This window comes from Paenibacillus arenosi, assembly GCF_014841135.1.
GTDB classification, from domain to species: domain Bacteria; phylum Bacillota; class Bacilli; order Paenibacillales; family Paenibacillaceae; genus Paenibacillus_B; species Paenibacillus_B arenosi.
In genome coordinates this window covers 1-57,671 of record NZ_JACYTN010000016.1, presented here as the reverse complement: position 1 = coordinate 57,671, position 57,671 = coordinate 1, and the positions used below count along the sequence as shown (strand labels likewise).

Sequence of the window (57,671 nt, the reverse complement as noted above, 5' to 3'; positions counted from 1 at the left end):
AATTGAGATGTACAGCTTGGGCAGCGTGTCGCTTTAACAGGAATGTCTGTTACACAGTAAGGGCAAGATTTCGTAGTTGGATCTGCCGCCACTTCTTCTTTGCGGTGTAGCATGTTGATCACTTTTACAAGACCGAATACTGCCAATGCAACGAGCAAGAAATCGATAACGACGTTAATGAATTGTCCGTAAGCAATAACGGCAGCGCCTGCGGATTTTGCTTGTGCTAGTGACGTAATTGGAGAGCCGTCTGGCATTGTGATGTTTGGATCCAAGTTAATGAATAGGTCAACAAAGTTTACTCCGCCGAGCAATTTACCGATTGGCGGCATAATGATGTCGTTAACAATGGATGTTACAATTTTACCGAATGCAGCACCAATAATAACACCGACAGCTAGATCGACGACATTACCGCGCATGGCGAATGTTTTGAATTCATTTGCTAAAGATTTAAGAGAACCCATTAGTTCAACCCCTATAATGTTTTAATATTTATATTGAAATAACCTGTACCGGTTATCGATAATCGCAAACGAACATATTTCCTTACCCTGTACTTTTAGAAGCTAAACAGGAAGTTCAACTATTGTCTATCAACAGCATACCCAACACTTTCTTTCTTCATAAATAAGTATTTTTATGGGGGGAGCAAAAGTGTCGCTTTGTCACTTTATCACTATATTCATGCTTGTTCAAGGCTTGGATATAATCGGAAATTCGTTGTTGACTAGGAAGGGAAATATCTTTTGAAACAACTGGAAGTGATGGTCCGTATATAGTAGTATTGGTTTGCATGGATTACAAACAAGGTAAGGCTCAATACATTTAATCTGGCGCCATTTTAAGTTTATTATAATAATCGGAGGATGGTAATCATGTCATTGTTTAACCGTATTTTAGCTAGTGTAGGTATCGGTTCTGCAAAGGTTGACACGCTGTTAGAACGCAATCGCTATGCGCCGGGTGAGCAAGTGTCTGGAGTCGTCAAAATACAAGGCGGTCAAGTTCAGCAGCAAGTAGAGGCCATTCATCTTAAGCTTATGACTCAATATACTAAAGAATCCAATGACTCGAAACATCAGGTCAACCATGAGCTGGTACGTTTCAAAGTAAGCAGTGCATTCACATTGCAGCCAAATGAGCTGCGCGAATTGCCATTTACGATTGTGCTACCTCCGCATACGCCGCTTACGATTGGCCGTGCTCCCGTATGGTTGAAGACAGAATTGGATATCGCGAACGCGGTTGATCCATCTGATAATGATCTGATCGAGATCGCGCCTAAAGTGGAGCAGAGCATCGTTATTGATGCCTTGAACCGTCTTGGCTTCCGCTTACGCAAAGCAGAATGTGAGTACGCGCCGCGTCTTGGTGGGGCCGTTCCATTCGTGCAAGAGTTCGAATTTGTTCCGACAACTTATTTTAGAGGCGACCTTGATGAGTTGGAAGTTATTTTCTATCCGAAAGAGCATGAGATGGAGATCCTCGTTCAAATTGATCGACGTGCTAAAGGTCTCGGCGGCTGGTTAGCAGAAGCGATGGATATGGATGAGACGTTCGTACGCTTTAGCTTGCCAAATGATGAATGGAAGCGTCTAGGCCCTGATGGTGCTTCGAACCACTTATCTAATATGATTCGTCGATATATTTAATAGATCGTCCTGAGAACAGCAAGAACCTCCAGCCAGTCGCTTCTACAGCAATTGGTCGAAGGTTCTTTTTTTGTTACATATAAGCTGAGCGGTACTACCTATTTGTCGCCACGGTCAATATGCTTGCGTGGATGGACTTGCTTCGGCGGTGGAATGTCTTTGTCCGCTTCTGGAACTAAGCGCTCATCCGTCAAACCTTGATGATGATTATCATACGAAAATTCCTTGAGTTCCCACTCGGTAGCACCTAGCTGCGGATCGGTAGGGAAGTGTTGACCCCGATGAAGAGTCTCCGCACGCCCCCATTCATTCGTGTAAATACCGTCTACCTCCACACGATCGCGGGACATCGGGTGCATCTCATGTTGTTCTTTGCTCATGGACACGTTGCTCCTTTCAGCCATCCGCTCTACAGATTGACTTCTCATACATTTGCAATGGAGAACACTGTATCGCTAAGCATAACGTGCCCTTTGCGGGGAGGACTTATTCCTTAAGAGTGATGTGCCTCTTAAAACTCTAAAGATAAGTATACGTTCCTATTCGCATTTGCACTTAGGTGGGCTACTAGCCATTATTTGTGCTGATAACGCCCTTCAAGTTTTTTGCCTCCGTACCATAACAGCCAAAGAGCAGCGGCAACAAGCAGCAAACGCCAAGGATGTTCTACGAATCCTTTCCAGTCATGACCGAGAAATGCCATTAAGAAGATCATAACGGACTTTCCGGCCATTACAGCGATCATAAAGGTGCGGAACGGGATCGTACTAATACCGGCTGCGACATTTATGAGTACGGAAGGAGTGAACGGGAAACATAACAATATGAAAATAGGCGTAAACCCTTTAGATTCGATCCAATTAAAAAACTTTTGTGTGCCCGGCAACCTTTTTTGGATGTACATACTAAAGCGTCCACCAAACTTCCGAGCCAGCCAAAAGACAGCGAATGAACCTAGACATACCCCGATCCATGAGTATAAAAATCCAAACCACAACCCATAGGATGCAGCGTTGGCGACTACGAATACAAATAGAGGCAGTGCCGGAACGAACGATTCCCCAAATGGAAGTAAAATTCCAGGTAGAGGGCCAAGTGCAGAATATTTTTGCAGCCATATCTCTACTTGCGCGATATCTATATCTTTTGCGTAAGCAATAAAATCTTGAAACCAATCCCACATAATAGTTCGTACACCTCTCCCATTCCATTACATGATCACACTGTATTTTTGTATATGTTTCTTATCTTTCTGCAAACCATCTTGATGGGAACAGCCAGTACACGATAGCGATAATGCTGAATAGCCCTGCACTGAACCAAATAACGGCAGAGACGGAGAATGCCTCGGCAATTAATCCGCCGACAACGGGGCCAATCAGCACGCCGATATTCTCAACTGTCGATAGCAAGCTCCATCCGAGTCCCTTTTGTGCTGGAGGCACATACAAGGCGAGCAAGGCATTCCATGCGGGTAGTACAGCTGCGTAGGAGATGCCGAGAATAACAGCTAGTGCATAGGCCATGAGGACACCTGGTTTCATCGAAAGCGATGCAAGGGTAAGCCCGAAAATAGCAAAGCCAACGATAAGGAAAGGCTTGCGGCCCACACGATCTGACCATTTGCCCATCGGCACGAGGCCGATTACGGTACACCCTCCTCCAATTAGTAAGAGCAGGGAATATTGTCCACTGGATAAGGACAGGAATTGCTCAGCGAACTTCGGCAAAATCGGAACGAGCATACTTGCACCCAACGTTTGCAGGATCATGCCTGGCAATAATGGTTTCATTGCAGATAATCGCTCACGCAGCACAGCAAACTGTTCTTTAAAAGGAACAGGGGTAGCTGATTCGCCATTATTTCTCCCTCTTGGCAAGAAAAAGCTGAGTGCAAGCGCAATGAAAGTTAGCCCTAATAGCAGTGCGTACGCAAGATGTGGTGTATAGTCGAGAACGACATTTAATACGACTGGGCCAGCACCCATACCAACGAGCCAGATCGTATACAGGAATCCCATTTGAGCGGCACGCTGCTCTGTATTTACTTTTGTAAGACAGACGAGCCATACAGGGGACATACCTACACCATATATGGCGGAGGCTAGTATGAATATCCAAGGATTACTGCCCCAGTGGAACAATCCGATACCGCCTAAGGAAATGAGCAGTCCGCATATGACGATTAACTTGGATGAAAAACGATCCAGCAAATAGCCGATAAATATTTTAAGTACCGTATCTGTTAAATAATGCGCCGTTATTGCAGTACCGATTATGCCTAGCGTAATACCAAGCTCTTTCTCCCCAAATATCGGGATAAAGCTAAGCACTGTTGCTCCCCGTACGAATTCCACAAGGAGTAAAATGACGGCCAACAGCGCGATGTCAGATGATAGTCCTAGCTTTCGGATTGATTTCAAACGAGACGCTCCCTTTTCACATGTTGTAAGATGCTTAAATTTGCTATGTAATCTGGATTGGTAACCTTAAATTGTAACCTTTCCATTATAGCGTGTGCCAATCTAGTTTTCCAATGACTGGGGAACGACTGGCGGTTACGGTTGAACAGCTGGAAGCAAATATTGCTCTAACCATTGGGCAGGGTGGCGCCAGCGCTTCACTTTGGAATCGGCAGCCCATACAGCTGTGATACGCAGTTTAGGAATAACAAAGATGAGCTGACCGCCATATCCCATTGCACAAGCAGCATCGATGCCATTCAATTGATGGCACCACCACTGATATCCGTATGCACCATATCCGGGAGCGCCTTCGCTGTGAGCAGTTATCGTTTCATGAACCCAAGAAGCGGGTATTAATGATGTTAGGACGTTATTTGTGGTCACGTATCCTTCATTTAGCAGGAGCTGTCCGATTGACAGCATATCCCGTCCTGTTAAGGATAAGCCGATATGGCCGGCTGCATCGCCGTCAGGCGAACGTTCCCATTTATAGTTGGATATGCCGAGCGGACCAAATAAATATTGTTCCGCAAACTGATCAGCAGCCATTCCGGTTTGCAGCGTTAACAGCACGGATAGAAGGTGTGAGTCAATGCTGCGGTACTGAAAGCGTCCGTACATATTCGATTGAATCGGGAGCTTCGTCGCAAAGCGTCTCCAGCTTGGACTACTATGGAAGCGGTGAACCCAGCGCTCGCTCATCCGGCTGTTCGTTTCCCATTGCAGCCCTGTTGTCATGGTGAGCAAATGATACAAAGTCAGGCGCTGCCACAAAGTGTTAGACCGCATCGATGCCAGCATATAGGGCTCTAGTAAAGGAGCGATTGGATCGTGTGTACCAATCATTTTTCCTTGCTGCTGCGCGATGCCAATTAGCAAGCTCATTATTGATTTTGTAGCAGAACGCAGATCGTGAAGCGTATGCTCATCCGTATCCTGGTAATAGCTCTCATGCACAAGCTTGCCGTCGCGCGCTAATAAGAAACAGCGAAGCTTTGGTAATTGTTCTGGGAGCTGCGCTAGAGCGGTTTGAAATAGATCATCGTCCATTCTTGCCTCTGTAGGACAAATGAACCTTGTCCAGTTTGAATTTTTTGCCGTAATATGGGGAGTGAAAGACATGAAGCAAATCCTCTCTATAGATGAAATGTTGGCTACGAGCAGCCTGTTCAATGATTGGTTTTGGAACAAGCATGTTTATTTGCAACATATGACCATGATTTAACGTTGTTCATATCATAACCATTATAGCTTGCAACGATTTTGGAATTATGGGAATAGGAGAGCGATAACTCTAAATATGATCCATTATAATTGTCCCTTATGCACGAAGGTGCAAGTTATGAGTGGGTGATTTTGCACTTCGTGTGAATATGTTATAATAGGGGCTATTAGGTTGTAAATTCCAGCGTTATAAGCGAAGTCCGTTACTTCTCCGTCGGGGAGATTGATCTACAACGCTTTAGGAGGGAATTTTCATGGCAGCAAAAGGTCACAACGAAGTGAGAGAAAGCTTGTTGGAGATGACACGAATTTTTCGTCCCAAGAATCCACGGAAGTTCGTGAAGGAATATATCCGGAAGTATCGGATAACGGGAGGCTATGAAGACGAACTAACCCAGCTTGTAGAAAATGAACTAGGTAAAATGGACACAAGCGCATCCTAAAGTGTGTAGATGGAATGTGATTTTTATTATGGAAGTGAACTAGGAATAGGTTAGTCGTATCAGACGTATCCATTGGATGCGTCTTTTTTTGCATTTTATTGAAGCAGTGGGACATTGGCATTTTCCAAAAAAATGATCGTTCTGTGAAAAGGAAGCGAAATGAGCGTATTTCGCCACGCATAAAGTGAATAACCGATGAACAGCTTCAAATAGGCTAGAAGGAGAACGTTGCATAAGAGACGATAGTAGGACAAAAATGGATTAGGGAATCATCAGAAACCTTGCCGACAATTTTCGTTAAAGTCATTCGACGTGAAATGAGACCGTTCGTCATGAATAATAATAGATAATTTTATTATTTGTAAACGCTTGCAAAGTCTTTTGCTGTGCGGTATTATTCGATATTTGAACACTTTGTGAACTAGCAGGTAATCGTTGACAAATAAAAATATGGAAATTATATTTAGGTGAGTGATTGCATTTATTGACAGGGTTGTGACATCAGCGCTGAAATTGATCGTGTCTTCATGCTAGCTTGGAACGTACATAGAGCGAGTGTGAGGGTCGTCAAATGGTTACGTGAATCAGCCGGTAGCTTCATCGTTTGTTGCCCCTATTACAGGTCTATTTTCTATTTGAAGCAATAGCACATGTATAGAGTAATGGAGGATAAGCTTATGCAGAGCGAAAATAACCTAATCAGCATCAACGAAAAAGGACAAAGTGGGGTTGATGAATGATGAAACGGTGGCAGTTTAGTAAGCGTCTTCTTCCGCTGTTAGCCGGGCTCGTCTTGCTTTTAAGCGCTTGTGGTCGTGAGGATTTATCGACTCTCAACCCGCAAGGTTCAATTGCACAGTCGCAGTTCGACTTGATGAAGCTGTCGATTGGTATTATGACAGGCGTAGTGGTGATTGTATTCGGACTTTCCGTATACGTCCTCGTGCGCTATCGTCGGAAGCCAGGCGATAAGTCGATTCCGAAGCAGGTAGAAGGCAGTCATAAGTTGGAGATCATTTGGACGGTTATTCCGATTATCCTTTTGATTATCCTGGCTGTTCCAACTTTGAAATATGTATTTGCCTTCGCCGAGGATTATAGCAAAGACGAGAATGCAGTTAAAGTTAAGGTAACAGCACATCAGTACTGGTGGGAATTTGAATATCCCGAGTACAAGATTAGAACCGCACAAGATTTAGTTATTCCCTTTGGTAAGAAAATTGCAGTAGAACTCAGCACGAAAGACGTGCTCCACTCCTTCTGGATCCCTTCCCTTGCTGGTAAGATGGACACCAACCGCATAGACAGCTTAGATAAAGGCAACAAGAACAAAATGTACTTTGATGCACCGGAAGAAAATGTTTACCGAGGCAAGTGTGCTGAGCTTTGTGGCCCTTCTCACGCATACATGGACTTTAAGGTGAAGTCAGTTAACCAAGAGACATTTAACGCTTGGGTAAAAGAAATGCAAGCTCCGGCTAAGCCATTTACTGGTGATGCAGCGGTAGCGGAAGTATTTAAGCAAAGCTGTTTGTCTTGCCATGCTGTAGAGAATGAGCCTAAGACAGCGCCGAACTTGAAAGGGATAGGAAGTAGGGAAGCGGTAGCGGGTATATTGCTTAACCGTGAGAGAGCTTCGGAGTCTCTTGATCAGGCGAAGATCGAGGATCATTTGCGCAAATGGATAAAAGAAACGGACGATATTAAGCCAGGTAATAAGATGGGTGTTATCAAGTTGGAAGACAACGAGATCGATCAGATCGTAGATTATTTGGCTAATTATAAGTTGGATTCACTAGAACAGATTAACAATGGTATTCCTAACGTCGAAGAATAGGCACAGGTAAGAAACAGAAAAAAGCATCTTCTAGGGGAGGGGTTACGGCCTTGGCTCATACAGCACATACAGTCAAGCGGTACACCGGTATTATGGACTGGCTTACGACGGTCGACCATAAGAAGATCGGAATTTTGTACCTCCTTGCCGGCGGTTTATTCTTCGGCATTGGCGGTATCGAAGCGATCTTGATCCGAATTCAGTTAATTAAGCCGCTTAATGATTTAGTAAGTGAACAAGCATTTAATGAATTGATAACGATGCACGGCACGACAATGATCTTCTTGGGTGTCATGCCGATTATATTCGCCTTAATGAATGCTATCGTACCGTTGCAAATAGGTGCGCGAGACGTAGCGTTCCCGTTCTTGAATTCCCTCGGTTTCTGGACGTTCTTGTTCGGTGGTCTTTTGCTCAACTTGAGCTGGATCGTGGGCGATGTTCCAGATGCAGGATGGACATCGTACGTGCCGTTAGCGGATACGACCTATAGTCCACATCATGGGGTAGACTTCTATACCATCGGACTACAAATATCAGGACTAGGTACGCTCTTAGGCGGTATTAACTTCTTGGTTACGATTATTAACATGCGTGCACCAGGAATGACGTACATGCGGATGCCGATGTTCACATGGGCTGCCTTCATTACTTCCGCGCTTATTTTATTCGCATTCCCTGCTATTACAGTAGGACTTATTTTGCTTATGTTCGATCGCTTATTCAGCGGAAACTTCTTTAACGTTGCCCTAGGTGGTAACCCTGTTCTATGGCAGCATATTTTCTGGATATTCGGACATCCTGAAGTTTACATTTTGATCTTACCGGCATTCGGTATCATTTCCGATGTCCTTAGTACATTTGCTCGTAAGCGTCTGTTCGGGTACAGCTCGATGGTATTCGCAACGATTCTTATCGGTTTCCTAGGCTTCATGGTGTGGGCGCACCACATGTTCACAGTAGGACTAGGTCCCGTGGCAAACGCGTTGTTCTCTATTGCAACAATGCTAATTGCCGTACCGACAGGTATTAAGATCTTTAACTGGATCTTTACGCTGTGGGGCGGTTCCATTAAGTTCACAGCAGCGAACTTGTATGCAATTGGTTTCATTCCAACGTTCGTTATGGGTGGCGTTACAGGTGTTATGTTGGCGTCAGCGCCGGCGAACTTCCAGTTCCACGATACGTACTTTGTTGTTGCGCATTTCCACTACGTAATCGTAGGTGGGTTGGTGCTGGGTCTATTTTCTGGATTACATTTCTGGTGGCCGAAAATGTTCGGTCGCACCTTGTATGAAGGGCTTGGTAAAGCAACGTTCTGGATGTTCTTTATCGGCTTCCAGCTAACATTCTTTGTACAGCATTTCCTAGGCCTAATCGGAATGCCGCGTCGTGTTGCAACGTATTTGCCAAACCAAGGCTTTGACACGATGAACATGATTAGTACAGTTGGTGCAATTATGATGGGTATCGGAACGCTTATGTTCTTGTGGAACATCTTTATTACGTCCCGTCAGCCGAAAAATGCTGCAAACGATCCGTGGGAAGACGGTCGTACGCTGGAGTGGACGATTCCTTCGCCTCCGCCAGAATACAACTTCAAGCAAACTCCGCTCGTACGCGGCTATGATGCTTGGTGGAAAGAGAAGATGGATGGTAATAAGGAGATGACTCCTGCTGAGCCACTCGGTTCGATCCATATGCCTTCTCCTACGATTCTCCCGTTCTTTATGTCCGTTGGCCTATTCATTGCAGGCTTCGGATTTATGTATGGAAGAGATCCGTTTGATAATGCAATACTAGGATTCTTATTCAATAACTATATTGTCTCGATTATCGGATTGGGCATCACATTTGGTTGTATGTTCCTTCGTTCCGTCTATGATGATCCTGGCTATCATATTGAAGTGGAAGAGCTCGAAGACAAGGGGGGAAGAGCATGAGTGCACACGGTCATCACGTAGAAGGCGAATGGCCTCATCAACCGGAAAATGCGACCTTGGAAGGTCGTAACAAAGTACTCGGCTTCTGGCTCTTCCTCGGCGGAGAGGCAGTGTTGTTCGGTACATTATTCGCAACATTCCTTGCTCTTCGTGATCAAGTCGGTGACGGGCCAACTGCTGCCGAACTGTTCAAGCTCCCTATCGTCGGAGCAGCTACGTTGATCTTGCTTGTCAGTTCACTGACTAGTGTATTCGCTGTTCAGGCGCTGCACCAGAATAAAGTGAAAGATCTGATTAAGTGGCTCATCGTTACGGTTCTATTAGGGTTCTCTTTCCTGGGGCTGGAGATTTATGAGTTTGTTGAGTATATCCACCATGGTCATAACTTTACGACGAGTGCGTTTAGTACCGCATTCTATACGTTAGTTGGTTTCCACGGTGCTCACGTTGCATTCGGTGTTCTTTGGATCACATTGTTGATTATTCAAGTGAAGAAGAAAGGCCTGAATCTCGTAACAGCTCCAAAGGTGTATGTGTCTGCTATTTACTGGCACTTCATCGACGTTGTATGGGTATTCATCTTTACCGTTGTTTACCTAATGGGAAGGGTGGTGTAGACGATGGCATCCCAACAATCGGCTTCCAACCATTCCAACCGTCGTCATAAGCATGAAGGACGACAAAAGCACATTGTTGCGTTTATTTTCTCCATCGTACTTTCACTGATTGCGTTTGCTGCCGTTGCTTCTGTAGCTGAAGTGAATGCAACCTTTATCATCATTATTTTGTTGGTCATGGCCGTGCTTCAAGTCATTATCCAGATGGCATATTGGATGCACATGAAAGACAAGGGTCATTTGCTGCCCCTCGTGTTTATGCTTGGCGGTGCCTTTGTTGCATTGACATGTATCGTCATGGCTCTATATTGGGTATGGTGGTAGGAAGTTACAAGCTTAGCGTTGAACGAGTACTAATCGCTTGTAGAGCATGATTAGAGCTTGTTTGAGAAACGATAGCATAATAGGAAGAGGTGGTGCGATGCACCGCCTCTTTTTCCGTAGAAGATCAAATGTGGCGAAACGATGACAGCTTGTTGATGAAAGGGGGAAGCAGCTATGTTTGGATTAGGGCAGTTTTTTTCATTTGCCGATTTATGGAGCCCTTTGTTTCTCGTTTCCGCGTTGTTGGTTATTGTATTGTATCTTGGTTTAACAGGCTATTTCAGAGATCGGTTCCCTGGCTCCAAGCCCGTGACAGGGGGGCAACGAGTTAGTTTCATTGTAGGTGTCGTGCTTATTTACTTGTCGCAGGGCGGACCCATAGATTTGATGGGTCACCTGATGTTCACATTCCACATGGTCATGATGTCACTGTGCTATATTATAGCGCCTCCTTTACTGCTGAAGGGGATTCCGGATTGGATGTGGAAGTTTATTTTGGATCGTCCGCTGCTGCGTAAGCTGAAGTGGATGATGCATCCGATACTTACGGCAGTGTTATTCAATGCGCTATTTTCGTTCTATCATATTCCAGTCGTACATGATTACATCATGCTGAATTATGGTGTACACACGTTGTACTACATCGCTCTGTACATTGCGGCATTTATGATGTGGTGGCCTGTCGTTAATCCTGTTCCAGAATGGAATTTGATTAGCGATGTGAAAAAAATGGGCTATATTTTCTTGAATGGATTGCTGATCACACCTGCATGTGCACTTCTTATCTTCGCGGATGAATCGTTATACGCGACCTATAATGATCCGGATATATGGGCAGCAGCGATGGGCTATTGTGTATCTGGCAGTCCGGAGGCCTTGCTAGCAGCCTTTGATGGTCCGCAGTTTTTTAGTTGGTTCGATGTAAGAGAGGATCAGCAGCTTGGTGGTATTTTGATGAAGCTCGTTCAAGAAACGATGTATGGTATCGTTCTAGCCTATGTATTCTCTCGATGGTTCCGTCGTGAAGGAAAAGATGATGATGTCGCAGATTCGACACCGAAAAGTGATTGGCAGAATGCATGATTTCGATATAATGGGAATGATAACTTGTAAGGAGGGATAATGCATCGTGGATATGTACTCACTATTCCCAACGATCAGTACGTTCTTTATTGTACTTAGTGCCATCTTGGTTGCGATCGGTTGGCGCCAAATTATTAAAGGCAAGCGCAAAGAGCATGAGCGGACGATGAAGCTTGCTGCAATCGCAGCTATTTTGTTCTTCATTATTTACGTATCTCGCACGATTTTCGTAGGAAACACATCATGGGGCGGGCCAGATTCGTTGAAGACGATCTACCTGGTGTTCCTACTCTTCCACATCGTGTTGGCGACTGTTGCAGCTGTGTTCGGCTTGACGACCTTGTACTTAGGATTCAAAGCGAAGTATGACAAGCACCGTAAGCTTGGACGTGTTACTGCGACGATCTGGTTTATAACAGCAGCTACAGGTGCGATGGTGTATGTGTTGTTGTATATTCTATATCCAGGCGGACATACGAAGCCAGTTATTGATGCTATTTTCGGCTAACAGGCCATTTTTTAATGGGGACAACCTTTATTCATACAGCTTGAGGGCTGCTTGGATAAGGGTTGTTTTTTTGTGAATAAAAGGGATTGGAAAAAAATCCTTGACGACTTTGTATTGAGGTCATTATACTGTGTATAACAATATACACAGTAATCACAGTGAACTGTGTCCTGTGCGATTGAAAGGAAAGTAGGTGTCTCCTCATGAAAAGAGGCTGGCGGGATGCTTTGTTCATCGTGAAGCAAGAGTTTCGAACATCACCGATAGGGTTGCTGTTAACGATGTTGTTTATGGTCTATCTTTCTGTGATGACCTATCCGATGATACAGATGCTTTTTGAGAAGGATGTCGGAATAATCTCGACTATCATAATGGATTTTTATATTTCCCTCATTTTTTTAAGCTTAGGGAATTTAATGAATCGTAGATCTACCCGCTATTTGTCCGAGGACTCTTATCGCCAATACGTAATAAAGCAGCGTATTTTGCCAATCGGAATTCAAACCATTGTACGCGCTAGATATTTGCAACTTATAATTCTATCGTTAGTGAACGGTACGATATTCTTTTTTGTCAGCTATTTCATAACAGGATTGGATGAAGTAACGAATCCTGGTTCCTATGCACTACTTATACTGATAGGCATCACGTTCAGCATTTTGATAAATGTCCTGTTCACTTATTGTGAGTGGAGAATGAGCGGCAAAATTTATATGTTGATTGTGCTTTTCACTATGGTGATTCTAACTATAACTGCAATCATTATTAGTTTATGCGGAGGCTCGGTCTTCAAATCATTACTTTATATAACGAATGAATGGCCGCTTCCAACTGCAATTGTAACGATCGTGGTGCTGAGTCAAGCAATTGTCTGGGGAATGAAATCGTCCTTACAAGTGCTGCGGCGAACGGATTTGTCTTGAGTTGGATATGCAGGAAGGAAAATTTTAGACTTGAGAAAGAAAATAGAATGGCGTCATAGACGCATTGGGTGGTTAGCGTGTCACGCTCCGTGTAGTTGCAAGATTGATAAAGGAGGTGAACCGGCCTATGTTCATTCCGATACAGCTTGATGAAAATAGCACCGAACCATTGTATGCACAGATTAAGAGCCAGCTTAAGACGTTAATTTTGAGCGGACACATCGAGACGGGAACGTTATTGCCATCGATTCGTGAACTAGCAGGTCAGTTAAGTTGCAGTGTCATTACAATACGGCGTGTGTATCAAGATTTAGAGCAGGAAGGGTTGCTCCGCACGAAGCAGGGCACAGGTACGTTTGTGGCGCCGGTTCATCAAGGTGAACGCGACCAATTTCGCAAGCGGGCGGTTGAAGAAGCTATCATGGCGGCGATAGATGCTGCTAAGCAAATGCAGATAGATGAACAGGAATTACGGGATATTTTTAATGAAATTGTACGAATTCGGATGAGAAATGACTGAGCTTGAGGGGAGGAGGTACTATCATGAATGCCTATACACTGGAAGCAGTTGAGAAGCACCGTGATCATTTACGGGTTGGTCCGTTGAATGTTGAATTTCCAAGTGGCTGTGTAACAGCTATCGTTGGTGTGAATGGTTCAGGTAAAAGTACGATGCTCAGCATGATGATAGGGCTTGCTTATCCAAACCAAGGGAATATATATTTCGGCCAGCAGCGTGTCGATGCTGATCATGATTATGTGTGGAAGCAGCGTATCGGATATTTACCTGAGCTACCTAACAGCGAAGATGACTATAAGACTCCCGATCAATTAGCTACCATGTATGCATATTGGTATGAGAACTGGGACTGGCAGCTCTACCAGACACTGATGGCTAAATACGAGATCCCACCAAAAACAAGGCTTAACAAAATGTCTAAAGGGATGCGGCGCAAATGCGAGCTCATTATAATTTTGTCGTATCGCCCAGATGTGCTGCTATTAGATGAGCCATCATCAGGGTTGGACCCTATTAGTTGGCGCTATGTAATGGAAGATTTGCAGAAATTTATGGACGACGGGGATCGGTCGATTATCATCGCGACGCACATCATTGATGAAGTGAGAAGGCTTGCTGATTATATTATGTTTCTGCATCGCGGCCAACTTGTCCAATTCGTAGAAAAAGATGAGTTGTTCGATGCTTGGAAGGAATATTGGTTCAACATTTCCGAAGCAGCTGTGCTCAAAGATGCACCAGGCGTCAAAGATACGCTTCAAGATGGTGTTAGCGTAAGACTAATCGTAAACGAGATTGCACCGTTTGAGGACTACTTGCAAAGGCATAACATTCAACCGATACGGGTTCAGACCGTACCATTAGATGAGATTATGCTGCAATCGATTAAAGGTGTTAAATAATTTATTTTTATAGAGCAAATGAGAGTAAATGGGTGAACGATGAGAGGAGAGATTAGGACGATGAAGACGTTACAGCTTGACCGAATCGTGAAGCAATATGGCGATAAGACGGCAGTCAATGAGATTAGCCTAAGTGCAGAAGCAGGAGAAATTTATGGCTTGTTAGGTGCCAATGGTGCCGGCAAGACGACGACAATGCGAATGGTGCTTGGTCTTATTTATCCAGACGCAGGCCAAATTTTATACAACGGTAAGCCGTATCATAAAGGCTTGGAGCAATTGTTTGGCTATTTGCCAGAGGAACGTGGCTTGTACCCGAAGGTAAAGGTTAGCGATCAAGTACTCTACTTAGCACAGTTGCGCGGCATGTCCCGCAGTGATGCGGATAAGAGCTTGAAGTATTGGCTTGAGCGTTTCCAAGTTCCTGAGAACTACAATAAGAAGATCGAGGAACTGTCCAAAGGAAATCAGCAAAAGATTGGCTTTATCGCATCTATTGTTCATAATCCGAAGTTCATTATCATGGATGAAGCGTTTAGTGGTCTTGACCCTGTTAACGTGGAATTGATGAAAGAGACGGTTAAGGAATTGCGTGACAATGGCGCGACGATTTTGTTCTCTACACACCGTATGGAGCATGTTGAGGAATTGTGCCGTCAAACGACGATCTTGAAGAAAGGTCAGGCGGTGCTGCAAGGAGCAGTGCGTGACTTGAAGGCGAAATATCCGCGTGAGAAAGTCATTCTTCGCACGGCTGGTGACGTTGCTGGCTTGGAGCAAATTGCTGGTGTTAAGCAGGTTGATCGTACGGAAACAGGCTACATTATCAACATCGCTGATGAGTCTGCCGCGCAGCATATTTTGCAGCAGGCGATGGGTCAATCAACTGTGGAGCATTTTGAAGTGAAGGAACCAACGTTGAACGATATCTTCATTAAAGCGGTAGGGGGCGAGTCGAATGCGTAATGTGTGGACAGTAATCGGATTCTCTCTGAGAACGAAGCTAATGACGAAGGCATTTTTAATGACAACAGCGATATTGGCTTTGATCGTTACGATTGTAATGAACTTGCCGTTTATTATTTCTTTGTTCGATGATGAAGACAAAGCGATTAAAGTAGGTCTTGTGAATTCTTCTTACCCTGCGATTGAGAAGTCGCTAGAAGAAGCATTCAAGCAGAAGCAAGATGATATCATTCTCGTTCCTTATGATAACGCAACAGAAGAAGGTCTATTGAAGGATGTAAAAGAAGGCATTATTACGGGATACTTGAAGTTTGAAGCTGCTGAACAAGGCGGTGAGCAGGCATTCCCGAAAGTGACGTACCATAGTGAGGAAGATCTGGATTTCGGTTTGCAAGGCGACATTACAGCTGTTCTTACGGTACTGAAGACACAGTGGATTGTAAAAGACTCATTAACTGCGGATCAGCAACAGCAATTGAACCAACCTGTTTCCTTTGATACGAAGAAATTGAAAGCTAGCGACAGTGGTCAATTAGCAGAAGAAGCTGGTGAAGAAGAGCCTGCGTTCAAGGCTGAGTCGTTCGTTGTTACATTTGCATTGCTCATACTATTCTTTACCTCTATTCAGATGACAGGTAATATGATTGCATCTGAAGTAACGCAGGAGAAAAGCTCGCGCGTCATGGAAATTTTGATTACGAGCGTATCGCCGCTGGCGCAAATGTTCGGTAAAATATTGGCGATGTTTATCCTTGGTATGATTCAGATTATGGCGTTTATCGCAGTAGCGGTTATTAACTTGCTCTTTCCGCATAACCAAGAAGCGCTTAAAGGACTTGATTTGGATATTTCCAAATTCGATCCGATGCTCGTTATTTATGGATTGATTCTATACGTGTTCGGTTACTTCTTGTACGCGACGCTGTACGCTTCGGTTGGTTCTATCGTTAGCCGTACAGAAGACTTGGCACAAGCGGTACTACCAATTACATTCCTAAGCTTGGGTGCATTCTACATTGGTATGTTCAGCGTATCTACACCGAACTCGATGCTTGTAAAAGTAACATCGTTTATCCCATTCTTCACACCGACTTCGATGCTGCTTCGCATCGGTTTGGGCGAATATCAGTGGTGGGAGTTCTGGTTGTCGATCGTGATCCTGCTTCTATCTGTACTTGTATTCGGCTGGTTGGCTGCGAAGATTTACCGCACAGGCGTATTGCTCTACGGTAAGCGCCCTACGTGGAAAGAAGTTCGCAAAGCGATGAAGGCTTATAAGATTTAAGGAAGTGAAAGTGAGCCTGTTGTGAGTAACAGTTATAATTGAGACACATTACAATAATAAATGAGACAAATGATGGTACATGTTTGAGACAATGTATATTTGCCTGATAAGCCAAAACCCTTGGTTTATCAGGCTTTTTTTCTGTGTAAGAAGTTTTGAAATATTCAAGGCTGATAGCACTATCTCTTGCCAAATAATTTCTAACAGTCTTGACTGATGTTATTTTTAGGGTGACGCAATTTTTAAATTTAACGGTTCTTATTTTATGGAACTTAGTTGAGAGTGCATCGAAAAGGTTATTATATAAGTGCGCTGATAACCGTTAGAAATCAACATCGACGAATAAAATAGGTTCTGTGAGGCCTGTTATCGTAGATAGCTTACGGAAAAAAGTCTCAGATTATGATGTAAGTAATCTCAGTATATAGCAGTAATAAGAATTGTATTGGCGTGTTTCGGTGAAATTAGAGGGAATTTATCCCTAATTGTCGAATGGAATTTTAGAAACTAATAGTAGAGGAATATGCAAGAAGGTACCCTGAATGCAATGTAGAAAGCATCTCAAATAATAAGGAGTAATATATCTACTTATCTTGCAAAAGGAGAATCATAATGAGCGTTTTTGATGTATTCAAATTGAAGAAAATTAAAGCTGAATTGGAAAGTTTAAAACGTGAAAATGAATCACTTCATTCAATTTTAACACCTGAACATCAGGAAATTTATGATCTTACTCTTAGGATATCTTCACTTAATATTGAGAAAGAAAAAATTATTAATGATATAGAGTATCAAAAGGATGAGTATGAGAACAAAAAATCAGATATATCTAATTCATTATTCAGATTAAATTCTCAGGCTGAACAAAAAAAGAAAGAGTTGCTAGTACTCGATGAGCAACTTATGCTGGAGTCTTTTTCCTTATATGAACGACAGTACGAGTTTATTGATAGTGTAGCTTTTAAGGAAGCATTAGAATCAATAAGAGATAGGCAGAAATCGATGATTAAGAATAGTACTGCTTGCACAGGGAACCAAAATTGGACCGTAAATAATAGTCAGTCCGAAGGACGAAAAATGGTTAATGATATGATCAAGCTTGTTTTGCGATCATTTAATAATGAATGCGATAGTTGTGTATCCAACGTGAAATTTAATAATATTCATACTTTTGAAAAGAGAATAAAGGCTGCATTTGAAGCGCTTAACAAGCTTGGGCGAATAATGCAGGTAAGTATTTCAAATGATTATTTACGCCTAAAATTTTCGGAGTTATATCTTGCACATGAATATCAATTAAAAAAACAAGAAGAAAAAGAGGAGCAGAAACAGATTCGAGAACAGATGCGTGAAGAAGCTCGCCTTCAACGTGAAGTTGAGGAGGCTCGAAAAGTAGTTGAAAAAGAGAGACGACATTATTCTAACGCGCTTGAAAAAGCGTTAAAGCAACTTGAATCCTGTAAGAATGATGATGACCGAACTTTGATTTTAAGTAAAATAGATGAACTTCAAAATAATTTAGAAGAAATTGAACAACAACTTAAAGATATTGATTATAGAGAAGCTAATCAAAAAGCAGGTTATGTATATGTTATTTCCAATATTGGTTCATTTGGTGAAGGGGTTTATAAAATAGGGATGACTCGAAGATTAGAGCCGCTTGATCGTGTATCTGAGCTCGGAGATGCTTCAGTACCTTTTAATTTTGATATACATGCTATGATTTTTTCTGAAAATGCTCCAGGCTTAGAAGCAGCTTTACATCGAGAATTCGAAAATAAACGTTTAAATAAAATAAATAAGCGTCGTGAGTATTTCAAAGTTACATTAGATGAAATTGAATCAGTTATAACAAAGAATCATGATAAGACCGTTGAATTTATTCGAATTGCTGAGGCTGAAGAATACCGTGAATCAAAATTATTAAATAAAGAGAAATCTTTAGTTATTACAGAGTTAACTCAGTCATGGGAGGAAGCTGCTGTAAGTAAGGAGTAAGTTAGTTTGATTTAAATAATATTTTCCGAAAATACAAGAGATTAATGTAGAGTTCAATAGCGCTTCGTCTATACCTACTGCAAAATAGACAGTTTCCTTTGTGGCGGTTTCGAATAGCATCAATGAAAACAAAAATATAACACTTGACCAACGAGCGTTTTGTAAATGCGTCAACATGTTCTAGCTTCACTTACGTCATATATCAAAACACTTAAACGGATCCGCAGTCTGATGACCTCCCCATTGCGATTTCTTGGGAGGATAAGCTGCAGATAGAGCGACACTCTGTGTGCATTGCATGTGTGTAGCTACGGTTACGAGATGTCCTGAGTTGAATTCAATACGGTCATAGATTTCGTAATCAAGGAGTACTGTTAATTTAATATCCGGTAAGTAATTCAGTTCCATCCGTATGTGTTTGCGAAAAATCTCTGTCATGTTTTCCTTGTGCTATTTATTAAAACAAGATACTTTACGCTCTCATTACAAATAATAGTACGTGAGACAATCTATATTTGCCTGATACGCCAAAAACTATGGTTTATCAGGCTTTTTTCTGTGCTGTTATTGCAATAGAAAAGTGTACATGGATTTTTCCCAAGACTGGTACTTCGTGCTTAATTCTCTCCATACTTTTATTTGCTTTAATTTATGAAAAATCTATTAAATACTTTCAAATAATTGGTTTTATATGATTAAATTGATTTGAGAGTTTTTTCTAAATTAAATTTAAAGAACTCTCTGTAAAAAGAGAAAATCTCTACTTGTAAACTACCATTTTGCAGAGGGACATTATTAGAAGGTCCTAAAGGAAACACCTAAATTTCACAAAAAAATTTCTGTATTTCTCCACAACAATATCTGGGTTATTACGTAATTTTTAAATGGACATAAAAAGATTAAGAGGGGATAGAGCATGAAAAGACATATCAGCATAAAAGGGATGGGCACTTATCTTCCAAAACGAAAAGTAGATTCTTTTGAAATAGATCGTATGCTACATGTGCCAGAAGGCTGGACATTCAAAAAATCCGGTGTAAAGACACGATATTTTGTTGATGGTGAAACCTCCTCTTATATGGGTGCTGAAGCTGCGAAAAAAGCGGTAGAAGATGCTCAGCTAACATGGGATGATATCGATTGTATTATCTGCGGAAGTGGGACGATTCAACAGGCAATTCCTTCTACTGCATCACTTATTCAAGAGCAGCTTGGACTACAGCACTCTGGTATTCCATGTTTTGATATCAACTCAACCTGCCTAAGTTTCGTAACAGCACTTGATACCATATCTTACGCAATGGAATGCGGGCGATACAACAATGTGGTCATCATTTCTTCTGAGATTTCTTCTGTGGGATTAAATTGGGGACAAAATGAAAGCAGCATTTTATTCGGTGACGGTGCGGCGGCTGTTGTGGTATCCAAAAGCGATCATACCTCTTCCATTATCGCTTCTCATATGGAAACCTATAGCTCTGGTGCGCATCTATCTGAAATTCGTGGCGGTGGAACGATGATTCATCCTAGAGAATATAGCGAAGAGCGCAAAGAAGACTTCTTGTTCGATATGAATGGTAGAGCGATTTTTAAATTATCTTCTACGTATATGTTGAAGTTTATCGATAAACTACTTATGAATACTGGTTATACGCTAGATGATATTGATTTAATTGTTCCTCACCAAGCAAGTGGACCAGCTATGCGACTGATTCGCAAAAAACTAGGCGTTGAGGAAGAGCGCTTCATGACCATTTTTGAAGACTACGGTAATATGATTTCCGCATCTATTCCAATTGCTCTGTTCGAAGCGATTAAGCAAAAGAAAGTGCAGCGCGGAAGTAAAGTATTATTGTTAGGTACTTCTGCTGGGCTTTCTATCGGGGGCATTCTTTTTGAATACTAACAAAACCATATTAATTACAGGGGCACGTGCACCAGCAGCTTTACATTTGTGTAGACTGTTTCATAGTACCGGACATACCGTTATTATTGCGGATAGTACTCCCTATCCATTAAGCAAAGCTTCAACAAGTACGGATTACTTTTATGAAATTCCTTCTCCAAAGTGGAACACAAAAGAAAGCATCGATGCGCTGTTATCGATAATTCAACGCCATCATGTGGATGTGCTTATTCCAACTTGTGAAGAAATATTTTATATAGCTAGATATAAAGAAATATTTAGTCCCTTTTGTCATGTATTCGTAGATGATTTTCATAAACTTTCCTTACTCCATAATAAATGGGGGTTTATTCAGTTAACAGCGAATTTAGGTTGGCGAGTTCCTGCGACATATAAAATAAATAATGAACATGCTATAAAAACAATGATTCACGAAGCACCAGCCACAACTCCTTTTGTGCTGAAGCCGATTTTCTCCCGTTTCTCTGATAAAGTGGAGTTTATTACAAAAGAGGCTGCTATAAAAGAAAACATAGTAGATAAGTCAAATTACATCATTCAAGAGTTTATACCAGGAACACAGCATTGTTCCTACAGTATCGCACAATCTGGGAACGTGTTAGCTCACTCTACCTATAAAACGGAATTCACGGCAGGCTTAGGCGCTACCATTGCGTTTAAACCTATTGATCATGCTAAAATTGAACAGTTTGTTGAGCATATGGTAAAAGAGCTAGATTTCTCTGGGCAAATTGCTTTTGATTTTATCGTTACAGAGAACGGAGATGCTATTCCCATTGAATGTAATCCACGTGCCACAAGTGGGTTACATTTATTTGATGAGGAAATCGTATCCGCTTTTTTAAATGCAAAAATAGACCAGCCACTAACTCCGAAAGTAAATGCTGAGTGTGCCATTCGGTTAGCCATGCTTGTATATGGGCTCCCTTATGTAAAAAGTAAACAAAAACGTAAGCGATGGCTACAAGTTCTACGCTCCTATCCAGATATTATGTATAGCCGCACCGATAGAAAACCATATTTTTACCAGTTTTTTAGCATGTATAAATTATGGCGTGAAAGTGTTAAACATAAGCGGACTATGTTAGAGCAAACAACGCATGACATAGCATGGGATGGTGAACCTTTATGAAAATGCTAGTGACGGGTGGAACGGGCTTTCTAGGACAAAAGCTCGCCTTGCGATTGAAGCAGATGGGCTATGAAGTAACCGCAATCGGGAGAAATAAAGCAATCGGTACCTATTTAGAACAACATGGAATTGAGTTTGTACAGTGTCGGCTTGAAGACAGGGATCGTGTGCTGCAAGTGTGTAAAAATAAAGATTACATCTTTCATAGCGGTGCTCTTTCTTCCCCTTGGGGCAAATATAAAGATTTTTACAATGCGAATGTGCTAGGAACAAAGCATATTATCGAGGGAAGTCAAAAGTCTGGTATAAAACGCCTGATCCATGTATCAACACCGAGTATTTATTTCTATTATGATGAGCGACAAGATGTAATGGAAAATGCGAAGCTTCCTGATACCTTTGTCAATCATTATGCCAAGACGAAGTACATGGCTGAACAAGGTGTAGATCAAGCTTTCTCGGATGGTCTACCTGTTATTACGATACGCCCACGCGCTTTGTTTGGTCCAGGAGATAACGCGATTCTTCCACGGCTTATTAAAGTATGTGAAAAAGGTGCCCTGCCGAGAATCGGTACAGACAATGTTCTTGTTGATATTACTTATGTCGAGAATGTTGTAGATGCTTTACTTCTTTGTATGGATTCCCCCGTACATACATTAGGACAAAAATATAATATAACCAATGACGAACGTGTAAATTTATATGAAGTCATTGAACATGTCATGAAGCGACTTGATAAGGACGTACAATATAAAAACATTTCCTACAAAACTGCTTTTACACTAGCTGCTATATTAGAAGGAATTTCAAAAACGATTTTGTTCGGAAAAGAACCTATTCTCACCAAATATACGGTTAGTGTCCTTTCAAAAAGCCAGACATTAAATATGGATAAAGCTAAAAAAGAACTAGGATATGCTCCTAGGATCAGTATAGAAGAAGGAATCACAAAGTTTGTAGACTGGTGGAAAATACAATGAAAATCAAATCTTTAAAGCTATATGATACAGGATATTGCACACATCCAGAGAAAATTGCCTACGCCAAGGGCAGTTGGAAGCAAATCCGGTTTCCAGCTACAGTAGGATTACTTCAGCATCCCAGCTTAGGGTATATATTATTTGATACCGGATATGCGGAACACTTTAAAGAAGCAACAAAAAAATTTCCGTACTCTGTATATGCAAAGCTTACCCCAGTTCATTTTACGGAAGAGCAATCTATGAAACAGCAGCTGCTTCTTGATGGTATTCATCCAGAGGAAATTAAATATATTATTATTTCTCATTTTCATGGCGATCACACAGCTGGTCTACTTGACTTCCCAACAGCCAAAATACTAACCTTCGCAAAAGCTTATGAGGATATAAAGAAGAGGAGTAAATTTGGAACTCTATTAAAAGGGTGTTTAAAAGACACTCTGCCGATTGATTTAGAGCAAAGGATGACATTTATTGATCACAATCCATCGATGAAGCTCGCCCCGGCATATGGGAAATTTGAAGAGGGTTACGATGTATTTGGTGATGGCTCCTTACTTGCTGTTGACTTAACAGGGCATGCAGCGGGACAATTTGGCCTATTCGTCCATTTACACAGTAGTAAAATTGTTTTTCTATGTGCAGACGCGGTGTGGCTAAGTAAAACGTATCAAAACCTTGTATTTCCTAGTAAAATTGCGAACCTGTTAACTAGCGATTCAACATCTTACCGACAAAATATTGAGAAACTGCACCATTTATCTCAAGCATCACCTGAGATTGAAATTGTACCAACTCATTGTGAGCACACATGGGATAAAATTAAAGCAGGAGTGTACTATGAATAAATTTCGGATTCTCCAGCAATATTTGAAAACAAAATATGGCTCGCGATTTTCCGATCGCGAACAATTGGAACGATTTCATAACCAACAAATTAAAAAACAATTGTTGTTCACGATAGAGAAGTCTCCTTTCTATCGCCAGTTATATGCTCCTTTTTTAGAAGATATTCAAAAGGGAAACTTGGCTGCGCTCCCTATCATTGATAAAGAAGTAATGATGGAGCATTTTGATACTTTAAACACCGTTCATATTACAAAAGAAGAAGCATTTCGTGTTGCATTTGAAGCAGAAAAGACACGGAATTTCTCTCCTACTATTCGTAATATAACGGTCGGTTTATCTTCAGGCACTAGTGGAAATCGTGGGGTTTTTCTCGTTTCCGAGGAAGAGCAAACGCTGTGGGCGGGTTCGATTATTGGAAAGGTGCTTCCTTCTAGCATTCTCCATAAACACACGATTGCTTTTTTCTTGCGTGCAAATAGTAATTTATACGAAGCAACAAAAAATAAGCGAATTTCCTTTCATTTTTTTGATTTACTAGATTCGTCTCAACAGCATATCGCTCAATTAAATGAAGTGAATCCATCTATTTTAATTGCACCTCCGTCTATGTTGCGAAAGATCGCTTCCTGGCAGCAAGAAGGACTTATTAACATTTGTCCTCAAAAAATGATCTCTGTAGCAGAGGTGCTTGAAGATATGGATAGCACGTTTATTCGTGCAACGTTCCAACAGACCGTACACCAAGTGTACCAATGTACAGAAGGGTTTCTTGCTACCACCTGCAGTCAGGGAACGTTACACATCAATGAAGATCTCGTTCATATTGAAAAAGAATACTTAGATCAAGAAAACGGGATATTCGTTCCCATTATTACGGATTTCATGCGGAAAACACAGCCTATTATACGCTACCGTCTCAATGACATCTTAATTGAGAAAAAAACGCCTTGCAGCTGTGGTTCTCCCTTTATAGCCTTAGAGCGAATTGATGGTCGATGCGATGATATATTTATTGGCAGAAGTGAATGGGATAATAGGGAGATATCTATTTTTCCTGACTTCATTCGAAGAGCAATTATGTTTGCCTCCAATGAAATTCAACAATTTAAAGTAATCCAGCACCGCATAGACAACATTGAAATTAAACTTGAAGCACCACCTGAACATCTCGCATCATGTCAATCCAATGTTATACAAGAGTTGCATGCACTGTGGTCTACTAAAAAGTGTGCTATACCGAATATTTTCTTTTCACATTACGATATTCAATTGCATGATAAAAAATTAAAAAGAATAGAAAGCCTTGTAAAGCATGGTGGGCAGATATGATTAAATTGCATGATGCTCATTCCCTGCACAGCATTGACTGGGCCTCCAAAAAAGATGGAGCCTATGTAAGAGACAGCTTCCTGCCTTTTTTCGAAAAGGGCGTTACCGCATATATTGAAAATGTTAACACGCATCTATTTCTATTAGAAATAGATGATCTCATTTTGCCCGTTACGATAAATAACGAGGAGTTCGATAATTCCTATGTATGTTCTCCTTATACCCATTACGTATCCTATGCATTAGAAGAGTTATGGGAATTAAAAAAACCATGGTTAGAGAAGCTGCTAACTTATCCGATTCATCTTATGGGAAGCTGGCTGCGACGAACGAATATGAATAAAGTTATTGTCGTGAATAATTGGATGCTGTCAACGAATCTTTATCATGCTATCAACGAACAGCAAATCGAACAGATTACGAATGTATTTGTTGAGAAATATCCTGAACATACGATTCTATTTCGCTCTTTAAATAACGAATTATATCCTACCATTACACAAGCATTATCTGCAGTAGGTTACAGTAAAATGATGTCTCGCTCTATCTATTTATTTGATCCAAAACACTATAAAGAAATGAATTCAAAAAAGCGAAAAGACTTATTAAACGATAAAAGTCTATTAAAGAAAAGCAAGTATGAAATCATTACGAATGATGGACTTACAAAAGAGGATATTTTACAAATTTTCGAGTTATACAACCAACTCTATATTAGAAAATACTCTAGGCATAATCCAATGTTTACACCCGATTATTTATGGAATGCTCTTAATCACCATTTATTTGAGATAAAGGCCATAAAAAAAGGAGATACCATAGATGGTGTCATTGCTTATTTTATTAGGGATGGAGTGATGACTACGCCTATCCTTGGCTATGATACCAACTCTGATCAGCAGCAAGGCTTATACCGTATTCTTTCCCTCCTTATTACAATGGATTCTATCGAAAAAGATTTAATTTGTCATTGTAGTGCTGGGGCCGGAGAGTTCAAACGAAATCGTGGCGCCAAACAGGAGATTGAATACAGCTACGTGTATTATGCTCATTTGCCACCTAATAAACAAAGGGTATGGAAAGCACTACGTTGGATATTGGATACATGGATAGAACCGATGGCAAGAAAACATCGCTTTTAGGTTCATCGGAGATAGAACGCAAATCTTAACTTTGACAGAGGAACAATACGTGTAATATGATTAATCATATAGTGAAACGTTTAAACACTTAAACGTATTGTGAAAGGAGGGAGTATGGTGGGTAAACAAGCATTAGAGCAGTTTCGTAAATGTACCCCTCTTTTTCAACTGTTAATGGATCCAAACCGCCAAGATATCATTTTACTACTAAGTGAAAACGATGCTTTGACTGTTAATGATATAACGGAGCATTCCGTCCTTTCACGACCAGCCATTTCGCATCATCTACAGTTGTTGAAGCAGCAAGGTTTAGTGGAAGTTGAGAAGCGTGGGACGGAGCGATACTATTCTTTAACATTAGGAGATGCTGTAGCATCATTAAAAGAACTATTATCATTTGTTGAACGTGATTGCCTTTAGAGGATGTCTAAAGGTTTCTTTTACACTTTATTTGTTTAAGTGTTTAAACGTTTAGAAATTATATATTTCATTAGCATGTTTAATTATAAGCATAATCTTAGGAGGGCATCATAATGAATCAAGTAGAAACCATTGATGTACAATCTATTGTTGCTGAGCATAAGCAATTTTTTCATAAAGGATCGACTACTAGTTTGGAATTTCGATTGCAGCAACTAGAGAAGTTAAGAACAGCGATCCAGCGCTATGAAACTCAAATTCATGAAGCCTTATATAAGGATTTAGGAAAAAGCGAATTTGAAGCTTATGCAACAGAGGTAGGACTCGCATTAAACGCGATTCAGTATATGATGAAAAATTTGAAAAAATGGATGAAGCCTGAAAAGATAAAAACGCCTTTTTATTTGTATCCATCTAGCAGTTACATTATGAAAGAGCCTTATGGAACGGTGTTAATTATCGGTCCGTTTAATTATCCATTTCAATTGTTAATCGATCCACTTGTTGGTGCGATTGCAACCGGGAACTGCGTGGTACTTAAGCCTTCTGAGAACACACCCAATGTAGCGGCTATCGTCCACAAAATGATAAAGGAAACATTCAATGAGGAATATATTCGAGTAGTAGAGGGAGAAAGAGAAATAACCTCTCAACTCATTCATGCGCCTTTTGACTATATCTTTTTCACAGGAAGTGTCGCTGTCGGAAAAATTGTCATGGAAGCTGCTGCGAAAAATCTCGTTCCAGTAACGTTAGAGCTTGGTGGGAAAAGTCCCGTAATCGTGGACCGCACGGCGAATTTAGAAATGGCGGCGAAAAGAATTGTGTGGGGCAAATTTTTGAATACAGGGCAGACCTGTGTTGCACCCGACTATTTATTAGTTCATTCTGAAGTAAAGCAACAATTCCTCTCAAAAATGAAAGAAGTCATTCGTCATTATTACGGGGAAAATGCGATACAAAGCAAAGATTACGGGCGAATCGTGAATGAGCGTCAGTTCGATAGACTTGTTTCTATTATAGAGAAGGATAAATCAAATCTACTATTTGGAGGGAAATCGGTTAGAGAAGAACGATACATTGAACCTACTGTGCTGGAAGCAAAGTCTTGGTCAGACGCAGCTATGCTGGATGAGATTTTTGGGCCAATCTTGCCGATTATGGAGTATAGCTCGCTAGAAGGTGCAATTCAGACTATAAATAAGCAGCCGAAGCCTTTGGCCCTATACGTGTTTACGGAAGATAAAATGGTTGAACAAGAAGTGTTGAGTCGAGTTTCATTTGGTGGTGGCTGTGTCAATGATACGATTTCACATGTGGTTAATCACCATTTGCCGTTTGGCGGGGTAGGGAATTCAGGAATGGGTGCGTATCATGGGAAGTTTAGTTTTGATCTATTCTCACATCATAAGAGCATTATGAAAAAGAGTACAAAATTTGACCTAGGCTTCTTATTCCCTCCATATGAAAATAAACTGAAGTGGATTAAAAAAGTGTTTAAATAGTTTGGAATGCTGCTTGGGTGCCGCAGCTTGTGAAAGAGCTACAATTGAAGCGCTCGGAACAAACTTAATATAAATTTTATTTTTATCCCACCACATTTTTAAGCTTCATCCCTTATCTTTGTATGATGAAAGGTAGGGATGCGAAATGAAACAAACGAAGATAATGAATAGCCATTGGCTGCTAATCGGCGCATTTGCTTTATATTTGTACACATTGCTCAAAATTATTTTATTTAAGTTTCATTCTATTAATTTAAGCTTTATGATGCATCAACTACAGTCGAATATAGAAGATCCTCATTCCATTATAGATAGGCTGCAAGTAGGCAATTTAGTTCCGTTTAAGCAAATATCTGAAAATATGGAAGGTCAGTCAATGAATGATTTCATTCAGGTGTTTGGCAACATCGGGCTCTTTGTGCCACTCGGCATTTTTCTGACGCTGTTGTTAAAAAACAAAAAAGGTACGTTTTTCATCGTGCTCGTTGGTTCCTTGGCTATAAGTTTGAGTTTGGAAAGCGCGCAGCTCTTGTTTTCTATCGGCAACTTTGATGTTGATGATCTGATTCTAAATACACTTGGGGGCATATTAGGACATTGCCTCATTCGATTGCGGGTCATGGAGGAAAAAAGTACTTCTAAGCCAACATGTAAAGCCAGCTAGTTCGACTTCGAGCTAACTGGCTTTTTTGCTGTGCAAGGGAGCGACTAAGGATTTTCGATGGGTTCTAGTGATTTTTTATGGCCAACTATGTGTAAAAGAAATGGAGTTGGTTATTCCGACTTTATTTAAGCAAAGAAAGTGTCACTTCTAATGTGTTATCCACAAAAGCTCGCTGCGGGCGAGATTTCAAAATAACCGTAAGTCCGATTAATGACGTAATTAGCGCTTGAGCTAAAGCTTTCGCATCCGAAACTGTCTTTAGCTCGCCTGACTGTATCCCGCGTTCAATAGCTTCTTGGAAAATAACAGATAGATACATTTGATGTTCTCTTGTGAGAATTTCGAACTTCTCATCGTGAGGGGCAAGTTCGACCATCGTATTGATACAGAAACAGCCACGGCTGAGCTCTCCTGAGGTTTCTTCGGCAACTACATCTTCAAAAAAATTGCGAAATGCTTCTTTTACAGAAGGATTGCCCTGAAGCTTGGCCCGCATCTCGGAAGCGCGAGCCATCGTATATGTGCGCAGTGCAGCTTCGAACAACTCTTTCTTGTCTCCGAAGGTGGAGTATATACTCGGCCGTGTAATTCCCATTCTGGAAGTTAGGTCACTCAATGAAGTAGCTTCATATCCCTTTTCCCAAAATAACTGCATTGCCGCATCTAGTACTTTTTCTTCGTCAAATTCACGAGTTCTTGCCATCATTCCGCCCTCTTGTCATCTTGGATTTATTTTCGTACCAATCAGTATGAAATAATATTATAATTTGCTGCCTTTCTTGTCAAACCTCAAATGCAATTATGATACTAAATGTATCGAATGTGCAAATGATTTGCTGATATATAAGAACGAAGCAATAATAAAGATGTTGACAGGATTAGGAATGTGACGTTATATTTGCTGAACAAAATAACATACTGATCGGTATGTTATTTTAATTGTCATCATGATGAGATTGGAGGGGAGGTATGCACAACATGAAGGAGGTTCTGGAAGAGGGTGTAGGCGATGGCGACAGGTCAATGATTCTGCTACAAGGGAAGCAAGGGTTGGTCGAGGCCGAAGCTGGCACGCAGCGTTCTACTATTTCTCGTTATGTGACCCTGCTGTGTGCGGTGGCTTGCGGGATGTCCGTGGCCAATATCTATTTTGCACAACCACTGCTCAATAATCTTTCGAGTGAATTCGGCGTTGATCAGTCTATCATTGGTATCCTCATTACGATCACGCAAATCTTTTATGCAGTGGGGCTGTTGCTGCTGGTGCCGCTCGGAGATTTACTGAACCAGCGTCGTTTAATCATTGGTCAAATGCTGCTATCTGTGATTGCCCTAGTTATCGTAGGCACTGCTTCCACTAGCTTGGCGCTATTCGTAGGAATGGCATTGGTAGGATTGCTTGCGGTTGTGACACAGACAATTGTGGCATTTGCAGCCACCATGGCCGCCTCTGCCGAGCGAGGGCGAGTCGTTGGCATCGTAACAAGCGGCATTGTAATAGGGATATTGCTTGCACGAACGTTTGCAGGAATCGTAACGGATTTTGCCGATTGGCGCTCTGTTTACCTGCTCTCTGCCGCATGTATGCTCCTTACGATAGTTGTATTTATGAGGGTTCTGCCCAATGTTGAACGCAAGGTCAGGACTCTAACATATCCTCAACTTCTTAAGTCGGTGTTTGTGCTGTTTGCACAAGAACGGGTACTACGTATCCGCGCGGTTCTCGCTATGCTCATTTTTGCTGACTTCAACATTTTATGGACGTCATTGGTCCTGCCGCTTAGTGCGCCGCCATTATCTCTTTCGCATACGGCAATTGGGGCCTTTGGTCTTGCAGGAGTGGCTGGAGTGTTAGGTGCGGCGCGAGCTGGAAGACTCGCAGATCGAGGTTATGGACAGAGGACAACGGGCTATGCCTTACTCCTACTGTTTGTATCATGGTTTCTCATTCGTTATACCGAGCAGTCGCTGTTTGCGCTGGTCATTGGTATTGTCCTTTTGGATTTGGCCGTGCAGGCCGTACACGTTACGAATCAAAGCATGATTTTAGCGCTGCGGCCCGAGGCGCGAAGTCGGCTTACTGCGGGTTACATGGTGTTCTATTCCATTGGCAGTGCAGCGGGTTCAATTGCTGCGACCTATATGTATGCTCATTATGGCTGGGCCGGAGTATGTTTGCTCGGCGCTTCAGTCAGTGCATTGGCTTTGCTATTTTGGGCAGTGACGAAGAGGTCAATGATTGCAGCCCGATAAGACATTGGGTGTCTGTGAAAATGAAATGCTATAAACATGCAAATTCATATTGGCGAATGATAGGTTGCTTTCATTTTTGATTAAGGAGAGATGTTCTGTGGAAATAGGGATTACTTCGTTTGTCGAAACAACGCCGGACGTTCATACCGGTGAAGTCATCAGTCATGCACAGCGGCTGCGTGAAGTAGTCGAGGAGATTGTGCTTGCTGATCAAGTGGGACTAGATGTGTTCGGAATAGGTGAGCATCATCGGAAAGATTACGCAGCGTCTTCGCCAGCTGTTGTATTGTCTGCAGCAGCGACACAGACGAAGCGGATTCGGTTGACTAGTGCAGTAACGGTGATATCTTCCTCTGATCCTGTACGTGTGTTTCAAGACTTTTCTACCCTTGATGGCCTTTCAAATGGACGTGCGGAGATAATGGCGGGAAGAGGCTCCTTTATCGAATCTTTTCCGTTGTTCGGCTACGATTTGAATGACTATGATGAGCTGTTTCAAGAACAACTGGAATTGCTTCTGATGATTAGAGAATCGGAAAAAGTAATTTGGAAAGGTGGGCATCGCCCGGCGATTAACAATTTGGGTGTATATCCTCGCCCTGTTCAGAGCCCTTTGCCTGTATGGATTGGCAGTGGAGGCAATCAGGAATCTGTTATTCGTGCAGGTCTTATGGGACTGCCGTTAATGCTCGCAATAATCGGAGGGAGTCCGCTGCGATTTGCCCCACTTGTACAGCTTTATAAAAGAGCAGCAAGCCACGCCGGTCATGATGTGTTGAAGCTTAGAGTAGGTTCACATTCGTTAGGGTTTGTTGCGGAAAATACGGAGCTGGCGGCTAATACCTTTTTCCCGTCAACGCAGGCAGGTATGAACAAAATCGGAAGAGAGCGAGGTTGGGTGCACTATGACCGCTCTAGTTATGATGCTGCGCGCAGCTTTGATGGCGCGCTGTATGTTGGCGATCCGGAGACGGTTGCTCAAAAAATTATTCACCTTCGCAAACAGGTCGGCATTACACGTTTCATGATGTATGTACCGATTGCTACGATGCCTCATGCAGAGGTAATGAGAGCTATCGAATTGTTAGGAACAGAGGTAGCGCCTCGGGTGCGAGAAGAAATAGCCAAGTGGGAAGCAGAGACAGGGCAATTATCATAACATTAACATTCGAATAGAGGAGACATTTATATGAATTTCAAAAGTAGGGTACTACCAGAACTAAGGCCAACATTAGCACAATTTCCTGGTTTTCAACTAGCGGAGAAGTTAGCGTGGAGTAGGAACTTGTTAGCGGGTCCGCCTATTAAACCGTCGGACCATGTTCGCACGACAACTCGGATGATTCCGGGAGCAGCTGGAGAAATAGTAGCCAAAATCTATGAACCAGCTAAGCGCACAGAAGCTGCTCTTCCAGCCATGTTGTGGATTCATGGAGGGGGTTATGTGATGGGACATCCTGATATGGACGATGCTTTGTGCGAGCGCTTCGTGCAGGCAGCAAATTGTGTTGTTGTCTCCATTGATTATCGTCTTGCTCCCGAACATCCCTATCCAGATGGGCTTCATGACTGTTATGCCGCTCTTGTATGGATGACGGGAGAAGCTAAGATGCTCGGCATCGATGTGGAGCGGGTAGCGATCGCAGGTGCTAGTGGAGGCGGTGGATTGACTGCGGCACTTGCTTTGCTAGTTCGTGACAAAGGTGGCCCAGCGCTCATTTTCCAAATGCTGCTCTATCCGATGATAGACAATCGCAATCATACAGCATCGAGCCATGAGATTACGGACGACAACGCAACATGGAATAGAACGAACAACGTAGATGCGTGGAAAATGTATTTGGGTGAGAGCAGCGATGCCAGCGAGCTTCCCCCTTATGCGGTACCGTCGAGAGCGAGCAGCTTGGAGGGATTGCCGCCAACTTATACATGTGTTGGCCAACTCGATTTGTTCCGGGATGAGACGATCGAATATGTGACACGCCTTGCGCAAGCAGGCGTAGATGTTGAATTCCACCTTTATCCCGGCTGTTTCCACGTCTTTGAAGTGTTCGTTCCGCAAGCGGAAGTAAGCCAGCGAGCCAGTCAAAACTATGTGGATGCTATGGCGAGAGCGCTTAATCCATCAAAAGTACATAGTGAATAACAACCATGGCTATCTCCTTGAGGAACGGGAGTGGTTGGTTGTCCGTTTATTTTCAAGGTAGGTAGTGGGTTCTTAGAAAAATTCATGGTAGGAATAGTTAAAAAACCATTTACATACTCCAGGGGGGTATAGTATATTTGAGTTGTGATTTTATATAGGGTGTAGGGGTATGTTGAGGTGTGTATAGAAAGGAGGTGAAAAGATGAAAGAGGTGACGTTGAAAATCGAAGGGATGAACTGCCGCTCATGTGTCAAAAAAATTGAGGGAGTTCTAGATGGAATCGGCGTTGAAGGACAGGTTAACTTCGAACAAGGAACGCTTTTTGTGAAATATGACGAAGCCAAGCTGGAGATTTCGGATATTCAAGAAAGCATCCAAGCTAAAGGATATAAAACGACTGTTTAAAGTCATACCTTGCAATAACCTAATGAGGGGTGTGTCAAGATGACCGAATCAGTAATCATTTATTCAATACCTACCTGTGGCGACTGCAACCATGCCAAGCGTTATTTCAAAGAAAATGAAATTTCGTATATTGAATATGACTGTGAAACGGATGAAAAGTATGCGAAAGAAGTAATGGATTTAACAGGCAAACAAATTGTTCCTACGATCGTCATCGGCAATAAGGTGTTTGTTGGATTCGCCGAAAATCTTACAGAAATAAGTGATTTGTTAAAGTAATGATGGGGCCTACTATATATACATGCGGGTAGTTAGTGACGGAATAAATTTTTGAATAAAATAGCCGGTTCGTTATAGCCAGTTTGTTCAAATGGTTGAGCGAGCTGGCTATTTTTTTGTGAAGACGTTAGCGTATTCGAAACGAATCAAAGTTGAACCAGAAGAGTTGAACAAGTGCGTCCTATATTTTGCTGAATTATCATAGGGGGCTTGGAATTCCTGAATCCTTCGCCACCTCTCTGAATTGTCCTCCTGATATGGAAAAGTGGCGAGATTGTCTTTACAAAAGTGGACATCAGGGACATATATGGCAGCGGCTGACTACAAGAAAGAAATTACTACATATAGTGCATGTAAAATGATGGTGATACTAAATATAGTTTATTTACAGAGGGTTCACTATGTTTCTTTTTGAAAAAAAGTGTCCACTATTAGAAAGACATTCACTTCCGGAATTCCATCTACAGCGGACAAAAATAAGGCAAACATTCCACCTATCGTGTACAAGGGTATTGTAAAAGACCTGGGTTGTAAAGAGGGGCAGAGGGCAGGGGGGAGCATGGATGTAGTTTCGTTTCGTTAAGAGTGAACGCTGCAAATAAATTGGAAACCGTAGACGCAGTTAAATGAACTTCCGAACTGCAATCAGTTTACAGCAATGCCCAATCTATGTTGTTATAATAACGAGGTTGGCTATTCATTTCATTTACATGTCATTTCGCCATTCATATTCTCCATTACTCAAAAAAAGCAGGTGTGCATATATGGATCATATCCGACTATTAATAGCGGATGACGATAAGGAGATACGGGAGTTAATTCGAACGTATTTGCAGCGAGAAAACTATCAAGTTGACACAGCAGCAGATGGGGAAGAGGCACTGCGTTTGTGTGATCACCATACATATAATCTCATTTTACTAGACCTCATGATGCCGAAGCTCGATGGTATTGAAGTATGTAGAAGGCTGCGTCAGACGATGAATGTGCCGATTATGATGCTGACCGCGAAAGATCAAGAAATGGACAAAGTGATCGGACTAAGTATCGGGGCAGATGATTATATGACGAAGCCGTTCAGCGTTCATGAGCTGGTTGCTCGCATTAAAGCGCAGTTGCGACGGTTTATGGTACTAGGGAGCAGCGAGAACCGTGTTCCGAGCGAGCGTTCAGAGGAGTTGCTGCGCTATAAAGGCCTAATCATCGATATACGAAAATACAGCGTGAAGAAGAACGGAGAAGAAGTAGCGTTAACGGCTAAGGAATTTGAGCTGTTGAAGTTTTTTGCTTCGCATCCGGAACAAGTATTTACGAAGACGCAAATTTTCCGCCAAGTGTGGAGCAGTGAATATCTTGAGGACGATAATACCGTAATGGTACATATTCGAAGATTGAGGTTGAAAATAGAATCGGATCCATCTCATCCATCGTGGATACAGACCGTATGGGGAATTGGGTACAAATTTGTAGGTGAAAAAGATGAATCGTGATAAGAGTATGCTGCTCATCATCGTACAATTGCTGCTCTTAGCGGCCCTTTTCATGGTGGAATGGACCAATCAGCCCCAAGGCATGCTGCGTGGGGTTTTATTTAGTATGCTCATTTTCGTAACGGGAAGTTTACTGTTTATACGAATTCAGTTAAGATCAAAGCTTCGCAGCGTAGGATTGGCATTGAAGCGGGCTGTTCAAGGGAATGCGAACACTCGGATATTAACCAATGATAATCCGATCGTTGAAGAAGTCATTTTCTCGATCAATGAATTGATTGAGCATATAGCCAAGGTCCAAGTTCAATCGGTACGCTCTGAGGCAGCAAGAAAGAGTCTGCTTACAAACATTTCACACGATATTCGCACACCGCTTACGTCCATCATTGGTTACGTGGATGCGCTGAAAGATAATATACCAGCTTCGCCAGAGGAGCGGGAGCAGTTTGTTCAGGTCATTTCGAATAAAGCGGTCGCCTTAAAGGAATTGATCGATGAAATTTTCCATTTAGCAAAATTGGATGCAGATGAAATTCCATTGAAAGTGGAATCGGTAGATGCTGCCGAATTGGCCAGAGAAGCGGTAATTTCCTTTTTACCAGAGTTGGATCAGCACAAAATAGAGCTGCGGGTTGGACTGCCAGAGGAGAAGTGCATGGTGTTGGTCGATCGACTCAGTCTGCTGCGAATTTTGAACAATCTTATAAAGAATGCTATCCAATATGGGAAAGAAGGAAAGGTACTCGGAATCGAACTCATGCAAACGTCCCATAGCTATCAGTTTAGTATTTGGGATAAAGGGGCAGGCATTGCCGAACAAGATGTGATGAACATATTCGATAGAATGTACCGTGCAGATCGCTCAAGGAGTACGCTGAATGGCAGCAGCGGCCTAGGGCTCGCGATAAGCAAAGCGCTTGTCGAGAAAAATGGCGGTGCCATTTGGTTGGAAAGTGAGCCTGGCATAAGAACGACGTTTAACTTCACGATTCCTAAAGCGGGGATAACTAGTCACTCAAATATACCGAACCAAGTGGGATGACGGTTGAAATAGAATCCATGTAAGAAATCGTTAAGAACTCGTTAAGAGGCATGTAAACTCTACTGCTTACAATAGAGCTACATTCGGTTGATTATTAGCAGATCTATCATCGTTCATTAGCAGGAGGTGCTTGCATGACAGCGGTCATTCAAACGACTAACTTAACGAAACAATACGGAACGCAAAAGGCAGTAGACAGCCTTCAGCTCAATGTAAAGCAAGGTCAAATCTATGGTTTTCTAGGTCGAAACGGCGCAGGCAAGACGACAACGATTCGCATGCTGTTAGGGCTCGTCAAGCCGACAGAAGGCCAGATTGAGATATTTGGTGAGAACCTATTCAAGCATCAAAAAGAAATATTAAGAAGAATTGGCTCTATGGTTGAGCATTCGGGTTTCTATGAGAATTTGACAGGTAAAGAGAACTTGCTTATTAATGCGAAACTAATGGGTGTTCATAAGAAAACTGCGATTGAGGAAGCATTAGAAATTGTAGGGCTAGAACAAGAAACGAAGAAGCTAGTTGGCAAATATTCGATGGGCATGAAGCAGCGGCTTGGAATCGCAAGAGCTATTCTTCATCATCCTGAGCTGCTTATTTTGGATGAGCCTACGAATGGCTTGGACCCTGTTGGAATTAAGGAAGTCCGTCGACTGATCAAGTCGCTCGCAGTGGAGAGAAAGCTGACCGTACTTATTTCTAGCCATATTTTATCCGAAGTAGAGCAGTTGGCTGATCAGATTGGGATCATTCATCAAGGGAGACTGCTTGAGGAAGTTTCTTTTGAAGAATTGCGTACGAGAAATCGCAATTATATGGAGCTGCAAGTGTCGAATGACAACAAGGCTGCCATGCTGTTAGAACAGCACTTTGAGGGAGTAGAGTATGAGGCTCATGGTGAAGGCTTCTTGCGCATTTATTCTCATATGGGTCAGCAGGGCAAGCTGAATAAGCTGCTCGTTGAGCATGATATCGAAGTAACGAGAATAGCGATAAGCGAAGATAGGCTGGAAGACTACTTCATCAAGCTGATAGGCGGTGGGACGATTGGTTAACTTGTTGTATACCGAGCTGCTGAAGTTGAAGCGGGCAAAGATGTTTATGGTCAGCGTAACGGGAGCAATGGCAGCACCTATTATGATGTTTATCGCCTTTTTGAGTATGAAACGAGAGAAGCCAGAGACGATTCTTACGTTCGATGTGTCATTTTACAATACGAATTTGAATGTACTTATGCTCATCGGTACGCTGCTGTATGGAGTAATAGCGGCTTACTTGTTTAGCCGTGAATATACGGAAGATACATTGAAAAACTTGCTGACGATTCCGGTGTCCAAAACGAGTCTAATCGTGAGCAAATGGCTGCTGCTGTTGATATGGATTTTTGCTCTGACGATAGTTGCTTGGGTAATGACCCTCTTGCTAGGTTTGGTAGGCCAATTTGAAGGATTAAGTGTGGCGGTTATCGTCGATTCTCTTGGACAGTTTTTTGTAGGAGCGTTTCTACTATTCTTGTTATCGACCCCAATTATATGGATTACGATGCTATTTAAAAATTTTGTGCCGACGATTATATTTACTGCGGTGGTTACGATGGCCAATCTTACGGTTATTGATACAGACTATCAAGGTCTATTTCCCTGGTCAGCAGTACATATGGTGGTAACGAACAGTGCGGAATTCGTTTATCCAATCTCCTATTCGTATGCTATCATTTTTGCTACTTCTGTATTTGGACTAGCAGCAACGATTATTTATTTTAGGAGATCAGATATTGATTAATTCGTGAGGAGGTTAGACGATTGAATTGGTGGGAGTTATTTGCGGCGTTTGTATTAGGTATCGTAGAGGGGCTGACAGAGTTTGCGCCCGTGTCCTCGACAGGGCATATGATCATTGTTGATGATTGGTTGTTTAAGACGAAAGAAATGTTCTCGCCCGAGGTGGCCAACACGTTCAAGGTCGTTATCCAGTTCGGTTCGATTTTGGCGGTCGTTGTTTTAATGTGGGATCGGTTTATGACGATGTTGGGATTGAAAAAGGTGACGGGCGAGCAAGCTTTGCAGCCGCGTTTAAAGCTAACGCAAGTCATTGTAGGTATTTTACCGTTCGGAATATTGGGGTTTATATTCGAAGATTTTATTGATACGTATTTGTTCTCTACGCAAACAGTTGTGATTGGACTTGTACTTGGGGCATTTCTTATGATTGCAGCGGATTTGCTCGCACCACGTGTGAAAAAGGTAGAGACGGTAGACCAAGTTACGTACAAGCAAGCGTTAACGATTGGTCTCGTACAGTGCTTGGCGATGTGGCCGGGATTCTCTCGATCTGGATCTACGATATCAGCTGGCGTACTGCTGGGCTTGAGCCATCGCGCGGCTGCTGATTTTACTTTTATTATGGCTGTGCCGATTATCGGTGGAGCAAGCTTCTTGTCATTGGTGAAAAGTTGGGATGCGATTACGGCAGATGTTATTCCATTTTTCGTCGTAGGCTTTATTAGCGCGTTTCTAGTTGCTCTTGTTTCGATTCGTTTCTTCTTGAAGTTAATTAATCGCATTAAGCTTATTCCGCTGGCGATTTATCGTATCGTATTGGCAGCTGTTATTTATTTCGTATTTTTGTAGGAGCAGGTTCATTCCGAGTATCGTAATTGAATCGGAGCAGTTAAATCCAGCTGTATTCCTGAAAAGAAAATAGATATGAATCGAACCTCGAATCTCCAATATCGCTTGGAGCAGTCGAGGTTTTTTTGTGCTGTGCAACTAGCGGTGGAAGAACGAGAGGCTGAGTAAAATTACAGCTAGGGACTGAGGTGAAGGGATATGAATGTTGATTAAACTATGGTTACAAGTAAAGCGGTCTTTATGGAGAGCCGAGGGGGAGAAGAGCAATATGCTGCAAGCGTTGAAATTTGCGAATTTTACAAAGCTGCTCGCGGGAAGATTGATTTCTAACATAGGTGATAGCTTCTATATGTTATCTGCGATGTGGCTTGTTTATGATTTAGGTGGTTCTACCTTTTATTCAGGCTTGGCTGTGTTTCTCACTTCGATTCCTCGTATTGTACAGTTTTTATATGGACCGCTTATTGACCGTTGGCCGTTGAAGAACATGCTAGTTGTGACTCAATTAACCCAAGCCATTTTGCTGCTTATTTTACCACTTAGTTATTGGCTTGATTTTATTTCTGTAACGTTAGTTCTTATTTTGCTGCCGATTATCGCTGTATTGAATCAATTTATATTTCCTGCGCAGATGTCAGCTCTGCCGAAAGTGCTGCCAAAGGAGCATTTGACTGCGGGCAACGCGTGGTTTAGCGCTGCTAACCAAGGTAGTGAAGCTGTGTTTAATGCATTAGGTGGCGTTTTGATTGCATTAATAGGGATTGTAAGTATGTTTATGATGAATTCCGTTCTTTTCTTGCTGGCTTCGCTTATTTTTATGACACTGCGTCCTATTCCTAGCAATATGGAAGGGAAAAGTGGGGGCAAGGGTGAGGGGAATGGTCTGTCTGGAGAAGAAGTTGTTCGTAGAACTGCGTCAAAGCTGTCTTTCAGACAGTATGTGAAAGAATTGATGGAAGGTGTAGCTGTTCTTCGCCATCCTTATATTATACGTTTGTTAGCGGGAATGATTGTGATTAACTGTGCGGGAGGCGCTGTGTTTGCAGTCCTACCCGGCTTGGCTCAAAGCTCTGACTGGTATGGAATGATGCTTGCCTCTGTAGCGGTATTTAGTATGGTGGGGGTGCTGTTGGCTCCGCATCTACGACCAGAAACGCTTCCTATGGGGGCCATGTATATTGGTGCTTTTTTATGGTGCGGGCTTGCGTGGTTCGCAGCTGCTCAAGTTTCGAGTATGTGGCTGGCAGTACTTTTGTATGGAATGGGCTGGGTGCCGACAGCAATTACGAATATTATTGCGATGGTATTTATGCAAAATCTTATACCCGCACATTTATTAGGTAGAGTTATGGCTGCGGTTGGAAGTATTGGTGCAGTGGCGATGCCAATCGGTGCTTTGTTAGGGGGCATTGGAGGTGCTGCACTGAGCAGCGCGGCTGTCCTTATGATTAGTGGCTTGCTTGTTGTGCTGGTAGCCGTCGTTTGGCTGATCGATCCAGTAACACGTCGAATGGGAGCTGTGACGAAAATGGATACAACGATGTTCTTTCCGCAGCAGGGGAGTATAGGTGAGGAGCGGGTTAGCTTGAGCTAGTGTTGGTGGGTTAGGGTGTTAATCTGCCATGTGATTAACAGTAATAAGGGTCGGGGGCTTCTGGTGTAGAGAAGCCCCCGACCTTATTTTGGCTTGAATGGCGTGTCTTTGTTTACAGCCATTCGAGCAGCATTCCGCCAAGGGCGCCGGCGATGACGACGGCCCAAGGCGGAACTCGCCAATGCGTGAGCAGCACGAATAGGGCTGCTGCGAGCGCAAAGTCGGCCGGTGCTTGCACGGTCGACGTCCAGAGCGGCGTGTATAGTGCCGCGATAAGGATGCCTACGACGGCGGCGTTGACGCCGAAGAGGGCTCCTTGTGCGCGCGAGTTCACGCGCAGGGCGCTCCAGAATGGGAGCGCACCAACGATGAGCAGGAACGCGGGCAGGAAGATCGCGATGGTTGCTACAATTGCACCTAGCCAGCCTTGAGCGACAGCTCCAATATAGGCAGCGAAGGTGAAGAGTGGACCAGGAACGGCTTGCGTAGCACCGTAACCGGCAAAGAAGTCAGCTTTGTCGAGCCAACCTGTAGGTACAAATTCACGTTCAAGTAAAGGCAGTACGACATGACCGCCGCCAAATACGAGCGAGCCAGCCCGAAACATACTATCGAATAACGAGACGAACCAGTCGCCTATGCCTGCTTGACGCAGCAGGGGCAAGGCTGCAAGCAATACGCCAAACAGCGACAAGCAAATGATCGCTGTTCGACGGCTAATTGGCACATGGATATGCTCTGGCTTCGGCATTTCCTTGTGCCTATACATCCACACGCCGGCACAGCCAGCGGCAGCGATGACAAGTACTTGCGCCAAGGCTGTCTGCCACAGCAGGACAGCGGCGGCAGCCGCCACGGCGACGGTGGCGCGACCACGGTCTGGCGCCAATTTCGAGCCCATGCTCCATATGGCATGGGCAACGATAGCCACGGCCACCAGCTTGAGGCCGTGGAGCCATCCCGCGTTTGCGATACCTGAACCTTGTATCGCCAGCGCGAATAGGGCCAACGCTGCTGCAGACGGCAGCGTGAAGCCCAGCCATGCGGCTATGCCGCCAAGCAGGCCGCCGCGCAGCACACCAATACCAATGCCGACTTGGCTGCTCGCCGGCCCCGGCAGGAACTGGCATAGCGCTACTAAGTCAGCGTAGCTGCGCTCATCGATCCATTTACGACGCCGCACATATTCTTCATGAAAGTAGCCAAGGTGCGCGACAGGGCCTCCGAAGGAGGTCAGGCCAAGCTTCAAGGCGAGTAGAAATATTTTTAATAGGTTTCGTTCTGTTGGAACCGCTGTAGTTCCAGCGTGTTCGGATTGTGACATGATGTTCTCCTTTAGTCATAAATGAGTCTACTGTAATGACAACAGTTGTTTCATTTTAACTAAATAAGTTCTTACAATAAAGGCCTATACGGAAACTTGAGAGTTGCACAATTTAAAATCAACCAATAATTTCATGGATATTTATAGTTATATATTTATAATTGAATAGATGTATTTATAAACATATATAACATGGGGGAAAATCATGAAAAAGAGAATTGCAACACTACTCTCGCTAACTCTTGCGTTCAGCACTTTGCTTAGCGCATTGACAGCGCCAGTAAGCGTTGAGGCAGCCGCAGCAAATGAAAGCAAGCAAACAAAGCCTGTTGTCACATTTAAAGATGTAGATTCGCATTGGGCAAAAGATAAAATTACAGAGTGGGCAGCGCAAGGTGTTGTCTCCGGCGCATCTGCAAATGAGTTCAAGCCGAATCAACAAGTCACACGTGCAGAGTGGGCAGCGATCGTAAACCGCATGTTCCAACTTAATGAACAACAGCCTCAAAACTATACAGATGTACAAGCAACGGTTTGGTATGCAGATGCTGTAAACGCTGCGACAACAGCGGGCTACATGAAAGGCTATACGGACAGTACATTTAAACCGAATGCAACGCTTACGCGTCAAGAAGCGGTAGCTTCTTTGTCTCGCTTGTTAAAATGGAAGACAAACAATACAGTTCTTGCCTATAAAGACAGTGCAGATATCCAGCCTTGGGCAACTTCATCTGTATCTGAAGCGGTTTATCTAGGTGTAGTTAAAGGATACGAAGAAGGTACATTTAAGCCAAATCAATCTCTGACGCGTGCAGAAGCAGTAAGCATCTTGGATCGCGCATTTGATACATACGGCGTATGGTATGGAACAGCAGGTATGTATGGCTCTGCAACAAAGCAAGAAACAATAAACGGTAACGTTATCGTTAACGTTCCTGGCATTACATTGCAAAACCTTCATATTAAAGGTGATCTTATCCTTACTGAAGGTGTTGGTGAGGGGGACGTAGATCTAAGTAAGGTAAAGGTAGATGGAGAAACGAGTGTATATGGTGGCGGTAAAAACAGCATTTACGTAAACGATAGTGTTCTTTCCAATGTTATTGTAAATAAGCAAAATGGTACTTTGCGTGTAAATGTGAAAGGTACATCTACAGTTCAAGAGCTAGTACTGCAATCGCGAACAATCGTTGATGTACAAGACAGTGCAAAAGTAGCACAAGTTCAACTATCTGAGAAGCTTAAAACTCAGTCTGAGGTTCAACTAAATGGTGCATTTCCTTCTGTTACAGTAAGCACATACGGTAGCAACTTGAAGCTTGGACAAGGGTCTGTTCAACAGCTAACGGTAAACAAAGAAGCAAAAGGAACAAATATTGAGACGGGCAATGATACGAATATTACATCATTGATCATAAATGCAGAAACTAAAGTGACTGGCACAGGGACAATTAAGCAAGCGACGATTAATGCGTCTGGCATCAGCTTTGCCACTTCTCCAAAGGAATGGAAGCTAGGCGAGAACGTAAGCAAAGATATGGTCGTGGTTGTTGCTGGCAAAGAGACCAAAGCCGGAGATCTGATTAAATCTACAACCACTTCCGGTGGTGCAGGCGGAGGCGCTATCGGTGGTGGTGGTTCTGCTGGTGGCGTCACGCCAGAAAAGCCAAATGGCAATGACGGTCAAGGGAATAATGTTGTAGTAAAAATGGACAAAGAAGTCTTTACTGTTGGTGAAGTGGTATACGGAACTATCGGTAAACAAGAACAAGGTACAGTATACATCGTGCAAAAAGAGTTAGAGAATATAGATGTTGAAGAGATGGAAAAAGCATCTCCAGGTAATTGGTTCAAGATTTTAAAAGCGGAAACTAAGCCTGATGGGACATTCTTTTCTCCTGGATTATTTGTCCATGGTGAATATGTAGCTATTTTTGTAGATAGCAAAAAGCAACGCTTCCACAGTCAATCCTTCTATCTTTGGAAAGATATAAATTCTGTATTTACGTCGTCTGGAACATATCAAGTGCCGATTGGTGACGATGTTAATGACGTCGTGATTCGATCTAAGTTTAGTCATCCGCTTCGAGCAGCTAAAGGTGTCAACCTACATCAATCAGTTATGATAGCGACTTATGAAGAACCGACGTTTAAGCCTCTGCATTCAGATATTAAAGTAACAATTAACCTGGATAGCATTGAGATTCAACCGTCGACGAAACTTAGTAATGAATGGGTTGTTTTTAAGGTATTGCCTAATGTTGTGACATCGGTAATCACAGGTGAATCCAATATGGAAGTGGAGAGTTATGCTTTGAATCCAGTTACAACGATTAGTTTCCCTGGAATGTACTGGAATTGGAAAGTGGAGGGTCTCTCAGTTAAAAAGGGCGATAAAATCCCTATGAAAGTAAATGAAGGGAATGTTTTTTATCTGTATGAAAGTGTTATCGCCGCTCATATTGATATTGTTACTGAAACAATGGATAGAGAAGTAAAGAAAGGTCTAGCTAAAAAACTAGTGATTAACAGTAAGGATATAAACGAGATTCATTACATGGACACTAGTGGCCTTACAGCTGGAACTTATTATATTTTTTCCAGCTCACTTAATGTCTTTCATCCGACGGGAAAAGGTTGGCCAGATACTGATTATAGAACTCGCGTAGAAATTATCGAGTAGCATTGAAACTATAATTGCTCCTTTGTTAGTTTTTTATTAAAGGGGAGTTTTATTTACAACATCTAACCTACTCTTTAACAAGACAAGCACTATCGTTTACAATATAGGCTACACCATGTTTAGAGCCGAGGATCATACCTCGGCTCTTTCTGCATCATTAGCCAAGTAAATAAAGGAGCGTGTTTATGTCAACGAACACGGAGGCATTGATTTGGAAACAAAGGTTACGGGCGCTAGGTGAAATGTGGTTCAATCCAAGAGAAGTAATGCGTGAACATATGCGAGTAACCAAATCAGATGGCTTTTCATTGTTACTTGTAGGAATTAGCTCATTTTTCGGAACGTTGGATGGCTATGCCAAGAATGGTATGGGGGATCATTCACCTCTAGCTACGATTATTTTGCTAGCCTTTGTTGTGGGAATCATTAGCGGCATTATTAGCTTTTATATTAGTAGCTATCTTACGCTTTGGGTGGGGACGATGCTCGGTGGAACCGCAGATAGCCAAGAGATTCGTGCTGTTACGGGGCTGGCTGGATATGGACCTTCAGCGATTACGGGGCTGCTCTGGATTCCGTCTCTTTTCATATTTGGCAAGCAAGTATTTACAACGTCAGCTACCGGTTTCTTAATAGCTGGATGGGCTGCTCTTATCGCGATTGTTGGCTTTGTAATCGTAATATGGAGCTTTGTTCTATTGGTTGTTGGTATTTCAGAAGCGCATCAATTTTCTAAAAAAAGAGCATTGGCATCGATATTTCTGCCTGCTATTCTCATTTTCTTCATCGCCATAATTCCTGCTGTAATGCTAGGATAGGCAACGAATACCACTTACTTCTCAGCACTTTCAACAACGATTCCCACAGTTCTCCAAAGATACAGTCATCACTAATCACCACCACATTACACTTCATCTATAAAATGTATATACTTTCCACTTGTGCGCAAACTACGCGTACAGGAGGTGAGGGAAATGTGCCGTCAATTATCACTCAGTACAGATTATTCGGAGCTGCAGTCAACCTTCAAGCTCGATGAATCACGAATTGCTTATCGTCCACGTTATAACATAAGACCGACTCAGTTCATTCCCATCATTATGGAACAAGAAGGACGAAGAGTGCTGGATGCTTACCGCTGGGGTCTTGTGCCGTTCTGGGCGCCAGACGCTATCAATGCAGATTTAACAGCCGTTGCGGAGAATTCCTCTTATTTTAGGATGGTGGAGCGTAGGCGCTGCCTTATACCTTGTAACGGATTGTACTATTGGCGCAAGCAGGAGAAACGAATGCATCCGGTTCGTGTGGTGTTACAGACAAGGGGAATCTTCGGTATTGCAGGGCTGTATGAATGTTGGCGCAGTCCACAAGGTGAAGATCATTACAATTGTACAATTGTGATGTCTCGTGCAAATCAAACGATACTGGAGTTTGATTCTCGGATGCCTGCTATACTCGATCAAGATGAGATGGAGGCGTGGCTTCAACCAAACTCTTTGGAACTAGACTATTTGAATCGATTGTTAAAGCCAATTGAAGATGAACGTTTGCATCTGTATCCGGTCTCACCGCTTATTCAATATGAGCATCATGATGATAGTCGCTGTATTGAAGAGATGGATCTAAAGCGTGCGTGGATAAAAGCCTAAATAAAAGTTGACAAAAGTTCGTTTTTCATATGTAGGGCATAATCTGCACAGTCTGTCAGCTGCGAGAATGCCGAATAACATGTAAAGAAGAGTAGGTTCTTCCTCTGTGGAAGAACCTACTCCTTTTTCCAGTAGCTAAGAATCATTCATTGTTTCGTTCTAACTTTCATGACGATCCATAATAGCAATGTACAGAAAAGAGCGGCAGTAATGCTAATCAGTAGAGCACGTAATATCGGCTGATTCGATGATGTGTCATCTACAGTACCAATCATTCTGGCGCCCATTAGGTTTGAACCACCGTCGCGATCTGAATGCTCGTTTTGAGCCTGATATTGTTTCAGGGCATTAATGATGGGCGTGGACTGTATAGCTTGATCATTAGGGACACCAAATGATTGCAGATCTTGATTAGGAGAGGCAATCGATACGAGTTCTTGCTGCGTTTCTCCTAGCTTCACGATATATTTATCGGACTTATCGATAACGAGAATATATGGATTATTGGCAGCAGTAGGGAGCTGCTGTAGCGCTGACTTTACATAACTGGAATCACCGCCAAATGAATGGAGTTGATAGCCAGAAGGAGTGTTACCTACCCGTAAAAAGGACATTGCTTGTTGATCGCTATAGACGATAAATTCCCATTGGTCAGTAGGGCGAATTACATCTTGAAATGTAGTGGATGCAGGAAGGCTGAGTTGTTGTGGGTCAATCAAGTACACGGGGAATCCTTCTCCAATGGTTACATTCTGTACTTCTTGCCCGGATGAATAACCGTATCCAAGAGGATCTTTGCTGACTGCTTCAATAAACAATTGACGGGCTTCTTTTTCTACATAGTTCTGTACCTCTGTAGGAATCGTTTGCGATTGAAATGCGGCTGCCGTTTGAATGAAGGGCGTGCCTATGAACAGTGATGCAAATACGATGAACGTTAGTGTCAACGCAGTTGTAGCGGATGAAATCATTTTTCTCATCATTTTCTTCCACCTCCTATTTGAACTTGTAAAGATCTTTTAAGCCCCAACGCCAAGTCTGATTATATGAATTGCCGCCCTTGAATTCGGTATAACGCATTGATGTTTTGCGGCCGACAAGAGGGTCCATATAGTTGAGCATGTCATTGCCCCCGACCGAATCGTAACCATAAATAACGACGACATGTCCACCTCCCGTACTCCATTGCCAAGACACATAAACGGGGCGACTGCCATTGTCAATTTGCGTCTTTACATCGGAATAAGGAAGAGCTCCATCATACAGCCAGCTCGATATTCCAAATTGGACAAGTCCGTTTTGTGTTTCTTGTGCGCTAGCGGACACGTCAGAGCATGTAGAAGTACCTTTGACTGCTTTGGCGATATCGCATTGGGACACATGTTTACCGTAGTATTTCAGAATACTGGCACTGGCTCCCGCCCAACACCATAAGCTCTGTTCTTGTTTGACTGCAGGATAGGAAGGAATGTTTGTAGCTTGCACTTGAGCAACCATCGAAATAGTGAATACGGTGCAGAACGTAGAGATGAGGATCATTGTTTTCTTCCATTTGCTTGCAACCATAGAGCTCCCCCTTAATTTGGTTTTAATAGGATATTTAAGTGGCACATCATTATTGACGAGTATAGGGAAACAGATGTTTCACGTTCTTCTAAAAAAATCCAAACATTTTACATGAACTTATGAAATTAACCTCATTTTCTCACTGTTTTCTAATCTATCTCTCACGGCCTTCTTTGTTTCGAACTGTAAAGTAAGGTCTAAGAGAACAACTAAGGGAAATATTTGGGGAGGAAGTAAAATGAAAATTGTAATGATACCATCTGGTTTTAAAGAATGTTTAGATGCTGAGGAAGTTGCAATCGCGATGCAAGAAGGGGTATGTCGCCTGAATCCGTTGGCAGATATCGCAGTCATTCCGATGATCGATGGAGGAGAAGGTTTCGCGAAGACGATTATTAACATAAAAAAAGGTACGTTGATTCACAAAAAAGTAATAGGACCAGTAGGGAAGGTTGTTAAGAGTCACTTTGGCGTATTCACCGATGAATGTGGTAAAAAGACCGCTGTAATTGAGATGGCTGCGGTAGCGGGCTTGAAGCTTGTGCCGCGTAATCAGCGCAATCCGTTGTGGACAACGACGTATGGGGTCGGACAATTGATTTCGGCTGCTTTGGACTTGGAAGTGGACAATATTTTGATCGGGTGCGGAGATTCTGGGACTTCAGATGGCGGTGCTGGGATGGCTCAAGCGTTAGGTCTACGTTTCCTTGATAAGAACGGAGCCGAGATGGTCGTACGCGGGGGCGGAGACTTGGGCCAGGTGGCAGATATGGATCTATCTCACTTGGACGAACGTTTGCGTAAGGTGAATATTGATGTGGCATGCAACTGGCACAATGTTCTGTGTGGTGAAAAAGGTGTGGCGCGAATATTTGGGCCGCAGAAGGGTGCAACGGAAGAAGAAGTGGAGCAGTTATCATCTGCCTTTGATACGTATGCAGCATTGATCCAAGAACATCTTGAACTTGATGTACGTCAATCTCCGGGCAGTGGAGCTTCAGGTGGTCTTGGAGCTGGGTTAGTTGCCTTTACAGGTGCGAAATTACATCCACGCTACGATGTTATTATGAAATACATTCAAATCGAAGAGACGATTGAGCAAGCTGATGTTGTATTGACAGCAGAGGGATGCTTGGACTTCCAGACGCCGAATGGCAAGATTCCGGCTGAAGTTGCTCGTATTGCCAAGAAGCATGGAATTCCTGTCATTGCGATTACAGGCACAATCGGCAAAGACGCTCATGTGAACTATGACAACGGGATTGATGCATTCATGAGCATTATTCAAAAACCAACTTCACTGGAAAAGGCAATGATTAAAGCATCCGCTTGGATCGCTGATAGTGTGGAGGCATCTATGCGCTATATTCGTATCGGTTATCAGATCGCGCAGCGTGAGCAGCATCAAGGAGGAATCTAGTAGGATGGAGCCTGAATTAAGTAGACGAACTTCAACACGGCAGCGGTGGGGAACTCGTCTTACGCAACTATCGAGCAGTCATGTTTTTAGTGCTCTGGCTGTAGTTATATCCATTGTGCTCATAGCGCTAGTGGAAGGACTTCCGTATGAAGCAAAAGTAACGGCCTTCTTCTTTCTCTTAGCGATGGGATTATGGATTGGAAGTTCGCTTCCAGCGGGTTATGTAGCATTAGGTGCTGTTATTGCCATCGTTCTATTCCGTGGTGCCGAGGCTTCTTTATTGTATGAATCGTTTGCAGAAGAGGTTGTCTGGCTAATGGTTGGAGCGTTCGTCATTGGTGAAGCCGTTCGTGAATCAGGGCTTGCATCTCGATTTACACGCGCTGTTGTTCGAAGAGCGCGCCATTCCGGACATGTTATGACATTACTGACGTTAGCGCTTCAAGTCGTATCTTTTTTCATTCCGTCCACGTCAGGGCGGGCGGCATTATCGATGCCGATCGTGAAGGAGATTAGTGCTTTGTTGCATAGCAAGCGTCAGAAGCAGACGCTTGCTATGCTTGTACCAATCATGATCTTGATGAGTACATCGGCTACCTTGATTGGTGCAGGTGCACATGTGATCGGAATTGGTATATTAGAGCAGACGAGTGGTCAGACCATTTCCTATGTGCAGTGGTTTATTTGGGGGGTTCCCTTTGTACTGGTCATTTGTGCAATCTCCTTACTTGTCTTACAAAAGCTATATGGTTCTAAAGAGCCTCTGCAACCTTTAGCCGAGCCTTCTCGTTCGATTGAGGCGGACCATGTATGTGCGAGCGATAGCAGCCGTTTAACTGTAATGGAGAAAAAGACGGTATGGATGACAGGCGGACTCATTGTTGCTTGGATGACGGAAAGTTTGCATGGCTATGATTTGGCGTTCATTACGATGATTGGTGCACTGCTGTTTATGACACCGCAATGGGGTGTTATCACATGGAAGCAGGGGATTAAGTCGGTATCGTGGAGTTTGATCGTATTCGTTGCCGCTGCGACAGCGCTTGGAAAAGGGCTCGTCGAAACAGGAGTTGTGAATTGGATTCAACAGCGTCTGTTTCAGTTTCTTGATGTGCTTCAGCATGTTCCGGACTTCTTCATTTTGTTAACGGTGCTAATTATTACGGTTACTTCGCATTTATATATTACTTCTCATACGACTCGTGCCGTTGTTATGATTCCAGGGCTGATCGTATTTGGGCAATCGCTTGGTTTAAACGAGACAGCGATCGTGTTTCTTAGCTTAGTGGCTATGAACTACTGTGTTACATTCCCTGTTAGTTCGAAGGCACTGCTGCTATTCTATGAGGACGAAGAGGTTGCTTACGATGCGAAAGATTTGTTGAAATTAAGTATGATTATGCTGCCTATTTATGTTCTGGTTATGATCGTATTTTATTATACGTACTGGAACTGGACAGGATTGAGTCTATAGAGCGTCTGTGGTTTGTTGGGGTTTAGGCTGGAATATCATCTTGATGAATGTCTTTGCTGCTATTTTGGGTGTGATATAATAGACCGATAGGAACGAATGATCGGATAACACCTAGAAAGGAGCTATGCTTATGCCTCCAAGACCCTATCCCGAGTGGTCGTGGTCGCCATCACGGCACAATCTTTTTCAAGAATGCAGGCGCAAGTACTATTATCACTATTATGCTGCTCATAATGGCTGGTTAGCAGAGTCTTCTGTATTGGCCCGTAATGCCTATCGTCTTAAGCAGATGACTAATTTATATTTAGTGTTCGGTGATGCTGTTCATAAAATGGCTGAAGAAACGATCAAACAGTATCATCATTATGGCAAGGCCATCGAGGCAGATGAACTTGTGAGACGTATACGCAAGCTACTTAATCAGGCATACTTGGATTCTAGAGACGTCGAGACATGGCGGCTGCATCCGAAGTCGAGATTAATGCTGGAGGAAGTATATTATCTTGGCAGTTTGCCTGATCGGCAAGTGGAACAAATTCGCAGTCGGCTTCCTATATTGGTGGATCGGTTGCTAACTAGCGAAAGCATGCAGATGTTTATGCATGGAGACGGTTGCCATCTTGTTGAGATGGAGAAGCTGAATACGATTCAGCTTCAAGGTACAAAAGTTTATGTGAAGCTAGACTGCATGTTCCGCAAACAGGATCGCTATATGATCGTAGACTGGAAGACGGGGCAGGAAGATGAGCGCAATGATACACAGCTAAGGCTTTATGGCTGGTACGTTCATGAGAACTATGGTATTCCTTATGAACGCATCGATATTCGCACGGAATATTTACTGAGCGGCCGTTGTCAAATTGATCAAGTAGATGAGCCTGAAATGGAGGCGCTTGTTGCTTATACAGAGTCTAGTATCTCCAAGATGCGAAGCTATTTGCTCAATCCGGAATTGAACGAACCGAAGCCGCTGGAAGCATTTGAAGTAACCGATGATGAACGACGCTGCCGTCGCTGTGCATTCCGTGAAATTTGTGAAGGGGCGAAGTCGCAGCCGTCTGAAGATGGATGATATAGCCGAGGGGGGCTGAATCGTTGGATTTGCATATAACTCCTAAAGGTAAGCGTGTTCGAATGGAACATGAGTTGAAGCATGGGGATGAACCTTCGCAAGCTCGCTTGCCGTTATCATGGTTTCGACAAAGTGCGCTGCCGCTCGCTCCACAATTGCTTGGACGTACGATTGTCCGTGTAACAGATCAAGGTATTATTCGGGCGCGTATTGTGGAGACGGAGAGTTATGTCGCGCCACACGATAAGGGCAGTCATGCTTATAACAACCGTCGTACCAAAAGAACGGAGACGATGTTTCAAAAAGCAGGGCATGCTTATGTGTACCTTATTTATGGGATGTATCATTGTTTAAATGTCGTTGCTGCCCAGGAAGGACAGGCAGAAGCGGTACTTATTCGTGCTGCTGCGCCATTAACAGAGCACGATGAATCAATCATGAAGAGATACCGTTCACTCAACTCTAACAAGGTCGTTAACTTGAGCAATGGACCTGGCAAGCTGTGCCGAGCTATGCATATCGATAAGAGCTTTGATGGCTATGATATGATGGATGGGGAAGAAATGTGGCTCGAAGCTGGAAAGCCTGTATGGCCAAGTCGTATTTTATGTGCACCGAGAATCAATATTCCTTATGCAGAGGAATATGCAGACGTCTTGTGGCGATTTTATGTCGCAGATGACCCGTACGTCTCTGTTAAAGACAAGCAGGCAGTTTCTTTAGCTACTCATGAACGTATGATCGAGACGTTTGGTTCAGAGGGGTTTAGTTGGACTTAGATGAAATAGGCGAAGCGTTCAGGCTAGTGTTGTTATTTTAAAGAAATAGGACAGCTTATATGAACATTAGGGGCTGACTGATGTAAGCGTAAAGCTTACAATGTACATAGGATTACATTTGAATACAAGTAGGTCATTTGCTAGAATGGCTACAACATATATCAAAAATGAACGGATATAGACAATGAGGAGGGCTTCGGATGGCAGCCAATCAAAAAATAAACGTTGCAGCACAAACGGACAATCAATCAAACAATGAAGTTTGTGAGATCGTATGCTATGATGCTGAAAAAATTAGTGCCTTGAAGCATACCGTCGATGATAAAGAAGCACAAGGGATGGCACAGTTATTCAAGGCGCTGTCAGATCCGACGCGGATGAAAATGGCGATGTATTTGGACAAAGGGGATGAGCTGTGCGTATGCGATATGGCGATTTTGACGGGGCATACGATTGCTACTACGTCACACCATCTTCGCTTAATGCGTTCTCTCGGAATTGCGAAGTCACGCAAAGAAGGTAAGAATGTGTTCTATTCCTTACATGACCATCATATAAGATTGCTTGTGCGTATGACTTTGGAGCATATGCGTGAGGAGCATTGTCAGGCGGAGTAATTATATAAGTAGTCCCTGTTTAGAAAATAGGCTGCCTTTCTGTAGATAACCGTATGGCTTTCTGCTGGATAAGGCAGCCTTGTTTTATTGCTGTTATTCCTTTGGCAATGCTAGATCTCCTGGCTTGATGTGGCCGGATTTGCGCAGCAGTAAGTATATCGGATACGATATAACTGCGGGCAAGAGAATATAAGTGATGAGCATAGCTGGAATAATATAAGACGGGTTATACATTTGTACCAATGTAATGGGTGCAATGAATGAACAAAGTCCCATGCCTGCGATCTGGCTTGGCGCTTCAATATGGAAGATGAGCGCAGACACAGGTCCCATTACTGCACTGGCAGCTGCAGATGGAATAATAATCTTTAGATTTTTCGTAATGTTGGGCAGCTGAATTTTAGGTGTGCAGATCGCTTGTGCTAATATGCCACCAATATCATTTTCCTTAGCGGAAATAAGAGCGAAGGTGATAAATGGTGCTGCACAACCAGCCAAAGCTGCTCCTCCAGCTAGTCCCTCAAGATTAAGGGCAATGGCGAGTGCAGCTGAGGAGGCTGGCGACAGGAGAAGCAGGCCCCATACCACTGCCAATACGATTGAACTAATGAGGAGATTGATTTCCGCTGCTGTTTTAATGAAGCCGCCGGCTGTATTTAAAATAGGTGTAATTACAGCGCTTAGCCATAGCCCAAGCAGTCCAGCCAACACAATGGAGGCAAGAGGGACAAGCATCATATCAACAGGAGTTCGTCCTGTTAATCTTTTGCCAATATACACGGCTGCAGTTGCTGCCAAGAGGGCACCAATGGGTTCTCCTGTAATAATCGATACTCCTATCGGGGTGATCTGAATGGCTCCTGCCCCGACTGCTGCGGCAATCATAGCTGAGAATACGATCAATCCCGTCGAACCTAGCATGAAGGCAATCCCTGCTCCGATTGCTGGCGACATGAGCATTTTAGCCACGAAACCAATCTTCATAAGCGCTGACCAGCCTGCAAGCTTACCTACATTTTCGATGAGTAACCCGATCCCTAGTGTGACAAATATGCCTTGGGCAATTCCGTTAGACGCTTTAAACATACGAGTCATTATATATTCTCGTCGTGGGCTCATCGGTGTGTCTCCAATCCGATGGAGCTCATGTATGGTTTGAGAGTGATTATGGAGTGATTGACTAAGCAGTAGGCGATGCTGGAGCCAATCGGCTTTGTGCCGATAATTGCTATTTTTCGTGTGTCACTTGCCAAAGAGATAATCCCCTTTCACCTTAGATCGAGGTGAATCCCAGCGATCATGCCTGCACAGGGTTGTGTCCCTGCATGATCGCTGCCATCGAGACTAGTATGTGCCAGTTCTCCACTTGTATGTACGAATTTGGGTGTCCGCGCGTCGAAGACAATGAAGATGACAAAATATATTCAAAATTAAGCCGCAATCTCGACAGTATGATAGAGGAAGATAAAGAAAGAAATAGAATTATGTTTGAATATCGATTAAATTAAAACAAGGAAGTTCATGCCTGTGTGGCGAATAGTAACAAACAAATTGAGAGGTGACTAATCATGTCGAAACAATCACGCAAAAAAGGAAACAAAAAAATTAGTAAAGTAGCTTTAATTGCTTTCCCGATCATTCTTGTTCTTCTAATCGTATTAGTTGGTTATTTGGATAAGACAGGTAAAGAACAAGCGCAGCTAGAGAAGGAAACACATGTTGTTCCGTTCGATTTGTCGAATCAGCCAGTTATCGGTTCTAAAGACGCTAAAGTAACGCTTGTTGAGTTTGGCGACTATAAATGTGGTTCTTGTGTGAACTGGAAGCAGCACGTGTATCCGCAATTGAAGAAAGACTTTATTGATACAGGAAAAGTGAATCTATCATACAGCAACATGACGTTCCAGCCAGGAAATACTCGCTTGGCAGCACTAGCTGGGGAAGCAGTATTTGCTCAAAACAATGATGCATTCTGGAAGTTCCATGAGGCGCTTTATATGGATCAAGTGCAGCACTTAACACAAGAGTTTACTGTAGAATACTTGTTAGATATCGCGAAAAAAGCTTCACCAGAGTTAGATCTAAAGAAGCTTGAAGATGATATCCGCAATGAGACTTATGCAGAACAATTGGCACATGATGACCGTGTAAGCAAAGAAGCAAAGGTTAACTCGACACCTACCGTATTCATCAATGGCAAGTTGCATATGACAGAGGAACCATTGAACTATGAAGAGCTTAAGGCCGCTATTGAAAAAGCACTGGCAGCTTCCTAAACTCAACAGTTTAAGGTTACATAACCACCACTCGCAGGGAATTTATAAACCCATAAAGGAGGCGTCGTAATGTCTTTTTTCCGCCGCTATGGTCTGTACATGGCTTGGATAGTAGCGCTTGTTGCTACTGCAGGCAGTTTGTATATGAGTGAGATTTTACTATGGGAACCTTGCAAATTATGCTGGCTTCAACGTATTTTCATGTACCCACTTGTTCTACTGCTTGGTATTGCTGCTTACCGCAACGATCATTCAATTATCGTTTACGCGCTGCCATTTCCGATTATTGGTGGGGGCATTTCCATCTATCATTACTTGTTGCAAAAAGTGGAGAGTTTTGCATTGAAAATGGGGCCCTGCAAAGTCGGAGTTCCTTGTAATTTCGATTACTTGGAGGGCTGGTTGACGATACCGATGCTCGCTTTGATTGCCTTTATTTTGATCATCTTATTGCTTGTAGTTGGCAGAAAACCTGAGTAACAGGAAAGGAAAGGGATTCAGCTGTACGAGGATATATAATCGCTAATCTTTTTGGGGGAGATATAGAGATGAAACTCGGTTTAAGAGCTAAGATGGTATTGGGAATATTGATCGTATCTTGTATTACATACGGGACGAGCGGGTTCTTTATATTTGTAATCAAGCCTTATCTTGCGCCAAATATGAATGACCTGCTCTATAGCTCAATTATATTCCTATTAGGCATATTTTGGACATGTCTGCTCGGCTGGGTGGCTGCACAAGTCATTGTTAAGCCACTCATGCAACTGACGAAGGCGGCCTATAAAGCTTCTAGGGGGGAGCTTAATGTTAGTTTGCCGACCTATGCTCATCAAGATGAGATTCAAGTGCTTGTAGATGCATTTGGTAAGATGACGGATAATCTCAATAACATTGTCCATGAAATAAAGAGCAGTGCCAACGTTACGACGACGAGCACCGTATCACTTAGTCAAGCAATGGCACATGCTGCTGGTCAAATTGAGCATATCGCTGTAACGACAGAGCATATGCACGAGGGTGCGGAGCGACAAGCTGTATGGGCGAAAAAGACTTCTGCAACGATTCAAGAAATTCATGAATCAGCTGTTTCGGTTCAGAAGCGCGCTGCTGATACGCAGCAGATGACTCAGCAAATGTTAAGCACATTGTCACAGAGCGAGCATATGCTTTCTTCTATTATTGACGGTATGCTTCAGGCTGCTGTTTCAGGAAAGCAATCGATTCAAACAGTGAAGCGCTTGAATGAGCAAGCGGAACAGATTGGAACGATATCTTACACGGTGAAAGAGATTGCTGACCAAACGCATTTGCTTGCGTTAAATGCATCTATTGAAGCCGCACGCGCGGGGGAGCATGGTGCAGGGTTTGCTGTTATTGCATCGGAAGTACGCAAGTTGGCAGAGCAGTCAGCGGATGCAGTAAATGACATTAATGAGCGCATCGTTCAGATGCAAGCTCAAATGAAAGAAGCCGTAAACTTGATTACATACCAAGTGGAGAGCGTAAACAAAGAAGCTGACAAGAAAGATGAGGCAGCATTAGCCTTATCGAACATTGCTTCAGTGACGAAGCAAGCTTCCGCTGCTGTGCATGAGATTGCTGAGGCTGTGCATGAACAGACGGCTCGTTTCTCCAACACACTGGAACAAACCGAGCAGATGACAAGCATTTCAATGGAAATGGCTGCGGGGTCTAGGGAGGTAGCTAGCGCTACGCAAGAGCAAAATGCATTCATGGAAGAGATGGCTGCTTCGGCTGACTTGCTGCGTGATCAAGCGGATCGACTTCGGGATCAAATTGCTGTCTTCAAAGATTAAAACGGCTAGCTGATGATAATAGGATTAGCAGATGTAATCATGCCATCATTTGTATAAGTACGGAGAAAGTGGGGGCCTATAAATGGCTCCCATTTTTTAAAATGGGCTGTCCTTCAAGTCATCGGTTGATGTAACTGAAGTACAGCCTTTTTTGTTGTAGAAAGCTTTAGCTTTTTGCGTTCAGGGGCTGGCATAAAATAGTTCAACTCCCTATCAGCTTCTTTCCAAATGAGCTTGAACGCCACTGTTCTGCCGATACCTAGTTCTAGTTAGCAAGAAGTTGGATTGGTACGTGTTTGTTCATCGTGTGAATGGAGCTATGAATTAGATACATTGGCATTTGGACAAAAGTGCAGCTATTTAACGGAAAAACTCACATTAGAAGGTCAAGTCCATATTTATGTGTAAATTCCTCGCCGTCAAAATGGTTTATCCACTATTTGGTTTGAGGACGTCGCCAAGTATGGTACGCATTGAGATCTACGTACTTTTTCCCTGTCGTCCATT

55 protein-coding genes (1 of these 55 running past the window's edge) are annotated in these 57,671 nt (G+C 42.9%); 45 read left to right on the top strand and 10 right to left on the bottom strand.

Annotated elements, in window-relative coordinates:
* Positions 1-467, bottom strand: partial view of a large-conductance mechanosensitive channel protein MscL gene (mscL, locus tag IFO66_RS16560; protein WP_192026228.1) — the 5' portion only. 25 nt of this gene lie to the left of the window's left edge; 467 of the gene's 492 nt are visible here — the first part of the coding sequence; its start codon is at positions 465-467; its stop codon lies beyond the left edge, outside the window.
* A gap of 411 nt (positions 468-878) precedes the next feature.
* Here mscL and IFO66_RS16555 point away from each other — a divergent pair, with 411 nt between their 5' ends.
* Positions 879-1,655 carry a sporulation protein gene (locus tag IFO66_RS16555; protein WP_192026227.1) on the top strand — a complete coding sequence of 259 codons (777 nt, stop codon included), beginning with the start codon at positions 879-881 and terminating at the stop codon, positions 1,653-1,655.
* A gap of 98 nt (positions 1,656-1,753) precedes the next feature.
* Here the strand turns inward: IFO66_RS16555 and IFO66_RS16550 are convergent, their stop codons facing one another.
* The 4 genes from IFO66_RS16550 to IFO66_RS16535 all read right to left on the bottom strand — a co-directional run bounded on the left by IFO66_RS16550 (position 1,754) and on the right by IFO66_RS16535 (position 5,242).
* The gene (locus IFO66_RS16550; protein ID WP_028596737.1) at positions 1,754-2,035 is read right to left on the bottom strand and encodes a hypothetical protein; all 282 of its coding nucleotides are present in this window, start codon (positions 2,033-2,035) and stop codon (positions 1,754-1,756) included.
* A 194-nt stretch (positions 2,036-2,229) separates the two neighbouring features.
* A complete protein-coding gene (locus IFO66_RS16545) occupies positions 2,230-2,838 on the bottom strand; it encodes a TVP38/TMEM64 family protein (protein WP_192026226.1) in 609 nt (202 codons plus the stop codon).
* Between the two features lie 61 nt (positions 2,839-2,899).
* Positions 2,900-4,078: an MFS transporter gene (locus IFO66_RS16540; RefSeq protein WP_192026225.1), complete on the bottom strand. Its 1,179-nt coding sequence runs from the start codon at positions 4,076-4,078 to the stop codon at positions 2,900-2,902.
* A 135-nt stretch (positions 4,079-4,213) separates the two neighbouring features.
* A complete protein-coding gene (locus IFO66_RS16535; RefSeq protein WP_192026224.1) occupies positions 4,214-5,242 on the bottom strand; it encodes a serine hydrolase domain-containing protein in 1,029 nt (342 codons plus the stop codon).
* 356 nt (positions 5,243-5,598) lie between these two features.
* Here IFO66_RS16535 and IFO66_RS16530 point away from each other — a divergent pair, with 356 nt between their 5' ends.
* The 22 genes from IFO66_RS16530 (at position 5,599) to IFO66_RS16425 (ending at position 28,644) form a co-directional block, all read left to right on the top strand.
* Positions 5,599-5,787: a hypothetical protein gene (locus IFO66_RS16530; RefSeq protein WP_028596733.1), complete on the top strand. Its 189-nt coding sequence runs from the start codon at positions 5,599-5,601 to the stop codon at positions 5,785-5,787.
* 736 nt (positions 5,788-6,523) lie between these two features.
* On the top strand, positions 6,524-7,624 hold the full coding sequence (gene coxB, locus IFO66_RS16525; RefSeq protein WP_192026223.1) for a cytochrome c oxidase subunit II: 1,101 nt from the start codon (positions 6,524-6,526) through the stop codon (positions 7,622-7,624).
* A gap of 92 nt (positions 7,625-7,716) precedes the next feature.
* Positions 7,717-9,567, top strand: coding sequence for a cytochrome c oxidase subunit I (gene ctaD / locus IFO66_RS16520; protein ID WP_192026271.1), 1,851 nt, complete (start codon positions 7,717-7,719; stop codon positions 9,565-9,567).
* On the top strand, positions 9,564-10,184 hold the full coding sequence (locus IFO66_RS16515) for a cytochrome (ubi)quinol oxidase subunit III (protein ID WP_028596730.1): 621 nt from the start codon (positions 9,564-9,566) through the stop codon (positions 10,182-10,184). Before ctaD ends, IFO66_RS16515 begins: the two co-directional genes overlap by 4 nt.
* Positions 10,185-10,187: 3 nt before the next feature.
* The gene (locus IFO66_RS16510) at positions 10,188-10,508 is read left to right on the top strand and encodes a cytochrome C oxidase subunit IV family protein (protein WP_192026222.1); all 321 of its coding nucleotides are present in this window, start codon (positions 10,188-10,190) and stop codon (positions 10,506-10,508) included.
* Between the two features lie 174 nt (positions 10,509-10,682).
* A complete protein-coding gene (gene ctaG / locus IFO66_RS16505) occupies positions 10,683-11,591 on the top strand; it encodes a cytochrome c oxidase assembly factor CtaG (protein ID WP_192026221.1) in 909 nt (302 codons plus the stop codon).
* Positions 11,592-11,637: 46 nt separating this feature from the next.
* Positions 11,638-12,099 carry a DUF420 domain-containing protein gene (locus IFO66_RS16500; protein ID WP_192026220.1) on the top strand — a complete coding sequence of 154 codons (462 nt, stop codon included), beginning with the start codon at positions 11,638-11,640 and terminating at the stop codon, positions 12,097-12,099.
* 203 nt (positions 12,100-12,302) lie between these two features.
* Complete coding sequence (locus tag IFO66_RS16495; protein ID WP_192026219.1) at positions 12,303-13,022, top strand: hypothetical protein; 720 nt, start codon at positions 12,303-12,305, stop codon at positions 13,020-13,022.
* Positions 13,023-13,149: 127 nt separating this feature from the next.
* Positions 13,150-13,542 (top strand): GntR family transcriptional regulator, encoded by a 393-nt coding sequence (locus IFO66_RS16490; protein ID WP_192026218.1) that lies wholly within the window; start codon positions 13,150-13,152, stop codon positions 13,540-13,542.
* 23 nt (positions 13,543-13,565) lie between these two features.
* On the top strand, positions 13,566-14,444 hold the full coding sequence (locus IFO66_RS16485) for an ATP-binding cassette domain-containing protein (RefSeq protein WP_192026217.1): 879 nt from the start codon (positions 13,566-13,568) through the stop codon (positions 14,442-14,444).
* Positions 14,445-14,504: 60 nt separating this feature from the next.
* The gene (locus IFO66_RS16480) at positions 14,505-15,410 is read left to right on the top strand and encodes an ABC transporter ATP-binding protein (protein ID WP_192026216.1); all 906 of its coding nucleotides are present in this window, start codon (positions 14,505-14,507) and stop codon (positions 15,408-15,410) included.
* On the top strand, positions 15,403-16,695 hold the full coding sequence (locus tag IFO66_RS16475) for an ABC transporter permease (protein ID WP_192026215.1): 1,293 nt from the start codon (positions 15,403-15,405) through the stop codon (positions 16,693-16,695). The genes IFO66_RS16480 and IFO66_RS16475 overlap by 8 nt, the downstream gene beginning before the upstream one ends.
* A 612-nt stretch (positions 16,696-17,307) precedes the next feature.
* The gene (locus tag IFO66_RS16470) at positions 17,308-18,693 is read left to right on the top strand and encodes an SNIPE associated domain-containing protein (RefSeq protein ID WP_192026214.1); all 1,386 of its coding nucleotides are present in this window, start codon (positions 17,308-17,310) and stop codon (positions 18,691-18,693) included.
* Between the two features lie 916 nt (positions 18,694-19,609).
* Positions 19,610-20,599 carry a beta-ketoacyl-ACP synthase III gene (locus tag IFO66_RS16465; RefSeq protein WP_192026213.1) on the top strand — a complete coding sequence of 330 codons (990 nt, stop codon included), beginning with the start codon at positions 19,610-19,612 and terminating at the stop codon, positions 20,597-20,599.
* Positions 20,589-21,752 (top strand): ATP-grasp domain-containing protein, encoded by a 1,164-nt coding sequence (locus tag IFO66_RS16460; protein WP_192026212.1) that lies wholly within the window; start codon positions 20,589-20,591, stop codon positions 21,750-21,752. The genes IFO66_RS16465 and IFO66_RS16460 overlap by 11 nt, the downstream gene beginning before the upstream one ends.
* On the top strand, positions 21,749-22,735 hold the full coding sequence (locus tag IFO66_RS16455) for an NAD-dependent epimerase/dehydratase family protein (protein ID WP_192026211.1): 987 nt from the start codon (positions 21,749-21,751) through the stop codon (positions 22,733-22,735). The genes IFO66_RS16460 and IFO66_RS16455 overlap by 4 nt, the downstream gene beginning before the upstream one ends.
* Positions 22,732-23,583, top strand: a complete 852-nt coding sequence (locus tag IFO66_RS16450; protein WP_192026210.1) for an MBL fold metallo-hydrolase — start codon at positions 22,732-22,734, stop codon at positions 23,581-23,583. Before IFO66_RS16455 ends, IFO66_RS16450 begins: the two co-directional genes overlap by 4 nt.
* Entirely contained in the window at positions 23,576-24,913 is a 1,338-nt protein-coding gene (locus tag IFO66_RS16445; protein WP_192026209.1) for a F390 synthetase-related protein, read from the top strand. The genes IFO66_RS16450 and IFO66_RS16445 overlap by 8 nt, the downstream gene beginning before the upstream one ends.
* Positions 24,910-26,055 (top strand): hypothetical protein, encoded by a 1,146-nt coding sequence (locus IFO66_RS16440; protein ID WP_192026208.1) that lies wholly within the window; start codon positions 24,910-24,912, stop codon positions 26,053-26,055. Before IFO66_RS16445 ends, IFO66_RS16440 begins: the two co-directional genes overlap by 4 nt.
* A gap of 117 nt (positions 26,056-26,172) precedes the next feature.
* On the top strand, positions 26,173-26,475 hold the full coding sequence (locus IFO66_RS16435) for a metalloregulator ArsR/SmtB family transcription factor (protein ID WP_192026270.1): 303 nt from the start codon (positions 26,173-26,175) through the stop codon (positions 26,473-26,475).
* A 113-nt stretch (positions 26,476-26,588) separates the two neighbouring features.
* Positions 26,589-27,980 carry an aldehyde dehydrogenase gene (locus IFO66_RS16430; RefSeq protein WP_192026207.1) on the top strand — a complete coding sequence of 464 codons (1,392 nt, stop codon included), beginning with the start codon at positions 26,589-26,591 and terminating at the stop codon, positions 27,978-27,980.
* 145 nt (positions 27,981-28,125) lie between these two features.
* Positions 28,126-28,644, top strand: coding sequence for a VanZ family protein (locus IFO66_RS16425; RefSeq protein WP_192026206.1), 519 nt, complete (start codon positions 28,126-28,128; stop codon positions 28,642-28,644).
* A 121-nt stretch (positions 28,645-28,765) separates the two neighbouring features.
* Here IFO66_RS16425 and IFO66_RS16420 read toward each other — a convergent pair whose 3' ends face one another.
* Complete coding sequence (locus IFO66_RS16420) at positions 28,766-29,347, bottom strand: TetR/AcrR family transcriptional regulator (RefSeq protein ID WP_192026269.1); 582 nt, start codon at positions 29,345-29,347, stop codon at positions 28,766-28,768.
* 275 nt (positions 29,348-29,622) lie between these two features.
* Between IFO66_RS16420 and IFO66_RS16415 the strand changes: the two genes are divergently transcribed.
* From IFO66_RS16415 to IFO66_RS16365, 11 genes are all read left to right on the top strand, one after another.
* Positions 29,623-30,897: an MFS transporter gene (locus IFO66_RS16415; protein WP_192026268.1), complete on the top strand. Its 1,275-nt coding sequence runs from the start codon at positions 29,623-29,625 to the stop codon at positions 30,895-30,897.
* Positions 30,898-30,994: 97 nt separating this feature from the next.
* Entirely contained in the window at positions 30,995-32,056 is a 1,062-nt protein-coding gene (locus IFO66_RS16410; RefSeq protein WP_192026205.1) for an Atu2307/SP_0267 family LLM class monooxygenase, read from the top strand.
* Positions 32,057-32,086: 30 nt separating this feature from the next.
* A complete protein-coding gene (locus tag IFO66_RS16405) occupies positions 32,087-33,043 on the top strand; it encodes an alpha/beta hydrolase (RefSeq protein WP_192026204.1) in 957 nt (318 codons plus the stop codon).
* Positions 33,044-33,245: 202 nt separating this feature from the next.
* Positions 33,246-33,449, top strand: coding sequence for a heavy-metal-associated domain-containing protein (locus IFO66_RS16400; RefSeq protein ID WP_192026203.1), 204 nt, complete (start codon positions 33,246-33,248; stop codon positions 33,447-33,449).
* Positions 33,450-33,488: 39 nt separating this feature from the next.
* Positions 33,489-33,728 (top strand): glutaredoxin family protein, encoded by a 240-nt coding sequence (locus tag IFO66_RS16395; protein WP_192026202.1) that lies wholly within the window; start codon positions 33,489-33,491, stop codon positions 33,726-33,728.
* A 764-nt stretch (positions 33,729-34,492) separates the two neighbouring features.
* Positions 34,493-35,218: a response regulator transcription factor gene (locus IFO66_RS16390; RefSeq protein WP_192026201.1), complete on the top strand. Its 726-nt coding sequence runs from the start codon at positions 34,493-34,495 to the stop codon at positions 35,216-35,218.
* Positions 35,208-36,260 carry a sensor histidine kinase gene (locus IFO66_RS16385; RefSeq protein WP_192026200.1) on the top strand — a complete coding sequence of 351 codons (1,053 nt, stop codon included), beginning with the start codon at positions 35,208-35,210 and terminating at the stop codon, positions 36,258-36,260. Before IFO66_RS16390 ends, IFO66_RS16385 begins: the two co-directional genes overlap by 11 nt.
* 134 nt (positions 36,261-36,394) lie before the next feature.
* Entirely contained in the window at positions 36,395-37,315 is a 921-nt protein-coding gene (locus tag IFO66_RS16380; protein WP_192026199.1) for an ABC transporter ATP-binding protein, read from the top strand.
* Entirely contained in the window at positions 37,308-38,042 is a 735-nt protein-coding gene (locus IFO66_RS16375; RefSeq protein WP_192026198.1) for an ABC transporter permease, read from the top strand. Before IFO66_RS16380 ends, IFO66_RS16375 begins: the two co-directional genes overlap by 8 nt.
* Positions 38,043-38,062: 20 nt before the next feature.
* On the top strand, positions 38,063-38,890 hold the full coding sequence (locus IFO66_RS16370; protein WP_192026197.1) for an undecaprenyl-diphosphate phosphatase: 828 nt from the start codon (positions 38,063-38,065) through the stop codon (positions 38,888-38,890).
* A 202-nt stretch (positions 38,891-39,092) separates the two neighbouring features.
* Positions 39,093-40,484: an MFS transporter gene (locus IFO66_RS16365; RefSeq protein ID WP_192026196.1), complete on the top strand. Its 1,392-nt coding sequence runs from the start codon at positions 39,093-39,095 to the stop codon at positions 40,482-40,484.
* Between the two features lie 112 nt (positions 40,485-40,596).
* On the opposite strand, the gene chrA is transcribed toward IFO66_RS16365, so the two are convergent.
* Complete coding sequence (gene chrA, locus IFO66_RS16360; protein WP_192026195.1) at positions 40,597-41,808, bottom strand: chromate efflux transporter; 1,212 nt, start codon at positions 41,806-41,808, stop codon at positions 40,597-40,599.
* Between the two features lie 205 nt (positions 41,809-42,013).
* Here chrA and IFO66_RS16355 point away from each other — a divergent pair, with 205 nt between their 5' ends.
* From IFO66_RS16355 to IFO66_RS16345, 3 genes are all read left to right on the top strand, one after another.
* Positions 42,014-44,491 carry an S-layer homology domain-containing protein gene (locus IFO66_RS16355; RefSeq protein ID WP_192026194.1) on the top strand — a complete coding sequence of 826 codons (2,478 nt, stop codon included), beginning with the start codon at positions 42,014-42,016 and terminating at the stop codon, positions 44,489-44,491.
* 185 nt (positions 44,492-44,676) lie between these two features.
* Positions 44,677-45,309, top strand: coding sequence for a Yip1 family protein (locus IFO66_RS16350; protein WP_192026193.1), 633 nt, complete (start codon positions 44,677-44,679; stop codon positions 45,307-45,309).
* A gap of 156 nt (positions 45,310-45,465) precedes the next feature.
* The gene (locus IFO66_RS16345) at positions 45,466-46,140 is read left to right on the top strand and encodes an SOS response-associated peptidase (RefSeq protein ID WP_192026192.1); all 675 of its coding nucleotides are present in this window, start codon (positions 45,466-45,468) and stop codon (positions 46,138-46,140) included.
* Between the two features lie 146 nt (positions 46,141-46,286).
* Here IFO66_RS16345 and IFO66_RS16340 read toward each other — a convergent pair whose 3' ends face one another.
* On the bottom strand, positions 46,287-47,123 hold the full coding sequence (locus IFO66_RS16340) for a hypothetical protein (protein WP_192026191.1): 837 nt from the start codon (positions 47,121-47,123) through the stop codon (positions 46,287-46,289).
* Positions 47,124-47,136: 13 nt separating this feature from the next.
* Positions 47,137-47,706: a papain-like cysteine protease family protein gene (locus IFO66_RS16335; protein WP_192026190.1), complete on the bottom strand. Its 570-nt coding sequence runs from the start codon at positions 47,704-47,706 to the stop codon at positions 47,137-47,139.
* A 238-nt stretch (positions 47,707-47,944) separates the two neighbouring features.
* On the opposite strand from IFO66_RS16335, the gene IFO66_RS16330 reads away from it, so the two are divergent.
* The 5 genes from IFO66_RS16330 to IFO66_RS16310 all read left to right on the top strand — a co-directional run bounded on the left by IFO66_RS16330 (position 47,945) and on the right by IFO66_RS16310 (position 53,068).
* Entirely contained in the window at positions 47,945-49,126 is a 1,182-nt protein-coding gene (locus IFO66_RS16330; protein WP_192026189.1) for a glycerate kinase family protein, read from the top strand.
* 4 nt (positions 49,127-49,130) lie between these two features.
* Positions 49,131-50,600, top strand: coding sequence for an SLC13 family permease (locus IFO66_RS16325; protein WP_192026188.1), 1,470 nt, complete (start codon positions 49,131-49,133; stop codon positions 50,598-50,600).
* A gap of 130 nt (positions 50,601-50,730) precedes the next feature.
* Positions 50,731-51,672, top strand: coding sequence for a PD-(D/E)XK nuclease family protein (locus tag IFO66_RS16320; RefSeq protein WP_192026187.1), 942 nt, complete (start codon positions 50,731-50,733; stop codon positions 51,670-51,672).
* Positions 51,673-51,695: 23 nt separating this feature from the next.
* The gene (locus tag IFO66_RS16315; RefSeq protein WP_225445825.1) at positions 51,696-52,451 is read left to right on the top strand and encodes a DNA-3-methyladenine glycosylase; all 756 of its coding nucleotides are present in this window, start codon (positions 51,696-51,698) and stop codon (positions 52,449-52,451) included.
* Positions 52,452-52,651: 200 nt separating this feature from the next.
* Positions 52,652-53,068 (top strand): ArsR/SmtB family transcription factor, encoded by a 417-nt coding sequence (locus IFO66_RS16310; RefSeq protein WP_192026186.1) that lies wholly within the window; start codon positions 52,652-52,654, stop codon positions 53,066-53,068.
* Positions 53,069-53,161: 93 nt separating this feature from the next.
* Here IFO66_RS16310 and IFO66_RS16305 read toward each other — a convergent pair whose 3' ends face one another.
* The gene (locus IFO66_RS16305; protein WP_192026185.1) at positions 53,162-54,187 is read right to left on the bottom strand and encodes a PTS sugar transporter subunit IIC; all 1,026 of its coding nucleotides are present in this window, start codon (positions 54,185-54,187) and stop codon (positions 53,162-53,164) included.
* Between the two features lie 449 nt (positions 54,188-54,636).
* Between IFO66_RS16305 and IFO66_RS16300 the strand changes: the two genes are divergently transcribed.
* From IFO66_RS16300 to IFO66_RS16290, 3 genes are all read left to right on the top strand, one after another.
* Complete coding sequence (locus tag IFO66_RS16300; RefSeq protein ID WP_192026184.1) at positions 54,637-55,344, top strand: DsbA family protein; 708 nt, start codon at positions 54,637-54,639, stop codon at positions 55,342-55,344.
* 69 nt (positions 55,345-55,413) lie between these two features.
* A complete protein-coding gene (locus tag IFO66_RS16295; protein WP_192026183.1) occupies positions 55,414-55,824 on the top strand; it encodes a disulfide oxidoreductase in 411 nt (136 codons plus the stop codon).
* 68 nt (positions 55,825-55,892) lie between these two features.
* Positions 55,893-57,164: a methyl-accepting chemotaxis protein gene (locus IFO66_RS16290; protein ID WP_192026182.1), complete on the top strand. Its 1,272-nt coding sequence runs from the start codon at positions 55,893-55,895 to the stop codon at positions 57,162-57,164.
* Positions 57,165-57,671: the final 507 nt, after the last annotated feature.

What these genes read in the sequence shown, in the direction of transcription:
- IFO66_RS16555 (WP_192026227.1), top strand. Translation starts at nt 879, where the DNA reads ATGTCATTGTTTAACCGTATTTTAGCTAGTGTAGGTATCGGTTCTGCA.
- IFO66_RS16550 (WP_028596737.1), bottom strand. Translation starts at nt 2,035, where the DNA reads ATGAGCAAAGAACAACATGAGATGCACCCGATGTCCCGCGATCGTGTG.
- IFO66_RS16545 (WP_192026226.1), bottom strand. Translation starts at nt 2,838, where the DNA reads ATGTGGGATTGGTTTCAAGATTTTATTGCTTACGCAAAAGATATAGAT.
- IFO66_RS16535 (WP_192026224.1), bottom strand. Translation starts at nt 5,242, where the DNA reads ATGTCTTTCACTCCCCATATTACGGCAAAAAATTCAAACTGGACAAGG.
- IFO66_RS16530 (WP_028596733.1), top strand. Translation starts at nt 5,599, where the DNA reads ATGGCAGCAAAAGGTCACAACGAAGTGAGAGAAAGCTTGTTGGAGATG.
- coxB (WP_192026223.1), top strand. Translation starts at nt 6,524, where the DNA reads ATGATGAAACGGTGGCAGTTTAGTAAGCGTCTTCTTCCGCTGTTAGCC.
- ctaD (WP_192026271.1), top strand. Translation starts at nt 7,717, where the DNA reads ATGGACTGGCTTACGACGGTCGACCATAAGAAGATCGGAATTTTGTAC.
- IFO66_RS16515 (WP_028596730.1), top strand. Translation starts at nt 9,564, where the DNA reads ATGAGTGCACACGGTCATCACGTAGAAGGCGAATGGCCTCATCAACCG.
- IFO66_RS16510 (WP_192026222.1), top strand. Translation starts at nt 10,188, where the DNA reads ATGGCATCCCAACAATCGGCTTCCAACCATTCCAACCGTCGTCATAAG.
- ctaG (WP_192026221.1), top strand. Translation starts at nt 10,683, where the DNA reads ATGTTTGGATTAGGGCAGTTTTTTTCATTTGCCGATTTATGGAGCCCT.
- IFO66_RS16495 (WP_192026219.1), top strand. Translation starts at nt 12,303, where the DNA reads ATGAAAAGAGGCTGGCGGGATGCTTTGTTCATCGTGAAGCAAGAGTTT.
- IFO66_RS16490 (WP_192026218.1), top strand. Translation starts at nt 13,150, where the DNA reads ATGTTCATTCCGATACAGCTTGATGAAAATAGCACCGAACCATTGTAT.
- IFO66_RS16485 (WP_192026217.1), top strand. Translation starts at nt 13,566, where the DNA reads ATGAATGCCTATACACTGGAAGCAGTTGAGAAGCACCGTGATCATTTA.
- IFO66_RS16480 (WP_192026216.1), top strand. Translation starts at nt 14,505, where the DNA reads ATGAAGACGTTACAGCTTGACCGAATCGTGAAGCAATATGGCGATAAG.
- IFO66_RS16475 (WP_192026215.1), top strand. Translation starts at nt 15,403, where the DNA reads ATGCGTAATGTGTGGACAGTAATCGGATTCTCTCTGAGAACGAAGCTA.
- IFO66_RS16470 (WP_192026214.1), top strand. Translation starts at nt 17,308, where the DNA reads ATGAGCGTTTTTGATGTATTCAAATTGAAGAAAATTAAAGCTGAATTG.
- IFO66_RS16465 (WP_192026213.1), top strand. Translation starts at nt 19,610, where the DNA reads ATGAAAAGACATATCAGCATAAAAGGGATGGGCACTTATCTTCCAAAA.
- IFO66_RS16455 (WP_192026211.1), top strand. Translation starts at nt 21,749, where the DNA reads ATGAAAATGCTAGTGACGGGTGGAACGGGCTTTCTAGGACAAAAGCTC.
- IFO66_RS16450 (WP_192026210.1), top strand. Translation starts at nt 22,732, where the DNA reads ATGAAAATCAAATCTTTAAAGCTATATGATACAGGATATTGCACACAT.
- IFO66_RS16445 (WP_192026209.1), top strand. Translation starts at nt 23,576, where the DNA reads ATGAATAAATTTCGGATTCTCCAGCAATATTTGAAAACAAAATATGGC.
- IFO66_RS16440 (WP_192026208.1), top strand. Translation starts at nt 24,910, where the DNA reads ATGATTAAATTGCATGATGCTCATTCCCTGCACAGCATTGACTGGGCC.
- IFO66_RS16430 (WP_192026207.1), top strand. Translation starts at nt 26,589, where the DNA reads ATGAATCAAGTAGAAACCATTGATGTACAATCTATTGTTGCTGAGCAT.
- IFO66_RS16425 (WP_192026206.1), top strand. Translation starts at nt 28,126, where the DNA reads ATGAAACAAACGAAGATAATGAATAGCCATTGGCTGCTAATCGGCGCA.
- IFO66_RS16420 (WP_192026269.1), bottom strand. Translation starts at nt 29,347, where the DNA reads ATGGCAAGAACTCGTGAATTTGACGAAGAAAAAGTACTAGATGCGGCA.
- IFO66_RS16415 (WP_192026268.1), top strand. Translation starts at nt 29,623, where the DNA reads ATGAAGGAGGTTCTGGAAGAGGGTGTAGGCGATGGCGACAGGTCAATG.
- IFO66_RS16405 (WP_192026204.1), top strand. Translation starts at nt 32,087, where the DNA reads ATGAATTTCAAAAGTAGGGTACTACCAGAACTAAGGCCAACATTAGCA.
- IFO66_RS16400 (WP_192026203.1), top strand. Translation starts at nt 33,246, where the DNA reads ATGAAAGAGGTGACGTTGAAAATCGAAGGGATGAACTGCCGCTCATGT.
- IFO66_RS16395 (WP_192026202.1), top strand. Translation starts at nt 33,489, where the DNA reads ATGACCGAATCAGTAATCATTTATTCAATACCTACCTGTGGCGACTGC.
- IFO66_RS16390 (WP_192026201.1), top strand. Translation starts at nt 34,493, where the DNA reads ATGGATCATATCCGACTATTAATAGCGGATGACGATAAGGAGATACGG.
- IFO66_RS16385 (WP_192026200.1), top strand. Translation starts at nt 35,208, where the DNA reads ATGAATCGTGATAAGAGTATGCTGCTCATCATCGTACAATTGCTGCTC.
- IFO66_RS16380 (WP_192026199.1), top strand. Translation starts at nt 36,395, where the DNA reads ATGACAGCGGTCATTCAAACGACTAACTTAACGAAACAATACGGAACG.
- IFO66_RS16365 (WP_192026196.1), top strand. Translation starts at nt 39,093, where the DNA reads ATGTTGATTAAACTATGGTTACAAGTAAAGCGGTCTTTATGGAGAGCC.
- chrA (WP_192026195.1), bottom strand. Translation starts at nt 41,808, where the DNA reads ATGTCACAATCCGAACACGCTGGAACTACAGCGGTTCCAACAGAACGA.
- IFO66_RS16355 (WP_192026194.1), top strand. Translation starts at nt 42,014, where the DNA reads ATGAAAAAGAGAATTGCAACACTACTCTCGCTAACTCTTGCGTTCAGC.
- IFO66_RS16350 (WP_192026193.1), top strand. Translation starts at nt 44,677, where the DNA reads ATGTCAACGAACACGGAGGCATTGATTTGGAAACAAAGGTTACGGGCG.
- IFO66_RS16345 (WP_192026192.1), top strand. Translation starts at nt 45,466, where the DNA reads ATGTGCCGTCAATTATCACTCAGTACAGATTATTCGGAGCTGCAGTCA.
- IFO66_RS16340 (WP_192026191.1), bottom strand. Translation starts at nt 47,123, where the DNA reads ATGATGAGAAAAATGATTTCATCCGCTACAACTGCGTTGACACTAACG.
- IFO66_RS16335 (WP_192026190.1), bottom strand. Translation starts at nt 47,706, where the DNA reads ATGGTTGCAAGCAAATGGAAGAAAACAATGATCCTCATCTCTACGTTC.
- IFO66_RS16330 (WP_192026189.1), top strand. Translation starts at nt 47,945, where the DNA reads ATGAAAATTGTAATGATACCATCTGGTTTTAAAGAATGTTTAGATGCT.
- IFO66_RS16325 (WP_192026188.1), top strand. Translation starts at nt 49,131, where the DNA reads ATGGAGCCTGAATTAAGTAGACGAACTTCAACACGGCAGCGGTGGGGA.
- IFO66_RS16320 (WP_192026187.1), top strand. Translation starts at nt 50,731, where the DNA reads ATGCCTCCAAGACCCTATCCCGAGTGGTCGTGGTCGCCATCACGGCAC.
- IFO66_RS16310 (WP_192026186.1), top strand. Translation starts at nt 52,652, where the DNA reads ATGGCAGCCAATCAAAAAATAAACGTTGCAGCACAAACGGACAATCAA.
- IFO66_RS16305 (WP_192026185.1), bottom strand. Translation starts at nt 54,187, where the DNA reads ATGAGCCCACGACGAGAATATATAATGACTCGTATGTTTAAAGCGTCT.
- IFO66_RS16300 (WP_192026184.1), top strand. Translation starts at nt 54,637, where the DNA reads ATGTCGAAACAATCACGCAAAAAAGGAAACAAAAAAATTAGTAAAGTA.
- IFO66_RS16295 (WP_192026183.1), top strand. Translation starts at nt 55,414, where the DNA reads ATGTCTTTTTTCCGCCGCTATGGTCTGTACATGGCTTGGATAGTAGCG.
- IFO66_RS16290 (WP_192026182.1), top strand. Translation starts at nt 55,893, where the DNA reads ATGAAACTCGGTTTAAGAGCTAAGATGGTATTGGGAATATTGATCGTA.